The 57,671-nt window shown below is 38.3% G+C and carries 51 protein-coding genes and 1 pseudogene (1 of these 52 only partly in view); 39 read left to right on the plus strand and 13 right to left on the minus strand.

What is annotated here, in order from left to right:
* Nucleotides 1-11 precede the first annotated feature (11 nt).
* The 3 genes from LCL91_RS09000 to LCL91_RS09010 are packed head-to-tail and all read left to right on the plus strand — an operon-like array spanning nucleotide 12 to nucleotide 3,202.
* The gene (locus tag LCL91_RS09000; RefSeq protein ID WP_224881809.1) at nucleotides 12-656 is read left to right on the plus strand and encodes a bifunctional 4-hydroxy-2-oxoglutarate aldolase/2-dehydro-3-deoxy-phosphogluconate aldolase; all 645 of its coding nucleotides are present in this window, start codon (nucleotides 12-14) and stop codon (nucleotides 654-656) included.
* Nucleotides 657-658: 2 nt separating this feature from the next.
* Nucleotides 659-1,807, plus strand: a complete 1,149-nt coding sequence (gene dgoD, locus LCL91_RS09005; protein WP_224881812.1) for a galactonate dehydratase — start codon at nucleotides 659-661, stop codon at nucleotides 1,805-1,807.
* Between the two features lie 42 nt (nucleotides 1,808-1,849).
* A complete protein-coding gene (locus LCL91_RS09010) occupies nucleotides 1,850-3,202 on the plus strand; it encodes a GntP family permease (RefSeq protein ID WP_224881815.1) in 1,353 nt (450 codons plus the stop codon).
* A 660-nt stretch (nucleotides 3,203-3,862) separates the two neighbouring features.
* Here the strand turns inward: LCL91_RS09010 and LCL91_RS09015 are convergent.
* Both LCL91_RS09015 and LCL91_RS09020 read right to left on the minus strand, forming a co-directional pair.
* Nucleotides 3,863-4,567, minus strand: coding sequence for a hypothetical protein (locus tag LCL91_RS09015; protein ID WP_224881817.1), 705 nt, complete (start codon nucleotides 4,565-4,567; stop codon nucleotides 3,863-3,865).
* Between the two features lie 376 nt (nucleotides 4,568-4,943).
* Nucleotides 4,944-6,614, minus strand: a complete 1,671-nt coding sequence (locus LCL91_RS09020; RefSeq protein ID WP_224881819.1) for a T7SS effector LXG polymorphic toxin — start codon at nucleotides 6,612-6,614, stop codon at nucleotides 4,944-4,946.
* Between the two features lie 189 nt (nucleotides 6,615-6,803).
* On the opposite strand from LCL91_RS09020, the gene LCL91_RS09025 reads away from it, so the two are divergent.
* Nucleotides 6,804-7,382 carry a hypothetical protein gene (locus tag LCL91_RS09025; protein ID WP_224881821.1) on the plus strand — a complete coding sequence of 193 codons (579 nt, stop codon included), beginning with the start codon at nucleotides 6,804-6,806 and terminating at the stop codon, nucleotides 7,380-7,382.
* Between the two features lie 64 nt (nucleotides 7,383-7,446).
* On the opposite strand, the gene LCL91_RS09030 is transcribed toward LCL91_RS09025, so the two are convergent.
* Nucleotides 7,447-8,625 carry a hypothetical protein gene (locus LCL91_RS09030; RefSeq protein WP_255639986.1) on the minus strand — a complete coding sequence of 393 codons (1,179 nt, stop codon included), beginning with the start codon at nucleotides 8,623-8,625 and terminating at the stop codon, nucleotides 7,447-7,449.
* A 697-nt stretch (nucleotides 8,626-9,322) separates the two neighbouring features.
* On the opposite strand from LCL91_RS09030, the gene LCL91_RS09035 reads away from it, so the two are divergent.
* The 21 genes and pseudogenes from LCL91_RS09035 to LCL91_RS09135 all read left to right on the plus strand — a co-directional run bounded on the left by LCL91_RS09035 (nucleotide 9,323) and on the right by LCL91_RS09135 (nucleotide 30,114).
* Nucleotides 9,323-10,099 carry a transposase gene (locus tag LCL91_RS09035; RefSeq protein ID WP_224881824.1) on the plus strand — a complete coding sequence of 259 codons (777 nt, stop codon included), beginning with the start codon at nucleotides 9,323-9,325 and terminating at the stop codon, nucleotides 10,097-10,099.
* 188 nt (nucleotides 10,100-10,287) lie between these two features.
* Nucleotides 10,288-11,322 carry a M14 family zinc carboxypeptidase gene (locus LCL91_RS09040; protein ID WP_224881825.1) on the plus strand — a complete coding sequence of 345 codons (1,035 nt, stop codon included), beginning with the start codon at nucleotides 10,288-10,290 and terminating at the stop codon, nucleotides 11,320-11,322.
* Nucleotides 11,323-11,534: 212 nt separating this feature from the next.
* Nucleotides 11,535-11,888 (plus strand): T7SS effector LXG polymorphic toxin, encoded by a 354-nt coding sequence (locus LCL91_RS09045; protein WP_224881826.1) that lies wholly within the window; start codon nucleotides 11,535-11,537, stop codon nucleotides 11,886-11,888.
* A gap of 30 nt (nucleotides 11,889-11,918) precedes the next feature.
* Nucleotides 11,919-13,292, plus strand: a complete 1,374-nt coding sequence (locus LCL91_RS09050) for a DNA/RNA non-specific endonuclease (RefSeq protein WP_224881827.1) — start codon at nucleotides 11,919-11,921, stop codon at nucleotides 13,290-13,292.
* A 4-nt stretch (nucleotides 13,293-13,296) separates the two neighbouring features.
* On the plus strand, nucleotides 13,297-13,779 hold the full coding sequence (locus LCL91_RS09055; protein ID WP_224881828.1) for an immunity protein YezG family protein: 483 nt from the start codon (nucleotides 13,297-13,299) through the stop codon (nucleotides 13,777-13,779).
* A 246-nt stretch (nucleotides 13,780-14,025) separates the two neighbouring features.
* A pseudogene (locus LCL91_RS09060) lies at nucleotides 14,026-14,292 on the plus strand (T7SS effector LXG polymorphic toxin); the annotation flags it as partial.
* A gap of 12 nt (nucleotides 14,293-14,304) precedes the next feature.
* Complete coding sequence (locus tag LCL91_RS09065) at nucleotides 14,305-14,679, plus strand: immunity 22 family protein (RefSeq protein WP_224881829.1); 375 nt, start codon at nucleotides 14,305-14,307, stop codon at nucleotides 14,677-14,679.
* Between the two features lie 453 nt (nucleotides 14,680-15,132).
* A complete protein-coding gene (wecB, locus tag LCL91_RS09070) occupies nucleotides 15,133-16,266 on the plus strand; it encodes a non-hydrolyzing UDP-N-acetylglucosamine 2-epimerase (protein ID WP_224881901.1) in 1,134 nt (377 codons plus the stop codon).
* 330 nt (nucleotides 16,267-16,596) lie between these two features.
* Entirely contained in the window at nucleotides 16,597-17,877 is a 1,281-nt protein-coding gene (locus LCL91_RS09075; protein WP_224881831.1) for an ammonium transporter, read from the plus strand.
* A 30-nt stretch (nucleotides 17,878-17,907) separates the two neighbouring features.
* On the plus strand, nucleotides 17,908-18,894 hold the full coding sequence (locus LCL91_RS09080) for a DUF294 nucleotidyltransferase-like domain-containing protein (protein ID WP_224881832.1): 987 nt from the start codon (nucleotides 17,908-17,910) through the stop codon (nucleotides 18,892-18,894).
* Complete coding sequence (locus LCL91_RS09085) at nucleotides 18,891-19,622, plus strand: exonuclease domain-containing protein (protein WP_224881833.1); 732 nt, start codon at nucleotides 18,891-18,893, stop codon at nucleotides 19,620-19,622. The genes LCL91_RS09080 and LCL91_RS09085 overlap by 4 nt, the downstream gene beginning before the upstream one ends.
* A gap of 357 nt (nucleotides 19,623-19,979) precedes the next feature.
* On the plus strand, nucleotides 19,980-20,324 hold the full coding sequence (locus LCL91_RS09090; RefSeq protein WP_224881835.1) for a helix-turn-helix domain-containing protein: 345 nt from the start codon (nucleotides 19,980-19,982) through the stop codon (nucleotides 20,322-20,324).
* A gap of 143 nt (nucleotides 20,325-20,467) precedes the next feature.
* Nucleotides 20,468-21,316, plus strand: coding sequence for a hypothetical protein (locus LCL91_RS09095; RefSeq protein ID WP_224881836.1), 849 nt, complete (start codon nucleotides 20,468-20,470; stop codon nucleotides 21,314-21,316).
* Nucleotides 21,317-21,475: 159 nt separating this feature from the next.
* A complete protein-coding gene (locus LCL91_RS09100; protein ID WP_224881837.1) occupies nucleotides 21,476-22,549 on the plus strand; it encodes an acyltransferase family protein in 1,074 nt (357 codons plus the stop codon).
* Between the two features lie 101 nt (nucleotides 22,550-22,650).
* Nucleotides 22,651-23,415, plus strand: a complete 765-nt coding sequence (locus LCL91_RS09105) for a YveK family protein (RefSeq protein ID WP_224881839.1) — start codon at nucleotides 22,651-22,653, stop codon at nucleotides 23,413-23,415.
* Nucleotides 23,375-24,007 carry a CpsD/CapB family tyrosine-protein kinase gene (locus LCL91_RS09110; protein WP_224881840.1) on the plus strand — a complete coding sequence of 211 codons (633 nt, stop codon included), beginning with the start codon at nucleotides 23,375-23,377 and terminating at the stop codon, nucleotides 24,005-24,007. Before LCL91_RS09105 ends, LCL91_RS09110 begins: the two co-directional genes overlap by 41 nt.
* Before the next feature lie 16 nt (nucleotides 24,008-24,023).
* Entirely contained in the window at nucleotides 24,024-25,490 is a 1,467-nt protein-coding gene (locus tag LCL91_RS09115; RefSeq protein ID WP_224881841.1) for an oligosaccharide flippase family protein, read from the plus strand.
* On the plus strand, nucleotides 25,480-26,739 hold the full coding sequence (locus tag LCL91_RS22255; protein WP_224881844.1) for an O-antigen ligase family protein: 1,260 nt from the start codon (nucleotides 25,480-25,482) through the stop codon (nucleotides 26,737-26,739). Before LCL91_RS09115 ends, LCL91_RS22255 begins: the two co-directional genes overlap by 11 nt.
* Nucleotides 26,736-27,794 carry a glycosyltransferase family 4 protein gene (locus LCL91_RS09125; RefSeq protein ID WP_224881849.1) on the plus strand — a complete coding sequence of 353 codons (1,059 nt, stop codon included), beginning with the start codon at nucleotides 26,736-26,738 and terminating at the stop codon, nucleotides 27,792-27,794. Before LCL91_RS22255 ends, LCL91_RS09125 begins: the two co-directional genes overlap by 4 nt.
* A gap of 97 nt (nucleotides 27,795-27,891) precedes the next feature.
* Nucleotides 27,892-29,310: a sugar transferase gene (locus tag LCL91_RS09130; protein WP_224881853.1), complete on the plus strand. Its 1,419-nt coding sequence runs from the start codon at nucleotides 27,892-27,894 to the stop codon at nucleotides 29,308-29,310.
* A 24-nt stretch (nucleotides 29,311-29,334) separates the two neighbouring features.
* Nucleotides 29,335-30,114: a glycosyltransferase family 2 protein gene (locus LCL91_RS09135; RefSeq protein ID WP_224881856.1), complete on the plus strand. Its 780-nt coding sequence runs from the start codon at nucleotides 29,335-29,337 to the stop codon at nucleotides 30,112-30,114.
* Nucleotides 30,115-30,151: 37 nt separating this feature from the next.
* Here the strand turns inward: LCL91_RS09135 and LCL91_RS09140 are convergent, their stop codons facing one another.
* Together LCL91_RS09140 and LCL91_RS09145 are read right to left on the minus strand one after the other, a co-directional pair.
* Nucleotides 30,152-31,135, minus strand: coding sequence for a glycoside hydrolase family 55 protein (locus tag LCL91_RS09140; protein ID WP_224881859.1), 984 nt, complete (start codon nucleotides 31,133-31,135; stop codon nucleotides 30,152-30,154).
* Nucleotides 31,136-31,482: 347 nt separating this feature from the next.
* Complete coding sequence (locus LCL91_RS09145) at nucleotides 31,483-32,841, minus strand: SLC45 family MFS transporter (protein WP_224881860.1); 1,359 nt, start codon at nucleotides 32,839-32,841, stop codon at nucleotides 31,483-31,485.
* Between the two features lie 404 nt (nucleotides 32,842-33,245).
* Here LCL91_RS09145 and LCL91_RS09150 point away from each other — a divergent pair, with 404 nt between their 5' ends.
* On the plus strand, nucleotides 33,246-34,877 hold the full coding sequence (locus tag LCL91_RS09150; RefSeq protein ID WP_224881861.1) for a DUF2207 domain-containing protein: 1,632 nt from the start codon (nucleotides 33,246-33,248) through the stop codon (nucleotides 34,875-34,877).
* Nucleotides 34,878-34,980: 103 nt separating this feature from the next.
* Here LCL91_RS09150 and LCL91_RS09155 read toward each other — a convergent pair whose 3' ends face one another.
* From LCL91_RS09155 to LCL91_RS09165, 3 genes are all read right to left on the minus strand, one after another.
* A complete protein-coding gene (locus tag LCL91_RS09155; protein ID WP_224881862.1) occupies nucleotides 34,981-35,700 on the minus strand; it encodes a CPBP family intramembrane glutamic endopeptidase in 720 nt (239 codons plus the stop codon).
* A 7-nt stretch (nucleotides 35,701-35,707) separates the two neighbouring features.
* A complete protein-coding gene (locus LCL91_RS09160) occupies nucleotides 35,708-35,992 on the minus strand; it encodes a hypothetical protein (protein ID WP_224881864.1) in 285 nt (94 codons plus the stop codon).
* Nucleotides 35,993-36,101: 109 nt separating this feature from the next.
* Nucleotides 36,102-37,184, minus strand: coding sequence for an acyltransferase family protein (locus LCL91_RS09165; RefSeq protein WP_224881865.1), 1,083 nt, complete (start codon nucleotides 37,182-37,184; stop codon nucleotides 36,102-36,104).
* 307 nt (nucleotides 37,185-37,491) lie between these two features.
* On the opposite strand from LCL91_RS09165, the gene LCL91_RS09170 reads away from it, so the two are divergent.
* Together LCL91_RS09170 and LCL91_RS09175 are read left to right on the plus strand one after the other, a co-directional pair.
* Entirely contained in the window at nucleotides 37,492-38,679 is a 1,188-nt protein-coding gene (locus LCL91_RS09170; protein ID WP_224881866.1) for a M14 family zinc carboxypeptidase, read from the plus strand.
* A gap of 62 nt (nucleotides 38,680-38,741) precedes the next feature.
* Nucleotides 38,742-39,794, plus strand: coding sequence for a M14 family metallopeptidase (locus tag LCL91_RS09175; RefSeq protein WP_224881867.1), 1,053 nt, complete (start codon nucleotides 38,742-38,744; stop codon nucleotides 39,792-39,794).
* A gap of 64 nt (nucleotides 39,795-39,858) precedes the next feature.
* Here the strand turns inward: LCL91_RS09175 and LCL91_RS09180 are convergent, their stop codons facing one another.
* The 3 genes from LCL91_RS09180 to LCL91_RS09190 all read right to left on the minus strand — a co-directional run bounded on the left by LCL91_RS09180 (nucleotide 39,859) and on the right by LCL91_RS09190 (nucleotide 42,528).
* A complete protein-coding gene (locus LCL91_RS09180; protein WP_224881868.1) occupies nucleotides 39,859-40,947 on the minus strand; it encodes an HD-GYP domain-containing protein in 1,089 nt (362 codons plus the stop codon).
* Nucleotides 40,928-41,665, minus strand: coding sequence for an EAL domain-containing protein (locus LCL91_RS09185; protein ID WP_224881869.1), 738 nt, complete (start codon nucleotides 41,663-41,665; stop codon nucleotides 40,928-40,930). The genes LCL91_RS09180 and LCL91_RS09185 overlap by 20 nt, the downstream gene beginning before the upstream one ends.
* A gap of 197 nt (nucleotides 41,666-41,862) precedes the next feature.
* Nucleotides 41,863-42,528, minus strand: coding sequence for a LytTR family transcriptional regulator DNA-binding domain-containing protein (locus tag LCL91_RS09190; protein WP_224881870.1), 666 nt, complete (start codon nucleotides 42,526-42,528; stop codon nucleotides 41,863-41,865).
* Between the two features lie 511 nt (nucleotides 42,529-43,039).
* Between LCL91_RS09190 and LCL91_RS09195 the strand changes: the two genes are divergently transcribed.
* From LCL91_RS09195 to LCL91_RS09245, 11 genes are all read left to right on the plus strand, one after another.
* The gene (locus LCL91_RS09195; protein WP_224881872.1) at nucleotides 43,040-43,834 is read left to right on the plus strand and encodes an SDR family oxidoreductase; all 795 of its coding nucleotides are present in this window, start codon (nucleotides 43,040-43,042) and stop codon (nucleotides 43,832-43,834) included.
* Between the two features lie 39 nt (nucleotides 43,835-43,873).
* A complete protein-coding gene (locus LCL91_RS09200) occupies nucleotides 43,874-45,346 on the plus strand; it encodes an FAD-binding oxidoreductase (protein WP_224881873.1) in 1,473 nt (490 codons plus the stop codon).
* A 13-nt stretch (nucleotides 45,347-45,359) separates the two neighbouring features.
* Complete coding sequence (locus LCL91_RS09205) at nucleotides 45,360-46,793, plus strand: FGGY-family carbohydrate kinase (protein ID WP_224881874.1); 1,434 nt, start codon at nucleotides 45,360-45,362, stop codon at nucleotides 46,791-46,793.
* A gap of 16 nt (nucleotides 46,794-46,809) precedes the next feature.
* Complete coding sequence (locus LCL91_RS09210) at nucleotides 46,810-48,117, plus strand: MFS transporter (RefSeq protein ID WP_224881875.1); 1,308 nt, start codon at nucleotides 46,810-46,812, stop codon at nucleotides 48,115-48,117.
* A 242-nt stretch (nucleotides 48,118-48,359) separates the two neighbouring features.
* On the plus strand, nucleotides 48,360-49,076 hold the full coding sequence (locus tag LCL91_RS09215) for a MurR/RpiR family transcriptional regulator (protein WP_224881876.1): 717 nt from the start codon (nucleotides 48,360-48,362) through the stop codon (nucleotides 49,074-49,076).
* 251 nt (nucleotides 49,077-49,327) lie between these two features.
* Nucleotides 49,328-50,596, plus strand: coding sequence for a glycosyl hydrolase family 18 protein (locus tag LCL91_RS09220; RefSeq protein WP_224881877.1), 1,269 nt, complete (start codon nucleotides 49,328-49,330; stop codon nucleotides 50,594-50,596).
* Nucleotides 50,597-50,807: 211 nt separating this feature from the next.
* Entirely contained in the window at nucleotides 50,808-51,335 is a 528-nt protein-coding gene (locus tag LCL91_RS09225) for a sigma-70 family RNA polymerase sigma factor (protein ID WP_224881878.1), read from the plus strand.
* Nucleotides 51,336-52,280, plus strand: coding sequence for a hypothetical protein (locus tag LCL91_RS09230; protein ID WP_224881879.1), 945 nt, complete (start codon nucleotides 51,336-51,338; stop codon nucleotides 52,278-52,280).
* A 15-nt stretch (nucleotides 52,281-52,295) separates the two neighbouring features.
* The gene (locus LCL91_RS09235) at nucleotides 52,296-52,832 is read left to right on the plus strand and encodes a DUF6241 domain-containing protein (protein ID WP_224881881.1); all 537 of its coding nucleotides are present in this window, start codon (nucleotides 52,296-52,298) and stop codon (nucleotides 52,830-52,832) included.
* Between the two features lie 397 nt (nucleotides 52,833-53,229).
* A complete protein-coding gene (locus LCL91_RS09240) occupies nucleotides 53,230-55,392 on the plus strand; it encodes a PAS domain-containing sensor histidine kinase (RefSeq protein WP_224881883.1) in 2,163 nt (720 codons plus the stop codon).
* A 25-nt stretch (nucleotides 55,393-55,417) separates the two neighbouring features.
* A complete protein-coding gene (locus LCL91_RS09245; RefSeq protein ID WP_224881885.1) occupies nucleotides 55,418-56,491 on the plus strand; it encodes a plasmid pRiA4b ORF-3 family protein in 1,074 nt (357 codons plus the stop codon).
* 837 nt (nucleotides 56,492-57,328) lie between these two features.
* On the opposite strand, the gene LCL91_RS09250 is transcribed toward LCL91_RS09245, so the two are convergent.
* Both LCL91_RS09250 and LCL91_RS09255 read right to left on the minus strand, forming a co-directional pair.
* Complete coding sequence (locus LCL91_RS09250; protein ID WP_224881888.1) at nucleotides 57,329-57,460, minus strand: YvrJ family protein; 132 nt, start codon at nucleotides 57,458-57,460, stop codon at nucleotides 57,329-57,331.
* A 77-nt stretch (nucleotides 57,461-57,537) separates the two neighbouring features.
* On the minus strand, nucleotides 57,538-57,671 hold the 3' portion of the coding sequence (locus tag LCL91_RS09255; protein ID WP_224881890.1) for a DUF2922 domain-containing protein. 85 nt of this gene lie beyond the right edge of the window; 134 of the gene's 219 nt are visible here — the last part of the coding sequence; the start codon falls outside the window, past its right edge; it ends in the stop codon at nucleotides 57,538-57,540.

Here is a 57,671-nt window from a genome sequence, read left to right on the forward strand (position 1 = left end):
GTCTAGGATAAATGAAAGCGCTTAATGAAATCGAACAACATAAAATTGTTGCAATAATACGTGGCTACGAGGAAGAAGATGCATATGCGATTGCAAAGGCTCTATACGATGGGGGAATTCGGTTAGTTGAGGTAACACTAAATTCACCTCATGCACTTCGAACGATTGAAAAGATCTCAAAAGAATTAGGTGGCGAAATGCTCGTTGGCGCAGGAACCGTTTTAGATCCGGAGTCAGCGCAAGCGGCACTAATGGCTGGTGCAAAGTTTATTCTTTCTCCTTCTTTAAATACCGAAACAATTAAACTAACAAAACGTTATGGCGCGGTCAGTATACCAGGAGCCTATACACCAACAGAAATTCTGACGGCATATGAAGCGGGAGCCGATGTTGTAAAAGTATTCCCAGCCACAACGCTTGGTCCATCTTATATAAAAGATTTGAACGGACCGCTTCCACAGCTAAGGTTACTACCGACCGGAGGCGTAACGTTAGATAACATGGAAAGTTATTTATCTGTTGGAGCGTTTGGGGTCGGACTTGGTAGTTCACTAGTCCATAAAACTACGGAAGTAACAGCAGCATACCTTGAAGAGATTACGGAAAAAGCACGGCAATTTACGAGTTTCGTAACGGATACCACAGGAGGGAAATGATCATGAAGATTACAGGATATAAGCTTTATCAAGTACCACCAAGATGGTTGTTTTTAAAAATTGAAACGGATGAAGGCATTGTCGGCTGGGGAGAGCCCGTCATTGAAGGACGCGCAGCTACGGTGAAAGCGGCCGTTGACGAACTTATGGAAAACTTGATCGGAAAAGACCCTGAACGAATTGAAGATCACTGGAACATGATGTACCGCTCTGGATTTTACCGAGGTGGACCGATTCTGATGAGTGCGATTGCTGGAATTGACCAGGCACTGTGGGATATAAAAGGGAAGTTCCATAACACCTCCATACATAATCTACTAGGCGGCGCTTGTCGCGATTCAATAAAAGTTTATTCCTGGATTGGCGGCGATCGCCCGGCAGATGTAGGACAAGCTGCAAAGGACGTCGTTGAAAAAGGATTTAAAGCGATCAAGATGAACGCAACAGAAGAACTGCAGTATATTGATTCTCATGAAAAGATCGATCAGGTGCTTGAACGAGTGAGCACAATTCGAGAAACAGTCGGCCCTTATATCGGAATTGGTATTGATTTTCACGGTCGCGTTCATAAACCAATGGCCAAGATCCTGGCGAAAGAACTCGAAACGTTTCGCCCCATGTTTATTGAAGAGCCCGTGTTACCTGAAAACAATGAAGCACTACGCGAGATTGCGAACCACGTGAACATCCCAATCGCAACAGGTGAACGGATGTATTCAAGGTGGGATTTCAAACCGCTTCTAACAGATGGTTACGCGGACATTATTCAACCTGACCTGTCTCATGCAGGAGGCATTACTGAATGCAAAAAAATCATTTCCATGGCAGAAGCCTTCGATGTCGCCGTCGCGCCTCACTGTCCACTTGGCCCAATTGCGCTTGCGGCATGCTTGCTAGTGGATGCAACTTCACACAATGCCTTCATCCAGGAGCAGAGCTTAGGCATTCACTATAACGTCGGCAGTGATCTACTAGACTATATAACTGATAAAGAAGTTTTTAAATATGAAGACGGCTATGTGAGTATACCTCAAGGACCAGGATTAGGTATTGATGTAAATGAAGAGGTTGTCGAAAAAATGGCAAGTGAAGGACATAACTGGCATAACCCTGTTTGGCGTCACAAGGATGGATCCATTGCGGAATGGTAGGTTCTAGTATCTATTAAAAATGGGACAGAAGGAGGAACATAAATGGGTTCAGATACTTTTCTAATTTTGATTACGGTATTAGGAATTGCCTTATTGCTCTTTTTAGTTATGAAGTCCAAGTTACAAGCGTTTGTTGCTTTATTAATCTCCAGTTTGTTCATTGGAGTTGCTTCAGGATTAGAATTAGATGAAGTCATTACTTCAATAGAAGAAGGAATGGGAGGAACGCTTGGATTCATAGCGATCGTCGTTGGACTAGGCGCCATGTTTGGGGAGATGCTCCGTGTCTCCGGAGGTGCCGAACGATTGGCGATTACACTCGTCAACAAATTTGGCGAAGGGCGGGTGCAATGGGCTCTTGGGTTAACTGGTTTTATTGTTGCGATTCCAGTGTTTTTGGATGTCGCACTTGTAATCCTGATTCCAATTGTATATAGCCTCGCTCAAAAAACAAAAAAGTCTACGCTATATTTCGGGATACCGTTGCTTGCAGGATTGGCCGTTACACATAGCTTTGTTCCACCAACGCCTGGCCCGATCTCGGTTGCTTCTATTTTAGGTGCGGATTTAGGATGGGTTATTCTATTCGGTGCACTCGCAGGTCTACCTGCAATGATTATCGCAGGTCCTATTTTCGGTAAATACATCGGAAACAAAATTCACGTTAAAGTTCCTGACTTCGTAACGCAAAACGAAATGGAACAAGAGAAAAACGAAAAAGAACTTCCAAGCTTTTTATCAATCGTCCTATTAATTCTGATTCCTCTTGTATTAATTCTTGTAAATACTGTCTCTGGTCAGATCTTACCGGAAGATAGTTTTACGCGATCGTTATTAACATTTATCGGACATCCCTTTATTGCATTAACTCTTTCCACATTACTCACTTTTTACTTCTTAGGTACAAAACGGGGGTACACGAAAGAAGAGATTCAAAACATTGCTACTAAATCATTAGAACCTGCCGGGATCATTATCTTAGTGACAGGTGCTGGTGGCGTCTTCAAGCAAACGCTTATTAACAGTGGTGTTGGCGATATTCTAGGCGAAATGATGGCAACATCTAGTTTACCTATTGTTCTATTAGCTTTCCTTATCTCCACTTTCGTCCGCGTGGCGCAAGGATCGGCAACGGTTGCGATGATAACGGCAGCCGGTTTAATGTCACCAATCATCAGCATGATGGACGTCTCTGAACCAATGCTTGGTTTATTGGTTATCTCCATTGCGAGTGGTGCAACAGTCTTTTCTCATGTGAATGACTCTGGCTTCTGGTTAGTGAATCGTTTCTTTGGATTAACAGAGAAACAAACGCTCCAGACGTGGACAGTGATGGAAACCCTGATTGGATTCATTGGGTTTGGGGTTGTGTTTGCGATTAGTTTTTTTGTATAGGGTAAATAGTAAATGACAATTATAAGAATGAATAAACGGCTAGGAGACTGATCGAGAAGGGTTGATCGGTTTCCTGGTTTTTTCGTTTGTTTAGTCCTATTGATTAAGTAGATCTAATTGTTTTCTTTAGACGGTTGAATTATGAGAATCAGAACTTAGTTTATAAGTAAATAATAGCTGCAATTTTACATCAGGAAAAAATAGATTTATCCTTATATTTTAGTTTAAATTTTAATTTGTGAGACGTAGGATCGAATTGATTCAATAAGAGGTTGGAAGTGATTAAAGAGACTGTAACAAACAATCGTTGGGAAGTTCTGTTAAGGCTCATTTATGTTGCTTAAATAGCAAGTTTTATCGTGTTAATGTTCGATTCGAACCCTGATAATAACCTTTTTGCGGCTGGGCTCTTTATGACTTAATGGTTTGTCCGAATTCTACGTTATGCAATAAAGGAACGGTGAGAAGGCAATAAGAACCGTGCATTGTTTCATTTTGGACTGTCCGTTATCGCTGGGATGGCTATTGTTGCGGTGGTGGTGATCTATTTATTTGTGCTGTAGAATTTATAAATGCTAATTCTCCCCTGATGATTCAAAAAAAGCCATATCAAATGTATGGCAAATTGATATAGCTTTGATATTAAAGGTTAAGTTGCACTTACTCAAACAACGACTTATATGAAAACGGAGCGATGGTAAGGATTTCTCCCTCACTCTCAATCGACCATGTTTGTCCATTACCTGTAATGTACAAAAGAGATCCAATCATGACTTGTTCATCTAAATAATAATCGTATAATGCATTTAACTTTCCTTGTTTCTGTTTCAGTACTTGCAGAAATTCTGGAGGGAACAAGTTCGATTCTTCACTTGTAAGCTCCTTATTTGCAAGTAATTTATCAATTACTTTTTCGAAAAGAGGCTCTTTAATTGAAAATGGTTCGAGGTTTACCTTTACATCGCTTAGATCCATTAGTTGGCTGAGCTTCTTTTCATTGTTTTCAGGGAATAATTTAACCACACGGTTATCATATAAAGATTGCTGAACAGTGTAGTCATCATTACAGAACAAAGAAGTTGTTAGCATCGCAGTATCAGTAGCAATCTGACATCGAATCACACGAGGTGTATTTGTTAACTTCATCAGAAAATTTTCAAACGCTTCATCAACATTTTCTTCATTTTTATCAATCGTTAATAACCCTTTGGAGAGCAATCCATTTGTAGCACTATCTAAACGAGTTTCTAGTTCTTGATCACTAATATCTTCGAAAACTTCTTCTTTTATTGAAGCTGCAGCCTGGACACCGTCTATTAATAGTAATGATAATATGTATTCTTCAGCAGATAGAGTATAAGACATATTTGATAAATCCTTTCATTTATAAGTTTTACTTCGAACCAGCAATTTTACCAAATATAATAAAGAAAATGATAGCTAGTACAAATAATAAAATAGAGTATAAAATAAGTAAGATTCTAGCTGTGAACCAGTTAAACTTACTGTAAAGTCTATTAGCCACAAATTCAGTTATTCCAAATATAGGGAATGATAGCACCATTAAGAAATCCAAGTCATGAACTACCCAACGATATAATCCATGACCTGCAGATTTACTTATTAGATATAGAAAAGAAAATAATAGATTAAAGGTTAAAGCCATTCCGATAACGCCGCACGCTATTGCAAGAAACTCCATCAAGTTTATAACATCCTTTATTGTGTTAGTTGATTAATTTTATATCCACCCGAATAACTTATCTGTTGATTCATTCAATGTATCTTTAACACTCTCTAATGCATCTTTTGCAGACTCTTTGACTTTATACGTTACTTTACCAATCTCTTCGCCTGCATTACTTGCCCATTTTTTTGTGTATTTGGAAGCCCATTCGCCAACGGCACCACCTATTGCGCTACCAACAATTGCACCAGCTGCTGCTCCAAATGGCGCGAAGGGGCCAGAAAGGGCACCTCCTACAATGGCTCCTACATAGGCTCCTGTCGTAGCTCCGGCGACACTACCAGCAACTTTATTTAATTCCTCCCCAACAATCCGTCCATTTGCTTCATATTGTTCTGGACCACTGAGGTTTTCTCCATTTTCCCATCTGTCAAAAATATTCTTAACGGATGTACCCATTCCAATTACAACCGCAGCAACACCCGAAGTTCTTGCTGCAACTTTTTTAAAAGCTCCTTTTGAAATAACCATTTCTCTAGAGGAGTGTTTAATGAGTTTATTCTTAACATTTTCATGAAGAGGGCGATTTCCAGTTGTTAGTTTTATAAGAGAACTCTTTGCTTTTGTTAATTGCGTACGATTATCTACAAATTTGCCAGGGCCAGAGAAATTTTTCTTTGAATATTTTAAGTTTTTTTCTTTTATATGATTATCTTTTATTAATTTATTTACTTTTTGGATGGACCTTTTTGTCCACTCAGGACCAGTTCTTCCTTTCAGAAAGTGAAGGACTTTCCGATCGTATTTAAAAGCATAATGGTTCTTTTTCTTAGTATATTCAATCCGGAGTATACCAGACTTATGTGAAGCCGTCATAATGGCTAGAGGCGCGATGGAACCAATTGCTCCATCTAACAATGTGTTCACCAACGAGTCATCTTCGTTTGGTTTTGTTGTTGATTTTATATTTTTACTTTCTTCGTAATCTAGTAATAAATCTAATGCACGTTTACTAGTTGAATTTTCATTGTTTATACTTCCTTGCACACTAGTAGCTATTCCACCTGGTGATTGTACCGCTTGTTTTAATTTCTGAAAAAGAGAGCCGGGCTGGTAACCTTCCACACTGATTTGATTACTCTGAAACATGGAGCTAATTTGTTCGACGTAACCAGATGCGTCATTAGCACGATCGACTACACCGTCTAAATTTTTTACCTGTTGGCGGTCGTACTGATGTAATTGTTCTATTGTTTGATTAATCTTTTCATCTGCGCTGTTTAAATGATTCATGACATTGCTATCTTGCAATGTCTGAATCATAATAATGTCACTTACTGAGTTAATGATAGAAGTTGCTTCATTTGATAGATCGGTTGTTATGGTTTTTATCTTTTTCAAAGCATGATCTAAATCATTTTCTAGAAAATCCTCTCGAATCGTTGCTGTACTAGAGGATTCAAAAGCTTGTAAGTCATTTTTTATATTATGTAACGCATTTTTGTATTCATTTAATGTCGATTGATAAAATTGTAAAAAAGGGACGTGGCAATCTTGATAAAATGATCGAATGGCCTGCCCGCCTTTACCTTTTAAAGCCTCTTCTAACTGAACAAATTCCATTACCGACGAATCTATTTTCTTTATGTCATTTTCTTGGGAGTCCAATTGTTTTAGAGTCAATTCGATACCAGAGAGAAAAGATTCTACTTCCAACGTTTTCATCGCAATATCGCCACCTTATTTGACAAAATAACTCTTTCCTATAATAACATAATTAAAAGGAGAGGAAGGGAATCTTTGGGAGTGGGGAAGGAGAGAGACGTATAGAGAGAATTAAACAAATTAGGTTTGTAAATTACTGATTTACATTGAAATTAGAATGAGAGATATAAATACTGAAAGGAATATTACATGGAGGATACCAAAGAACCATTACAGTATTTTGTGAATAAAGCGATGAAGCGTTTAACTAATTCATTAGTTAGTAAAATATCTCTAACAATCGTATCGTTTTTAACTTCTTCCACATTGATACTATGTATAGGCTATTTGTTTTTAACGGGTTATTATTTTGGGGGTAAAACTACTAGCTCAATTTTGGATATTACTGTAGGTATAATTCCATATGATCGAGTTTCTTTGCTTACAGCAGGAATTTTTTATTTCATGATAATTGTTGTAATGGGATTGTTTATTTATATTGTAACAATTCAAAAGATGAACAAAGCTACAATTATAGTAGTTTTAACAGGTGTGGTATTGATTACCTATGCTATGGTGCTAGTGTACTTTACAGAAAGTAGTTTAGAGTATTTTTTTAGGATGTTGTATTTTTGGAGTTTTCCCATAACCACGATTGTAGCGATTTATGAATCGTTGGGGACGGTTCTCATGATGCAATCTATATTTAGGAACAATGATTATTCAATAGTTATTGTTCTTTTTATTTATGATATTGAATCAACAGAACCGTCCCAGCGTTGCTTCTGAAGTTAAGCGATCCCGCTCATAAAAAAAGTACCTCTTCCAATAAGGAAAAGGTACTTCTACATATTTATTCCGCTTTCTCAATAACCATATTCAACGTTTCTTTGATTTCCTTCAGCTCTTCCATTGCCTTTTCTTTTTCATCTGATTTAACCGCTTCAAGATAAGACTGGGCATGGTCAGAAAGAGTGTTGTAAGCTTCTTCGCCTTCCATGCGCGTAATGTCGCTTGAAATCATATCGATGAAGAGAGCACCTTCTAGAGCAGTAATCGTGGATTTATCTTCTCCCCATTCTTCTTCGCTTTCTTCATATTCATGAAGTGCTACTTTTGAGAAGCCGCGAATAAACGCATGGTTAACAGCTTCTGGGTCGATCTCTGCCACATCGTTTTCAAGACTGAAGTTCTTCTCGATCAGTGCTGCGTCTTCTTCAGCGTGGTTCATGATGTAATTTGAGATTGATTGATAGAATGCCCATCCTTCTGCTTGTTCTACACGAGCGTGTTCAGGATCTTCCTTTGCTTCCTTCGCTGCTTTTGTAGCATATCCTTCAGGTAGAGCGCCAGTTGCAAGGTAGAACGTCTTCATCAACGTTTTATCGACCATTTGGGTAGCGAGTACAAATTGAAGGTTATCATCGTTTTCAACAGCGGCTTCCATGTCACTGAAACCACCGTCGATTTGAGATACCATGGAAGTATCGTACGCAGCGTCACGCTTTTCGACCGTTCCTTTTAACACTTCATAGTATTCCTTCGCTTCTTCAATCTCTTTGTTAACTTCTTCTGTATTGCCCCAGTTTTCTTTCACTTCGTCAAACTCATGCTTAACCGTTAAATAGAAAACTTTTTGCATTAGCTTATCGTAAATTTGTTTCACAACTTCGCCATCTAGGTCACCAGATTTTCCAGCTTCTAAAGCAGAAGAGATCTGTTGATCTATTTCGCCTTCTCTTTGCTCAACAAGAGGTTGTAAATCGTTATTATAAAGATCAATCACAGCCTGATAGTCGACTTCTTCACCTTCAGAAGCTTTCTCAAGCTCGGCTTTTCCTTCTTCAAAAGAAGAAATGAAATCAGCATCTTCTTCCTTTTCTTCACCATTCTCTTCATCCGCTTTTTCTGTGCTATTCTGTTCTGATTTTTCATCAGAAGCACTTCCGTTAGTAGAGTTATCATTCGATTGGCCACAAGCAGCTAGAACAAGTCCTAGTGCAAGAAATAAATAGAAGATCTTATGCTTCAACACGTTTTGTTTCCCCCAATTTTCTATGTAGTAATCGTTATCATTTCATAATTAGCATATAGAGAATGATTCTCATTGTCAACCGGAAATTGCATTGTCGGTGGCATTGGCGGGACGGTTCGTGTGATTCCGCATCGCTGGGACGGTTCGTGTGATTCAATATAAGATGAAAACTAGAAATAAGAGTGATAGAACAAAAGGTGAGTCTTGCGTATTTAGGCAGCGACTCGACTTTTTGGGGGAAGAGAGGCGAAAAGGCCTAGTTAAACAAACGTTTGATTAACTGGGCATAAACAGATTTATCAAAACACTTCCATACAGATGAAGGGAATTTCACAAGCAAAAAGAATATGTAAACGAACTAGAGATAATCAGGAGGTGATCTTGTAAATGGATTAAAATCCTAAGTCCCTAATAACTCTTATCTAAGTACCATGACTTCATTTCCTTCAACTCTTAACCCCGTTTTACAAAAGTTTGAACCTACCACTAATTAACTTATTTTCATTCCAAATTTTGATCTCATTTTTATCTACTAGATTTACAACCCAAACGTCTCTTCTAACAATCCTTTCATCCTCGCATAACCTAACTCTACCTCAATCTTCTCCGTTAATTTGAGTAGTGTACAAATCCAATATGCTCTGACAATCAATTCAGTAATTCCGCCTCGACAAATCGAATAGGGAGAGTATTTATGCCACGAGAAGCAAGAAAAAGAAGCAAGACATCGATTTATCACGTCATTTTTAGAGGAGCCAATCGTCAGGAAATTTTTCATGATGATCATGATCGGGTTCGATTTCTTAACGCACTTGAAAAGTACGCCCTATTGTACGAAATGAAATGCTATGCCTGGTGCCTTATGAACAATCATATTCATCTTCTATTAAAGGAAGGAAACGAAGAAATCTCACTTACGTTAAAACGCCTCGCCATAAGTTTTGTCCAAACCTATCATTTTAAATATCGTACATCTGGACATCTCTTCGAAGATCGGTTTAAAAGTGAAAATGTGGAGTCAGTCAAATACCTTCTTACCGTGGTGCGCTACATCCATCAAAATCCACTGAAAGCGCGGATGGTTAGGAGTGTAGATGCCTGGCCATGGAGCAGTTGTTGGGGCTATTATCGGGGTTATTCTGAAACGAAATGGCTAGATTGTGATTATATCCTGAAATTCTATGGTCATGATAGACGTTTAGCTATTGGGCATTTTAGGGAGTTTAATGAACGAATCTCTGATGATTGTTGTTTAGAAGATGTAAACGATGAAAGAAGAAGATTAACCGATGATGAGGCGAGAGACCTCATAAGAAACAGTCTTGGTGTAGTGGAAATTGCTCAGGTAAAGAGCCTCCCTAAAGAGAGAAGAGATCCGTTGATAAGAGAGTTAAAACGAATCAACGGGGTATCGCAACGGCAAATGGCAAGAATATTGGGTGTTTCACAGTCGTTGATTTTTAGGGCGTGAATCGGGAGAACCGTCCCGATGATTCTGCCCACGATTCTTAGTGCTTTAGTTGGTGAAGAGACAACCAGAACCTTCTAAGGAATAGGCCTTTCCTCCACTTTTCGCATAAAACTGCAGGGGATAACTGTCATCTCTAGAATCGGAAACTTTATGAACGTTATACCTAATCATAAAGGAGCTGAGAAAGCTTGAAAAAGAAAATTTTCACCTTAACACTTTCTGCCGTTATGGCGAGCACAACACTTGCAGCTGTACCTTCATTCGCACAAGGAAATGGTCCAGATGTGAACGGAAAAGAAACGGTTCAAACAGCGATGTTAACGACTTATGAAGAGATGTCTAACTTTCTAGTGAAAGAGAATCAAAAACAAGAGAGCATGGATTTGGAGGTTATCGGAAAGACGACGAAGAATCGCGATATCTATCTCGTCAAATACATAACGAATCCAGAAAATCCTACGATTCTATTTCTCACACAGCAGCATGGGAATGAAGCCCTCACGACTGAAGGGGCGTTGGATTATATCCGTCACCTTGGTTCAAATAGTCAGGGTAATCAGGAACTACTTGAGAACGTGAATATCTTAATCCTCCCGATGTTCAATGCTGATGGTGCGATGGGAGATGTGAATTTTGAGCTTGAGAATTATTTAGCTAGTGGGCGCAATTTAACGAGGTATAATGCCGATAGACTTGATCTTAATCGCGATCATGTGAATAAAGTAGCGCCTGAAACAAAAGCTTTACACGAGAACGTCATTTCGAAATACGATATTGATTATATGATTGATTTTCATCACCAGGGTACGCAAGAAGAGTATGATGGAAAGCCAACATCAGGATCACTTTTAACGCCGCAAAGTTCTGAGGTCACACCAGAAGTGAAGGAACAATCGAAAAAATTAGCGACTGTTCTCTACCAGGGATTAGAGTCGAAGGGATGGTCTCATGTATTCAAATATGATGAGCCAACCCAAAATCCGAACGTGGCTTCCAATGCCATGGCTCTCCAATATGACATTCCAGTGATTCTATTTGAAATGAGGGGGATGGCAGACGGAAACTATGAGCCATACGTACTCGGACAGAAATCAAATGGGTACCTCACCAAGCAGGCTTTTCTTGCGATGAGTACGACAGCTCAGGCAATTGCAGATCGTTCCATTGATCAGGCAGACCCAGGGGTTTATGATGATTTGCCGGAGCAGATCTATAATTACTAGTTTTTTGGTATCATAAACGTGGTGCGGATCATTTGAAAGATAAAAATGATGTTAACAATTTAAATTCAAAGAAAAAACCAGGACGCTTCCTTCTATGGGTTAGCGTTCTGGTTCTTTTTGTTATGTACAGTAAGTGGGCCAGCAGAACCTTCCTCATTTGTACCAAAGGGTCATAGATTCTCGTATTCACGCTCATGAAGCCCAGCAAAGTCTTGTCTTGGGAGTGCCGATGTGATCAAAGGCTTTTTCAGGCTCAACTTGACGTCTTAAGTCTATGGCTTCAGCTCGTTGATCGAAATATTGCTTTTTATAGTGAAATTCCAACAAGTGCCGCCTCAAAAAATCTTGAAAACGAAACCGTTGAGCTGCCTTTTCTAGAAGATGAGCTATCGAATAGTGAAAGTAGAGCGAGAGAAATGGTTGCAGAGCAGCAGGAAGATCTACAACGGATTTTCGATCGCATCAGCGACATTCAACCTCTGCAAGTTTTTTCGCGAAATGAAGTCGATCAACAACTTGATGAAGCTAAGTTGAATCGAGAAAAGACAATTGAGAGCGTTGAATAATTTGATGAAGAGTTAACGAGTAAATACACGATGCTAGAAAGTGATGAGCAAGTCCTAACCGCTTTGTTTGGTGAACTAATGAATGCCTCGAGTCAAGGGAATCTGGTTTCATCGATCTACTACGATGCCGCATCTTTTCATTCGAGTGATATTTATTCGGCGATTGCTGCGAGCCAAGCGGAAGCGGCTAGCGTGAAGAAAGAGCAAACTTCACAGGAAGTTAAGTCGGCTGTAGAGGAAAACGAGAATCCTTTTATTGAATCGGTTAATAGTTTTAAAGAGATTGGTACTGATTTCTGGGCTGGCTTTCAAGAGCGTGGCGAAAAGAAAATGGATTCTCTCTATGACTTTGGTAACTTCCTCACATCTGGATTGTTTGACGGCGTAAGAGGTGCTGTAGGTGCAATGGACGAACGATCTGATAAAGCTACGGATTCACCGTATGATTTTGTGAACTACTTGACGAGTGGTGGAGCCGATCTGGTGAAAGGTGCGATGAACCCAGAAGACGATTTTTCGAAAGAGCATTGGTTGAGTAGTTTTGGGCTGGCTTCGATGGTTGCTGGGGCGAAGGTGAGTATACCTAAAAGCGGCACTGCTAAAATGAACAATATCAAGCATACGGTTCATCCAGAAGCTACATGGAAAGTCATGAAAGAGAATTACCAAAAAGTGGTGCAGGGTCCACTGATGAATACTCGAATGGATATGAGAGAGGTTGTGCGCAAGGTATTAGATTATAAGCTTCCGTTGCGAACGGATTATGCTTTAGCGGGAGTTGGAGATATTCCTCATAATACTGTGAGAGATATGGGGAAGAATGCTAAGGAAACGTTTAATCTTAGTAGTGTGAAGAAGGATAAAGGGACAGAGGGAAATAATAGAGGTAATTTAACTAAAGAAGTCAAAGAGATAGATTTTGGAAAACATATAATAAAAGGCGAAAATGGCAGAAAAAAATTAATGCCAAATACTAAATATGTGACAAGCGATAATTATAAATATACTACTGATGAACTTGGGCGTATTGTTAATGTAGAAGCCTCTGAGCTTGTTTTAAAGAGAGCTGATAGAAACAAATATGCCCAAGCAAATGTAGGTGGTAATGATAGGTTAGTAGACGATGATGGTGGCCATTTAATAGGAGCACAGTTTAATGGTCCTCCAGATATTGATAACCTCGTACCTCAAAATAGTCAAATTAATAGAAGAGGTGGAGTTTGGTATGATATGGAGACAGAATGGGCCAATGCCTTAAAAGAGGTACCACCTAAAAAAGTTTCTGTTAAAATTCAACCTATTTATTCTAGTAAATCTATGCGGCCAGATTTATTTATAATAAAATACAAATTTGAAGGAAAAAGACAAGTTAGGCTAGAGATATCAAACCAATCAGGAGGTTAAAATTATGAGTTTTGAACTTCAATTAAATAACTTATATGAACAAATTGCACAACATGTTAACGAATTGATACCAGTTGAATGGAGTGAGATTTATTTCAATGGAGAAGTAAAGGGAAATGAGGGCGGTGTATATTTTTTCTTCATCCCTGTTGATAGTCAAAATGAAGTAGTTTACTCACATGATATACCAGATTTATATAATGTTAGTGAGAAATCATATGATCAAGAACTTCATAAATTGTTTGAACTTACTACTAAGGTACAGCAGGTGTTTATAGACAATGATCAAGAACCGTGGTTTTCAGTTGCATTCATTTTAAATGCGTCTGGTAAATTGAATGTGCATTTTGACTACACTAACTGGCATAACAGCGAATTCGGTCCTACAGATCGGATTGAGTATTTTGAGTTTAAATATGTAAATCAAAATAAAGAACAATTTGATACAGACTTAATGAAGAGAATGGCGGCCTTTGAAGAAAAATAAAAAAAGTGTGGGACAAATTGAATTGTAGCCTTTAATATGAACAGTTCAGTTAATAAAAAATGACCTATGCTACTTGTAAATGACCTTGGTATTGTACCGGGGTCATTTTATTTAATCATAAGCCTGTTATTTTCTCTTTAATTTCCAGGGGGACATGGGGACAAGGGACGTGGGGACAGGTCACCCGTCCCGTTAGTGATGTCTTCAGTATTGTTTTATATTTGCTGGGACAAGGTACCTGTCCCGCTGTACCCAAGGGCACCTCAATTTAAGTATTGGAATATTAGTGCTGAAGAAATTAAAGATTTACGAACGGCAATATCTGATGTTAACTTTGTCAATCCAAGCGGTGTTCATGGAGGATTGGGTTCAACTAAAGCGCATAATGAATTAATTACAATTATAGATACTTCCAACGACTATAATACATTTGTTAGACGACTTAATAATTGGGCTAATTACAGACTTGAAGGTGGGGGTATGACTTTACCAAAAGGTCTTAGATTAAACTAGGAGGATAATATAATGGAAAATCAGGGATGGGTTTCAGTTTGGTTAGGTAATATTGAAGAAAATGACTCCGTAGGAGATTATGTGGATTTAACTTATGATGAGGATGGTGAATCTGTCCCCTCCCAGTTTTTTATTGACTTTAATATTGATATGGATGAAACAGATGAGGATACTATAGAAAAAGTAAGCTATCAAAAAAGAAGTAGTGATATCTCTACTTTGTTAAGTGGGTGTTCGTATGAAGAGATTATTATTCCGAAACTCTTGGGAAATATAAAGTTGGGGAAATCATATAATGCAGTAATTCTCATATATAATTTTGAATATAACAATGAAAATATTTCAGCTGGAGCTTTTGATTTTATAACTACTACAAATTATGAGTAAGAATTTGTAATAAGTGAGGAGACAGTATTTCCGCCCCAAGGAAAATCACGGTATTAGCATAGAAACGATACAGTAACGCTTCAGTGATTGTAGAAAGTTTAGTGGATCGGGGGACAGTTCCCAGATCACTGAAGAAGGGAAACATCAAACAAGTTCTGTAGGATAAGGACTTTATAGAATTAGCGGGACAATTCTCATGACTCATTTCGAAGTTTAATTAACTTTAGATAAAGAAGACTTTTTTTATCATGACTTCATTTAAAGATTTAAAGAAACCTCAGGATCCTAATCATTAGCCTCCTGGGGTTTTGTTATGTGTAACCAAGTGAATCAGTAGAACCGTCCCCGAATCAAACCAATTAACACTTCTTATTTTTCCTAGCTTACATAATAGTATCAATGTATGGATTGAATACTATGTAAAGTAGGTTGATTGTATTGAAGAAGAAAATTATGCTGGTTTTCGGTACAAGACCTGAAGCGATTAAGATGTGTCCCCTAGTGAAAGAGTTAAAAACACGAAACGATTTTGAGACAATTGTTTGTGTAACGGGGCAGCATAAGGAAATGTTAAATCAGGTTCTCGACATATTTGATCTTACGCCTGATTATAACTTATCCATCATGAAAGAAAAGCAGAATCTATTTGATGTAACCCAACATATTTTAGTGGGGATGAAAGCGGTTCTTGAAGAAGTTCATCCAGATTTGGTTTTAGTGCATGGTGATACTTCAACAACATTTGTTGCGTCTTTAGCATGTTTTTACTTACAAATTCCAATTGGGCACGTGGAAGCAGGTCTTAGAACTTATAACATTGATTCTCCCTATCCCGAAGAGTTCAATCGTCAATCCGTTGGGATTATCGCAAGGTATCATTTCACTCCAACAGAGAGGTCTAGAGAAAATTTGTTAAAAGAGGGCAAAGATCCAGCCTCAATATATGTGACGGGAAACACCGGAATCGACGCCCTAAAGATGACGGTCAGAGATGACTTTTTTCATGAACATCTTGAATGGGCATCGGATAGTAAACTCATTATGATTACTGCTCATCGAAGAGAAAATCTTGGGCAACCTATGAGAAACATGTTTCATGCTATTAAACGAATCGTTGAAGAATATCCAGATGTAAAGGCAGTATATCCAATCCATATGAACCCGATGGTAAGAAAGACTGCAAATGACATTCTAGGAAATCATGATCGAATAAGAATGATTGAGCCGTTAGAGGTAGTAGCTTTTCATAATTTCCTCTCACGATCTTTCATGATCATAACAGACAGCGGTGGCATTCAAGAAGAAGCCCCTAGTCTTGGTAAACCCGTACTTGTCATGCGTGAGATGACTGAGAGACCTGAAGGGATAGAAGCTGGGACATTAAAATTAGTTGGTACCGAGGAGGAAAACATTTATAAGCATTTTAAAACCCTTCTCGATGATAAAGATGAATATAACCGTATGAGTCACGCAAGTAACCCGTATGGTGATGGTTTTGCAAGCAAGAGGATTGCTGATCTATTAAGTGAATCCTTATTCTTACCTGTACGAGAATTGGATCGGGAATCTCCAGTAATTTGGCGTTAGACGACTTAATCACAAAAAGCACGCATTCAACTTACGCGGGTGGGACAGTAAGAAAGACCTGTCTCACCGTCCCAAAAACCAGTTGAGCACTTCTTTCGATTGATGTGCTTAGCTGGTTTTTTTGCGTTTTTTACAAGAAAAGAAACTAGCAATCCCGTCCCGCTATCCCCTGACTACCTTTAAAAGATAGTCAGAGAGATAATGTGACATGATTGTTGAAGACAATTTTTGTTCATGCAAAAATACTTATAATAATAAATGTCAGATAAATTAACATTTTCAAAAAGTTAATGAATTTCTGGGTTCTGAAAAAAGAAAGGGGAAGTTGGAATGGATTCGATGTTTCTGATGAATAGTCTTTGGGTGATGGTTTCAGCAGTACTTGTTATTTTGATGCTAGGTGGCTTCATTTTACTTGAAGCAGGATCAACGCGAATGAAAAATGCTGGCCATATTGCTGGTAAGACGATCTTCACGTTTGGGATTGCCTCATTGGTGTTTTGGGCAGTTGGATATGGGTTAATTTTCGGTGAAGGAAATGCGTTCTTTGGGTTAACGGACTTTTTCTATTCCGGTTATGAAATTGAGGGATTAGGGCTTTCAGCACCTGTTTTCTTCTTGTTCCAATTAGCATTCGCAGGAATTTCTTTAACGATTGCGTTTGGTGGTTTTGCTGAACGTGCGAAGTTAACAGCGTATATTCTGTTTGCGGTATTATTTTCAGTTCTCGTCTATCCAGTAATTGCTCACTGGATTTGGGGCGGTGGCTGGTTAGCTGAGCACGGGAAGCAGGACTTTGCTGGTTCCACGGTTGTTCACTTAACAGGTGCAATGGGCGCTTTCGCTGCAACGATTCTTTTAAAACCACGAATTGGTAAATACAATAAAGACGGTTCTCCAAACAACATTGCCGGACATAACCAGGTATTCACAGCACTTGGTGTGCTTGTCTTATGGGTCGGTTGGTTCGGATTTAATGCAGGTAGTACGTTATCTGCGGACGCTGCATTCTTTGGCTTTGTTGCGATGAATACAAACTTAGCAGCAGGTGCTGGGGCCGTAGCAGCTTTAATTGTGGCGTGGGCAGTAACTGGAAAAGCGGATGTGCCAACGATGTTGAACGGTGCATTAGCAGGATTAGTTGCGATTACAGCTTCTTGTGCTTTTGTCGACACGTGGGGAGCAGTAGTCATTGGTTTAGTGGCTGGATTTATCGTATTCTACAGCATGAGATTCTTTGAAAAACGGAAAGTCGACGATCCGATCTTTGCTTTATCTGTTCACGGTGTAGCAGGCGTTTGGGGCACGTTATCAACTGGTTTATTTGCAACACCAGAACTTGCGACAGTTGGGCAACCCGGCCTTTTCTACGGTGGCGGTTTCGGTCAGCTAGGCGTTCAGGCGCTTGGTGTTGGTGCAAGTGGTGCTTATGCGTTTGTGGTTTCGTTTGTCCTTCTCGTTATTATTAAGAAAGTGCTTAATGGTTTACGTGTTACCGAAGAAGAAGAAATTATCGGTCTTGATCTTAGTGAGCACGGTAGCTATGGCTACCCAGAGTTCTTGGAGACGCGCCACGATTCTGGCCAGCAAAGCAGTTCTAAATCAGGTTGAACGATTAATTGAGATAAAGGGGCTGTCCGTATGGAAGATGGTTTCGACAAGTATGAAGATCTACGAAACATGAGAGAGCAACAAATCAAGCATGTTGCCATAGACCATATTGAGCTTAATCAATTCCATGATCAGCTGATGACTCAAGTCGTTCATCTTGCAATCGAGAAAGTGAAAAAAGAGTGGGGGCCACCTCCCTCTCCTTTTTCATTTTTTTTAATGGGAAGCGGTGGGCGGTTTGAACAAGCGCTATGGAGTGATCAGGATCACGGGATTGTTTATGAGACGATGAGCGATGAGGCGCAGAACTATTTTCTTACGCTTGGAAAAGAAATTTCAGATGGCCTCCATGCGGTTAACTATGAATATTGTGATGGAAATGTGATGGCTTCCAATCCACTGTGGTGTAAATCAGTTGAAGAGTGGAAAGGCCAGCTTGAAAACTGGATGGAAGATGAAAGTTTTGAAGCGATCCGCCATTTATTAATTTTTATTGATGCGCGAGTGTTAGTAGGGCGTGATTCGTTTATTAAAGAGTTAAAAGAAGTGATTCACCAGAAAATCGAAGAGTCGCCATATTTATTAAAAAGAATGTTAAAAAATACGATGCGCCTGCAAAAAGGCATCGGTGTATTTGGCCAAATTCTTGCAGAAACGCATGGTTCGCATACGGGAGAAATCAACTTAAAACAGACGGCTTTGTTTCCTTATGTCAATGCAGTAAGGCTTCTTGCGTTGAAGGAGAAAGTAATGAACACGTCTACGTTATCAAGGCTTGATGCTTTATCAGACGATACAATTGGTCGCTCAAATCGGAAGCATTATAAAGAGGAGTTTAGGAAACTTTTACAGTTCCGGCTGACGTATGGTGGAACAGAAAATTACGAAGCCGTTCATTATGTGAAGATTGATTCCCTTCCTAAAGAACAGAAGAAAGAGCTAAAGGATAGGATGAAACAAGGGATTGAGCTTTACAACGACACCACAAAGTACTTCGAAAAGGGTGTTCCTAAATGAAGATGAATCAAATGGTTCAATATTTAAAGCAGCTTTCTGGAAAGGTCAATACGAGCATGTATGCCTCGATTCAAGACCAATCGAACCCTCATCATATTTCCATGCTGAGGCAGATGCAGAAAGAAATTAAAATGAAAAACACGTTGGAAGTGCCTTTAAATGAATTGCGCGTGGTTGTGTTTGATCTTGAAACAACCGGCTTTTATCCGAACAAAGGAGATGCAATCCTATCGATTGGAGCAGTAAAAGTGACTGGTGAAACGATTGAAAAGGAAACCTTCTACTCCCTCGTTCAATCTAACACAGCCCCTTCTGAAGAGGTGACAGAACTGACCGGAATTAAAGCGGAAGATTTGGAAGACGCTCCACCCCTTTCAGAAGTACTGGCTCAATTTTATAAATTTATAAAAGGACACACGTTAGTCGCCCATCACGCAAAACATGAACAGGCTTTCATGCAACATGCCACCTGGAGTTTGATGCGAGCCAATTTCGACCATCGGATTGTGGATACTTCTTTTCTCATCCGAATTGCGGAGCCAGAGTTAAAAGGTTTTCAATTAGAAGACTGCTGTACGAATTGTGGAATTGAGGTGAAAGATCGTCATCATGCATTGGGTGATGCAAAGATGACAGCTGAGCTTTGGTGTCATTATTTGAAAGATATTCAGAAGATGGGGTTTTCGAATTTGCGTGAGGTTTATGAGCGGTTGGCAAGGATGGGGTAGGGGTGTTATGGTTGGAAAACTAAAGATCCAGATGAGTAAATCCGAATGTGAGTAGCTTATCTGGTTTTATTATGAAAAAATATAATTTGAGATGGCATCTAGGTTATAGCCGAATAGGTTTGGGATGTAAAAGGTAGATATTAGGTAAGTTAGAGCATATAATAGCTTGTTTCTGTATGTGAATGTTTAAAAAGGACTACATCATGGATTACATATTTTCTTAATATCGTACAAAAAACTGTTTGTGTTCTTTATAAGAGACGTTATAATATTTATAAAGAACAAAAGGCGGATTTTAGATAGTTTGAAAGAGAAGAGATAAAAAAAGGAGGGGTCACATGGAAGGTGAAGTTAGGGATGATTAGCGAAAATATAAAAAAATATCGCAAAGAGAAAAGTCTATCATTAACTGAATTAGCAAAGCAGTCGAAGGTTTCAAAGTCTTATTTAAGTAGTCTTGAAAGGGATATTAAACAAAATCCATCAATTAATATAATTGAAAGGATTGCGAATGTTTTAGAAGTAGATGTTCAAGATATACTTAGTGAAACTAAGTATGAGGTTGCGAGGGACCACGATAAAGTAGGTTCTGAATGGTCCAGTTTTATAAAAGATGTGAAATCGGCAGGTATTAAGGAAGAAAACTTAATTTATTATAAAGAACTAATAGAATTTATTAACTGGAAAAACAAGAATAACTAGGTTTTTGGTGATGTTTAATTAATTTAATTAATTCCTTTATCTAGGATGATAACTAGTCCATATTGCTCCCTTCTTCATAAAATATAAAGTAGTGAAAAAATTAATATACTACACTATTAAATATGGGGAGTAGAGGTGTATCAATGCATAAGGAAGTCGTGGTAGATGACTTTGCAGGTTCAAACGATCCTCAGAAAATACAAGCTGCAATAGATTATGCTCATATAAATAATGTGAAAACAGTTTACCTTACAGATCGTGATTATGTTATGACAAGTGGCATTCAGATAAAAGAAGGAATAAAATTAAAATTCGGTTATGGATCAAGATTTGTAGTATATGGGAATTTTAAAGTAATTCAGATGGAGAGAAATTCGTCATTAGATGAAGCATATATTGCCATAGATGACGCAACTTTTAATTCATCGGTAATTTATTTGGATGGTAAGTACAAGTATTATAACGTATGGTGGAAATCACTTGTTAAAAACCTGACAATTGTTAATTGGAGTGGAAGCCACAAAGGTATTGGTCTCCATTTATATTCAAATGGTCCGAACCACGCCATTTCTTTTATGGATTTCGAGAATATAAAAATTGTGGGTATGAATACCGCCGTTAAATTACAGGCTGTTAAAGCTTCCAGTGGGTTTAGTTATGTAAACGCGAATCGCTTTAATGCTTTGTCATTAGATGACTGTATAAATAATATACAAATCATTGGTAGTGAAACAATCCCATTTGAGTGTAGTGGTAACTACTTTACTAATATTCAAATTCAACCAACTTCCGCTACTAAGCAACTTTTTCAAATTAATGGACAACAAAATTTCTTTGATGGACTAGTATGGGATATTTCAACAATCAATTCTACAGGCTCGCTCGTTCAACTTACGAACAAAAGTTCAATAAATTCATTTAATGTAAGAGGAATACCTCAAGATAGAATAAGTAACCAAGGTAGAAAAAATGTATTAAATTTATTGTATTAGTAATTATATAAAAAACTTCACATCCATTGATGTGAAGTTTTTTATAACTTTATAAGAAACACTTACTTCTTTATAAAGAACATGATAAGATAGTAGAAACAAATATAAAGGTTGCCAATCTTAGTTCAGTCATTATAAATAGCGAGGAGATCGGAGGACGTGAATAGAACTACAAGCAAACTATTATTAGTCCAAATGTCTAGAGCTATTGCTATTTTCTTCGTCCTAGTAGGTCATGCAAATAGTTTGTTTTATGCAAGGTTTGACTACAATTGGTTTCATATAGCCGAATGGGAAAGAACTGGAGGTGTTGATTTCTTTTTTGTAGTGAGTGGCTTTATGATTGTCTTTGTTTATCATAAATACACAGGAAACATTACAAAATCAAAAGAGTTCCTATTAAAACGCTTAATTAGAATATTTCCTTTATATTGGCTAATGTTATTAACAGCGATTTTCCTTTATGAAATGTTCCCCAATGTTGGGAAAATGCAACCACTTACTGCTATTGATTTATTTAATAATTTATTTTTAACGACACGGACCCCTTTATTGGATGTGACCTGGTCTTTAAGTTATATTTTATTTTTTTACTTTGTTTTTTTTCTATACCTATGCGTGCCACGTGTTTGGAAATTCATCATCCCTACGTGGTTTTTGTTAATTTTAATAGCTCAATTTTTTTATGAAAACAACGAAGTGTTTTTGCTTAGTTTTAATCATATAGAAATTGGATTTGGTTGTTTTGTCGCATACATGACATATCAGAATCTAATTAAGTATGAAAAAGTATGGTTGCTAATAGGGTTAGCTGGATTCCTTTTTATTTGGTGTAACAACATCTATCACTTTACTCAAGTTAATTTCATGTTTATGTATAGCGTCTTTTCTATGTTTATACTAATTGGGATTATCGGAATGGAACGAAATTTCAGCTATAAACTTCCCGCTAGTGTAACGCTATTAGGAGATGCCTCTTACTCAATATACATTTGTCACGGTCCCCTTATTCAGTTATATATGTTAATCTTTCTCTGGATGAACCTAGATGATATGTTCAATTTACTATTCTTAATGGTTGGAACAATCGTATTGTCGACTGTATCTTCCATGATAATTTATTTAACCCTTGAGAGACCAATGACTAAATATTTACAAGTGAAATTGTTAAAGCAAACATTGATCAAGAACAAGATTACATCTAAGGAACCTCTATTGAAAAAGATCGAATAAAGTTAAATATGCCGGTTCGTTCTTTATAAAGAATGCAAGGCTCGGTTATCACCAATAAAAAGAACAGCGCGATTGTTAATAGTTTGGAGGGTGTTATCACTATGGGAGAAAGTATCACAATTAAACGATTATTAAAGATTTTACAACGAAGATTTTTGGTTGTTATATCGGTATTTGTCGTTATCTCCGGTTCTACGATTTTCGCAGTTACTTATCTAATGAAGACAACATATGAAGCAAATGAATATATCTTTATTGGTGATCTTCAAAATGAATCTAAAGATTTTTATGAAGAGAACCAGAAAATAAACCGAATGGTAGCTTCCTCAATCGATTTTATAAATAGCCCGATCGTCAGTAAAGAAGTCTTAAAGAAAAATAATTTAAAAAGTTATGACTTTGCAAACCAGTTAGTAGTTACAAATACAAAGGAATCACAAATAATTAAAATTACAATTACTGGTGAAGATCCCAAATTAGTTAAAAACTTAAATCACAGTATCGCTACTACATCGGTAGAAAAAATGTCAGAAATACTAAATTTCGAGAATGCTAAAGTTTTAAGTTCTGAAAGTACTCTTAGTTCTAGTTCCAATCAGACTCTAGGTAGTGCTATTGGATGTGTGATCGCTTTATTTTTAGCAATTGGAGTAGCGATTGTAAGAGAAAGTTTTGATGAGACGATAAAGGATCCAGAAGGACTAGAAATTCAAAGCGGCTTAGTGGTTATATCGAAAGTGAACTTAAAGAAAAAAAATCGTTCTTGGTTTTTAAATAATAAGGTAAACCACAGGAATATAAAGGAAATAAGAGGTGATTTAAATCATGAAAAAGAAAAGGACAAAAATCTACAAGCTATTAAGTGACCGTTATGTTAGCACTGAACAGATGAGAATTGCTTCACGAAATCTTCAACATTCAATTGATTTCAGAAATAAAACGATATTTCTAATGATTACTTCTGCGAATGCTACAAAAGGAAAATCAATTATTTCAGTTAAATTAGCTGCTTCTTTTGCTGAGCAGGGCAAGAAAGTGCTTGTGGTAGATACAAATTTCAAATCTCCCATGATTAATGAGTTATTTCAAATTTCAAATGAACTAGGGTTTTCTAATATTATTAACGGACAAATTGATAGTAGAATTCCAATAAAAACGAGTATACCGTACCTTTCTATACTACCGGCTGGTTTACCGATGAATAACACCTTTAGGATGTCCTTAGCCGATAGACTTTCTATAATAAAAAAGAATTGGGCCACGCTATACGATATTGTGATATTCGATTCTCCATCTTTATTAGAAGTATCGGATTCACAGGATTTTATGAATATATGTGATGGGGTAGTTCTTGTTGTGAAGGAGAATAAGACTAATAAAGAAGAAGTCTCCCTTATATCTAAAAGTGTGACCAGAGCAGAAAAAAAGGTTTTAGGTGTGATTTATCAGGTCAGTTAAAAGACAGGTGAATTTTATGAAAGGCAAAAAAAATTCGATAGGCTTAAATGTGTTACACATGTTTTATAGCACTGCCCTCTCAAGTGTACTTAATGCAATTGCATTAATAGTCTTAGCCAACTATTTAAATTCAAAAGATTATGGAATCTTAAGTGTAGCGTTGGCATTTGCGATGATCATGAGTTATTTTACAGATTCAGGATTAAGCGAAATTGTTTTACGGGAGGGTTCCAGAAAAAATTCTAATATTGAAGTTATCCTTTCTTCTTATATCAAGTTAAGGACAATATTATTAGTTGTTACGTTTGGTATTGGCTTTATTATTATTCATCTTACGACTCAATCATCTGAACTTATTAACATGGCCTATTATCTGATCATCCCGATGGTTTTAGGTGTTGCTATGCAAAGTATAGGCACAACTTATTTTAAGCTTTCAGAAAAAATGCAGTATTCAGGATATATTAAAATGTGCTCGTCTAGTTGTCTTATCATTATTATATTAATAGGAATTCTGTTAAATTTGAATTCTTTACTAATAGCTTTCATGTATGGTTTTGCTTACTTCCTTGCTGGGCTTTTCTCCGTCTTTCTTATATTGAAAGAAATTAAAGTGAGTCTATCTTCACCATTTCACAAAGAATTGTTTTCTCAATTCTGGTCGTTTCTCTTAAGTGGTTTACTTTTTGTAACCCTTCCTCAGATTGGACCTCTGGTTTTAGAAAAAACATTAACTTTATCTGAAGTAGGTTTCTTTGCCGTAGCTTACCGTATTCCGCAAGCTTTAACTCAATTACCACTTGTTATTGCTGCCGCTTTTATTCCAGTGCTATTCCGACAATTTAATTCCAATCAGATGATCAAACACAGAGACTTAAACATTCTTCAGATAAAAGTGATGGGTATCATTGGGATGGGGATGGCAATACCCTTTTATTATATGTCAGATACCATTATAGGAATAATTTTGGGCGAAGATTGGGTTATGGCCGCTACTTTACTGAAGGTGCTTTCTTTAATGCTGGTTTTTCAAAGTATGAGTATAGCTCTTGCAGATGGATTAACTTCTATGGGGAAACAAAATAATAGAACTGTTGTACAAGCAATGGCTCTATTGTGTGGCATCATTCTCTATTTTTACCTTAGTAACCGTATTGGCATAATTGGGGCAAGTTATTCAGGGGTACTAATTGAGGTGATTGCATTAGGAGGATTTTGGCTATTAAATCCACATAAATGGGAAATAGCAAAGAGAGCTTTGCTTCCTTACATGCTTTACTTTGGTTCCTCTATTTTTTTACTAAATTATTTATTGAATCGTTATCCCCTTATCTCTGTAGTTATTCATTTCATATTGTTGATGTTATTACTTCTTATTGATAAAGAATTAAATCGAAATTTGCAAGAAAAGTTAAAGAGAGTTGAACAGGTATATAAAAAAAAGCATGTCAGAACTTCTAAGGAGGTCGGGGGTGGATTATAAAAAAAAAGTAGATGTAAAAAAGCAATACTTGTTAGTGAGCATGTTTTTTCTAGTTACACTTACAAATTTCAACATAGATATTGGATTTTCATTGAAACCATTTATGATTTTTTCGTTTATTTATTTATTAATGAACCTATCGAAGTTTGAAATTAAAAAGTTGTACTGGTATGAAATAGTGCTCATTATTTTTCACTTATATTATTGTTATACGGGAGTTTTTGCAAAATACCCTGAATCAAGTGTAAGAGTATTATTTGGCTTTACGATACTACTAGGATGTTATTTTATTATGAAGCATGCAATGAGTGGTATACCAGTCAATGTTATTGAACGAGCTATCGCTATTTCTGGAGTATTGTTCAATTCAGTAAGTATTCTCCTATATATATTGGGATTAAGTGTTTTAAACTTTCAATTTCAAGGAGACCGCATAAAAGTGTTAGGGGTAATGCTGGATCGTGATTATCCCAGGTTAATTGGTACTGTACCTGATCCTAATTTTTATATTTTCTATAATACTTTGTTTTTTACTTATTTTCTTTGTAAACGTAATAGTCTATTAAATAAGGCAGGATTGCTTTTATGTATCCTAACAAACATTTTAACCTTTTCAAGAGGTGGCCTGTTAGCAATGACCTTAATTGTTGTCTTATACTTCTTTATGAATAATCCAGTTACTCAAATAAAGTTATTTTTTGGTTTCCTTACATCTTTTACAATAATTGGTTACGTTGTTGTTTTTTATTTGAAGTTCGATGTGATGAGAATTATTGAATCGAGAATTAATGATTTTTCTCAGGATGGAGGAAGTGGACGTTTTGTACTGTGGGAAAGAGCTTGGGACTATTTCTCTTCTAATGTGTGGCTCGGAATAGGTGCATTTAATTTCCCAGATTACAATGAACTTCATTATGGAGAATACATCCATGTTCATAACATGTTCTTAGATATACTTGCTGAATCTGGCATAATAGGGTTTGCTCTTTTTATAGTTTTTATAATTACCTTAGGTGTAGAAATCATGAAGAAAAAGGTCATAAAAGCTAATACGTATTTGTTTTTATCTTTGTTAGCGATTATCTTTCAAATGATGTCTTTAACACTTATTATTAACGAAATGCTATTTATGTACCTGGCTATAGTCGCTGTGCTAATTTCAATAAAGTCAAAGTCGTTTACTACTTTAGAAAATAATGAAGGAAGATCATATGAGAAAATAACGACTTCGGGGGGTGAATACATTTGAGGATTCTATTTATTACAGACAAATTAATAATGGGTGGTGCAGAAACTTATTTTTATAAGTTAGAAAATTTGCTTAGCGAGGAAGAAATTCATTTCTTTACGGCTGCTGGTGATGGGGAACTAATACAGAAATTAAAGAATAAAAAGAATTTTACTCTATTAACAAAGAATCGTCATTTGAAAAATATATTGATATTAGCGAGCATAGTAAAAAAACAGCAAATTAATATTTTACACGCAAATAGTTTGAGGATGGTATTCTATGCCGTATGTATAAAGCTATTTATATCCAGAAATATGAAGGTCGTTTATACAAAACATAATGTCACTCTGTTAGAAAGGAAGTTCAAGAGACTCCTACCCACTATTATTAATGCTTTTGTCGATAAAGTCATTACAGTTAGTGAATTTGAAAAAAAGAACTTAATTAATTTGGGAGTAAAGGCGAAAAAAATTGAAACGATTCATAATGGTGTTGATTTGAAACAATTTTCATTTTTAAATAAGCGAGAGAGTTCTGAAGAATTTAATATAGGGATACTAGGTCGACTATCAGAAGAAAAAAACCATGAGTTATTTATCCAAATAGCTAAGGAGTTGAAAAATGAACCTGGACTGAAATTTCATATTGCAGGTGATGGGCCTCGATATCAAGCTATTGCACGAATGATAAAAGATAATGGAGTGAGTCAGACAGTCACTATGCTGGGGCAAGTTAATCAGCCGGATCAATTCATTAAAGATATGGATATCCTTATCTTAACTTCATTTCGAGAAGTTTTCCCGATGGTTTTGTTAGAAGCTATGGCAGTAGGGACACCAGTAATATCAATTAATTATGGAGGGATTTGTGAAGCAATAGATGATAACAAAAATGGTTATCTCATAAATGAATATTCGGCTAAAGCGTTCGCAGAAAAAATAATCCTTATTCGTTCGGATGACAACAAAAGGACATCACTCTCTATGAATGGCCGTAAAAAGGTTGAGAATTACTTCACATCTGAAATAATGTCTGCAAATACGCTAGAGCAATATAACCTAGAAAAGGGATAGAACTTGAATAAACATATCCTTTTCACCAAAAACGTTCTTAATTGAGGATGGTAAAACACTTAATAGCGATCAAACATATAGAAGGAGGAATAGCAAGATGAGGAAGAACAATCTTTCAGACAGATTAAACAAAATACTTCTTCTAACTTCTGATGTGCTTCTATTACTAGCAAGCATAATGATAGCTAATTTACTCTATTTTAATTCTCCCACTATGTGGATATCTCTTAGAGAGATAACTTTCATAGTACCAATTTCTATTTTGTTGGTGACAATTGTATTTTTTTATTTTCTAGATTTGTATGCTGATTGGATCAGGAGGAGTATTAGTAAATTTGTGATTAATATTATTCTATCCTTATTACTTTCATCAGCTCTTACACTAGTTGTGTTTTCTTTACTGCAAATACAAAATATTCCTAGTATAGCAGTCTGTCTTACATTGATTTTTCAACTAATCTTGATCATTGGCTCTCGTGTTCTTTATTGGTCTCTCTTAAAGTATTACAAGGGACAAAAAAATATGTTGATCATAGGCTCAGGTAGTAAACATGATGGTGAATTAGTTTACAAGGTGCTTAACCATAATAAAGGTTGGTTTATTATACAAAATTTCATCCCAGTGTATAAAGAGATCAATTTAATAGATAACATTCAGGATACTGATATAGTCCTGTTATGCCCTTCACTTTCTTATACTGAAAAAAGTGAAATTATTTCTCAATGTTCAAGTAGAGGAATTGAAGTTATGGTTATACCAGAACTAACAGATTTATTTATATTAGAGTCCAATCCTCAGCAAATTGACGATACATTTGTATTATCTATTAAACCAGTTGAAATCACTTCCATTCAAAGGCATTTGAAAAGAGCTTTTGACCTTTTAATCAGTTCTTTCATTATAGTGCTTTGTTCTCCAATATTTCTCGTTTTATTTATAATTATTCCTTTAACTTCTAAAGGACCAGCCTTATATAAACAAGAACGATTAGGTGAAAATGAAAACCCATATCATATTTACAAATTCAGGAGCATGGTAGAAGAAGCTGAGAGATTAACAGGTCCAGCGTTAGCTATTGATAATGACCCAAGAATAACTAGAGTTGGTAGGTGGATAAGATCTACCCGAATGGATGAACTCCCACAATTATTTAATATAATAAAAGGTGATATGAGTCTAGTTGGACCTAGACCTGAAAGGGCATTCTTTATTAATCAATTTAGAAATGATATTCCCAATTACTCCTATCGGATGTCTGTAAAGCCTGGCCTTACTGGGCTAGCACAAACCTTATCAAATTATACTACTTCAGTAGAAGATAAACTTAGGTATGATGTGTTTTATATTAAAAATTACTCACTCTCATTAGATTTGAAAATTTTAATTCAAACTTTATCTGTAATGCTACAACGAAATCAGGCTGAGGGCATAAAAAATTTAGATAAAGATTTAGAAGATAAACTTAAAAATGTTTTAGATCAGAAAGACGTGGAAGCTATCACCCAAACTCGTTAAAAAAGTGAGGAAAGGAAGAATAATATGGATAAAAAAAACAAAAATGATCATCCATTAGTTTCCATAGTCACACCGTGTTATAATTCGGCATTTACAATAAAAGAAACGATTGATTCTGTGATATCCCAAACCTATGAAAATTGGGAGCATATTATTGTTGATGATTGCTCTATAGATAATTCAACAGATATTATCGCAGATGAACTGGCTCATGAACCTAGAATAAAATTAATAAAAATGAAATCAAATTCTGGAGCTGCAGCTGCAAGAAATATGGCGATTGAAAAATCACAAGGAAAATATATTGCATTTCTGGATAGTGATGATTTATGGCATCCTGAAAAGCTCTATAAGCAAGTCAAATTCATGGAAGAAAATGATTTGTCGTTCTCTTTTACGAACTATAGAATTATAAAAGAAACGGGTGAAAGAACAAATAAAGTTGTTATCGGTCCTAAATCATTAGATTATTATTATCTACTTAAAAATACTATAATTGGAACCCTAACAGTTATGTTAAATAGAGAAAAGATTGGTCCAATAAAAATGGTAGGGAATCTTAATTGCACAGAAGATTTTGCATTATGGCTCGTCCTCTTAAAGAAAGGTCATCATGCACATCGTCTTAATGAAGAATTAGCTTATTATAGAAAGTCAAAACAATCTGATTCAGGAAATAAGTTTAAGTCCGCTAAGAAAACTTGGAATACTTATCGGAGAACTCAAAAAATCAGCGTCATTAAAACCATGTGGTACTTCTCCCATTATTCATTAAATGCTTATCGGAAGCATGCTAAATTATGAAAAAAGTTAAGAAGGATATCCTTCTTAACTTTTTTTATTAATCTATGAGGGAAAACTCGTTTGCTTTACCTTCATTCTGAATTAATTGTGAATTTATATTAAAGTTAATCGTATTATGATTTGTATTAGGTGTTAGTTTTATAATTGGGTTGCTGTGAGCTAAGGTTTGTACATCCCATATAACTCCGTCGAATTTATTTTCTGAACCATCAATATTCAATACTTCGTTCGTTTTTTCGCTTAGCTGAATCTGCAGGTTCGTAAACATATTCCCACTTGATTCATTCGGGACCGTTATCCCGCCATCAAATACAATGAAATTTTCACATTCTTCTAAGGTGAAGTTTTCGAATCTGTTGCCATTGATCCAACTATAATCGCCATTTCCTGGATCCTTCGTTTGAAGCTTAACCCCCGTTGAAAACCCTGAGATAGTAATGTTTTTAAAATTAATAAATGATATATAATGAGAAGGTCCACTAGCAAACAAAGAGAGTGCTGTTCCTGTGATTTCACCAGATGAGTTTAACAACTTTAGATCGTGAATCTCAGTCGTTTCCCATATTCCATAAAACTGATTTTTTCCATCTAAAGACAGGACACTAGAATTAAAATTTGAGCTAATAATCTCAATAATGCCTCCACTAATAGAAGCATTCTTCTCTAATTCAATCGCATCAAAATCCCCATTTATCTGCAAACGAGTATTATATCCAAGAGTAAATTTAACTCCTTCTTTAATTAAAATCGGAGAGGAGATGATGTATGATTTGTTATCTTGTAATATAACTTCGGAGACATTCATATTTGCAGTTTTATTTATCGCATTTTGAATCGCCTTCGTGTCATCAGATTTTCCATCTCCCTTTGCTCCAAATTCTTCGACCTTTACGGAATCCGAATTATTGATGTTAGTGGTAGAGGTAGTATTGAAATTATTTGCAATTATCACACTGACAACTGTTACTATTAAAATTGTTATTACTCCCAAAAATATCGTGTTTGTTTTTAAGAACCTCAAGAAAAGACCAGCCCCTTATATAATTATTCGTAATTGAATTATATACCATTTTTCGTTCTTTTTATAGAACGGAAGAGTGATTCACATAAGTTTTACATAATTTATTTAGCTTAATTTAATTGGTATTTGGTGAGATAAATAAATATATTTTTTGAATTCAAAGGCAGGTACACACTTTAAACAGAGCTTACAAAATAGTGGTAGTCAAAAGAAATGTTTTTATTATGGGGGAAATGATTGATAAAAAGAAACCAGGTAAGCTATTTACTACAAATTAGCTCACCTGGTTTTTGTTGTTTATAAGATGGTAGATAAAAGTCCTTTTATTAGTTGCAATTTAAGCATCTCTACTTCGCATAAGTCTCCCTAATAATCGGCACAGCCAACGCCCCAACCACAAGGAACACACCTGAAAGCAAGATCATAAACGGCATAGAAGATCCAATCAGTGGGAACAAGACGAAACTTAAGCATGATGCGATAATTTGTGGCAAACAAATACTACCGTTAAACAGCCCAAGGTATGTACCCATGTTTTTGCCTTTCAGCGCGTTCGTTAGGATTGTGAATGGGAAGGTCATCATTGCGGCCCATGCAATTCCGATTAATGTAAAGGAAATAACGAGTGCCCATTGATTGTGAACGAAGAAGACCGATCCAAATCCGATTCCCCCTAGCAATAAGCTAATCGAGTAGTAGAACTTCCGTGAATTATTTGGAATTCGGGATAAGGCGAGAGACCAGAGTACTGCGCCAATCGACTGAACCGCTGTTAAAATCCCAAACCAGTTTCCTGCATCTTGGTATGCTGCACTAGAAGGATCGCTCGTATTCCAAACGTTTAACGCAATCGCACCTGTGCCATACGTCCACAAGTATTGAAAGCCCATCCAACAAAAGAGTTGAACGAGGGTAACGGTCCAAAATACTTTTGGAGCGCTTCCAAGTAATTTGAAAATGTTTACTTTCTCTTTCGTTGATTCTTTCGTAATGCCGTGATAAACGGCAAATTCATCTGGTGTATACTCTTTTACTTTCAATACGGTCACGAGACTACAAATGATTAAAACACCTGCACCGGCATAAAATGAAATGACAACAGATTGAGGGATAACCCCTTTTGGCGCACTATTTGATACACCTAGAAGTGTTAACGCAAAAGGAAAAATACTTGCCAATACAGCACCGCTATTTGATAGAAAGCTTTGGATCGAATACGCAAAACCTTTTTGTTCTTTGTTTACCATATCCCCAACCATCATTTTAAAAGGCTGCATCGCCATGTTTGATGAGACATCCATAAACAGAATGGCGATCGCTCCAAACGTCATGGCTGTCACGGCCGTAAATCCGAAACTACCAGAGTTCGGCAAGAGACACATCACAATGACAGCAACAACAGCGCCAACGAGTAAATAAGGAATTCGTCGTCCAAGCCCTGGGATCCAGGTCCGGTCTGAGAAATAACCAACTAACGGTTGGACGATTAGTCCAGCGAGTGGTGGTAAGATAAAGAACAATCCGAGATTATGAGGATCGGCTCCAAGTGTTTGGAAAATTCGTCCCATGTTTGCACTTTGCAATGAGAAGGCCATCTGAACACCTAAAAAACCGAAACTAATCAACCAAATTGTTGTGAGAGGCAAAGCGGGTAGTTCTTTCTGATATCGTTTTTCACTGGATGTGACGACTTGTTCTTGTAACATCATTTCCTCCTATGTATGGATAGATTTTGTAGAAATATGCTATGAAAATGTGAAAACAATGCAATCGCTTGCACATGAATAGAAAAATAAATGCTGCACTCGCAGGTCGTTGCGAACAGCTTTTGATCGACTTGTTTCATAATAGGAATACTTTACTGGCAATGATTTCACTCTAAAACTGTGAATTTTCAAGTGAAGTACTAAAGGGATACTTCATTAAACTGATAAAGCGTTTTCCTTGAATAGTATATACCAGATGATAGCGTTTACGCAACCGTTTGCATTAAAATTAATGTGACGATCAAGTTAAAACAGATTTTCTGTCTGTTACTCATTCACTTGTAACTTTTCCCTTTTTTAACCGTATATAAAGTTGTCAATGTACTCGAAAGAAGGTTGATCTTATGAAAAAGGTGCTAAGTGTATGTGTCTTATTTCTAATTTTGTTCATTCCAACGCATGTATGGGCTGTTGAGTTTTCGATTGAATCGACCGATATCGAAGCTCAACTACGCGAGGACGGTCAGGTAGATGTAACAGAAAGCCACACTTATGAATTTGAAGGAGATTTTAACGGCATTACAAGAACACTTATCCCGAAAGAGAATACGACGATTCATCACTTCCAAGCTTCTGAAAATGGGGAGAATCTTAAAGTGAAGAAGGAGGGGAATCTGTACAAAGTTTATCGTGATGGCTCAGATGAAACCGTCACGGTCGATATTACTTACACTGTCAGTCAAGGTGTGGAACGGTTTGAAGATGTTGCCCAGTTCTATTATCCTTTTTTCGATGATAGTAATGAGACCACCTATGAAAATATGCGCATCACGGTTGTTCCGCCCAAACATACTGATGTGAAAGCAGCCTATGGATATGATGAAGCTTATGAGACTGTCGAAACAATTGATGAGGGGACGGTCGTTTTCAATTTAGGAGAAGTAGCGAGTGAGGAGAACGGAGATATTCGTGTTGCATATGATGCCTCTCTTTTTTCAGAAGCCCCTTTGATAGCCGAAAAGCCGATGCTCGATAACATTATTGCGGAGAAAGAAAAAATGGATGCAGAAGTTGCCGCAAAAATGGAAGCAAGAAAGCAATGGGCTGGAGTTGCACCTGTGATTGTTGTTGGTTTGCTTCTAATTGCAGTTGGGTTGATCGTTCAAGCCATCAGAAAAAGGTGGATGACCGGGATTGAAATCAAACGACAGCTTAGTGGAAATGGGCGCTTTCCAGATACGGAAATGAGCCTGCCTGCGACTCTTTTATTTACAGGCGGAAGTCTTAAAGCATCAGCGATTATCGCTTCATTGCTTGAACTCGTTCGAAAAGGGAACGTCAAGAAGGTTTCAGATGAAGCATTTGAACTTGTAAGTAGGAAGACAGATTTTAGACATGAAACGAGATTAATGGAGTGGTTGTTTGATGATATAGCCGATGACACGACTTTTCATGTTGATGATTTGGACAGCTATGTGAAAGAGAAGAAGAACCACGAAAAATTCCAAAGCAGTGTCTCAAGCTGGAAGGAAGCGGTTAGGAGAGAAGTAAAACAACATGATCTAACAGAAAAAGCAAAGAGTACCCGCTGGATCTCAGGGTTATCTGCCCTCGTATCCTTCACCAGTATCTTTTTGTTTGCTTATCATCGTCTCTTTCTCTGGATGTTTGCGGTTGTTCTGCTATTTCTCTTCTTCCTCATCTTTGCCGTAGCGTATCGACCGTTAAATGAAAAGGGAAGAAGAATCAAGGAAACGCTGACACCATTGAAGGTGAGCGATGAATGGAAATCGTGGAGTGAAGAGGAGCAAGTTCCAGCACTTCTCTATCAAATCGGAGCAGGAAAGCGAAAAATGTCCGCTAGCTTTGCTACTTCCTCACAAAGTAATGAATGGATGATTTACCTTCTTCTAGCTGAAACGTTTCAATCAGGCTTTGAGAAAGCCGATCAGACCACTGCCGTATCCGCTGCTGGTACTGGAGGAGGCGGTGGATCAGGTGCAGGTGGTGGGGGAGGAGGATCGGGAGCTTTTTAGGAAAAGAACGTAAAAAAACCAGGTGCTAATCGGCTTATTGATTAGGTTACCTGGTTTTTCCCATTTAAGTTCAATTGTAAAATTAAAATGACAAAAGCATTCATTAATAAAACATCGGTATAAAAATCATCTGCATCCCAACATGGGCCATCATATGAGAAAGCACGCTAAACCAAAATCCATGCTTCCAATAAAGGTAGCCGAAAAACATGCCTCCGATTCCGTTTAAGAGAATGGCTCTGGTTGTAACTAGGAAGCTTAATTCTCCAAAGATCAATGCATTTGCTGGTAAGTGACCAACCGCAAAAAGGAGGCTTGTGAGAATGATAGCAAGCCAGTAGGATTTGTTGGATGGGTTTTTCCCTTTTCGAAGTTTGCTAATGAGAAAAATGATGAGCGTCATGCCGAATAAGCGCATCATCACTTCTTCTACAACGCCTCCATAAAAAACGCCCCCAAGTAGGCCTGATAACGAAAAAGCTGGAGGGTTCGTTTCTAATTCGGGAAGAAATTTAGAAAAAAGGGCGGCATCACCCGCGATAATCATAAACCCTGTCAGAAGTCCAAATAAAATTGCAAGACCTGCGCCTCTCCGTGCCTTCGAATGAGCGATTAGCTGAAAAGAAGTCTTTTTTTGAAGCAGCAAGCCGATCAGACTGAGGACGAAAGTGATTACTCCTGCTTGAATTGTGAGGGCTAAACTAAGCACGTTTTCATCTGGCAGCTCGATCGTACCGCTAAGATCTAATCCCTGTGCCACAAAGTATCCGCCGATAGCACCGAGTAAGGCTAATAAAGCACTTACTAATAGCGTTTTCTTCATGTTACACTCACTCTCCTTCGTTCCACTTTTCGACAGGTTCAAGCAGAAAGATTTGAACCATATGGATGGTGCGCTGGTCCTTGTTCGTTTTTCTAGCATTGTATTTCTTGTAGACGTCGATGAGTTCATTTCGCGTGTGGTGGAATTCGTCTTCCGTCAAATGAAGTTCGACCTGGTTGAAACCAAAAGGATCTTTTTCAATCGTGTGATCACTTTTAATGTATGCTTCCGTTTTGTTTAGTAAGTCAAAATAGAGTGAGGTTAGTAGCTGTATTTGCTCATCTTCAGTCATGGTCTTGAAATCACCTGCGTTGATTCTCGGTTGCATCGCCCGCCTTTCGCGAGATATATGAAAGGCAAGAGGCGCCCATCCTATAGTTGGATGATTCACCTGACCTTAATCATATTCTTTTCATCCCAAACAAAACTCGTAAAGCAGGTACTTGTCTAATCACAAAATGATAGCAGAGCATAATAACAACAAAGGATACGGTAATTAGAAAAATGAGCTTCGTTGGAATTCCCCACTCAAAATTACGGATAAAGTAGCCAATTGTTAAGATGATTGGTTGATGCAGAATATAAAATGGCAGAGACGCTTCGCTTCCATAAGTAAGAAAACGGTTTGAATCGGTCAAATACTTGTCTGCTAAATAAAAAATGCACAGAAGTAAGCTCCAGCAATTCAGTGTTTTAACGGCAAAAAATAAGATTGCTAACGCAGAGTGATGTGGATAGTCGATCATAAACCAGGTGATATACACGATTGAAGTGATGAGTGCGATTCCTATATGAAGTTTAATGGTGGCTTGTAGTCCTTGTTTGAATGCTGAATTTGATAGAAAAAAATAACCGTAAAGAAAGAGAACAAAATAAAAGATGAGATCCCAGCCACCTAATTGCTGTGTATGGATAAAACCAGTCGCAAACAGGATAAGAGGGAGCAGAATGAAATGGATCCTTTGAACGTTTCTCTTTCCGATCTTAAACAAGGGGAAGGCGAGAAGGCTAAAAATAAGAAGAACGAGTAAATACCATAAATGCAGACCGAAAAAAGCAAAGTTACCAGTTCCTCCAAAATCCAAATATACACCCTCAAAGAAGTGAGGATAGAAGGAGAAATAGGAATCGTGAAATTGGTTATTCGCCAGACGCTCAAGATAAATTTGAGGAGGCGTTAAGATGAAAACACCAAACAAGAGAGGGGTGCCTAGTCGTTTTAATCGTTCTTTTACGTACTGAGTGAACGTTCGTTTTTTTAATGTATACGTGATGCTAATGCCTGAAACGGCAAAAAAGACGGGCATAATCCAGGCTCCGACAAAAAGGGAAAACACTAGCACTGCTTCTCCTTCCGTCACGTTATTTTTCACGTGCCACGGAAATGGGTTAACAAACATCGAACAATGATAAAGAAAAACGCCAATTGTTGCGATTACGCGAATCCAATCTAAGTCATATTGTCTATGAAATGTTTTTTGCACCGTTATTCCCCCTGCTTATCCCCTCTATTACTTGTATAAATCTCTTTTAAAATTCGGCGTCATTCGGTCCATTCCTTTTGGCTTAGAGCGTGGGAATGAAAGTTAGTTTGGTTTGAGAGAAAAATAAATCATGTCCGTCAAATGTCCTCTCTTTTTTATGGGGAGCTAAAAATCCCCCGTGTAAATCGACCTATTTTTCCCATTTTCATTAGTCCAAACGTTTCGTTTTCGCGAAACGGTAGAGGGAAGGTGACGAAAAGCGAGAATTGGTGAATGGTAAAGTCTATTAAAACCGAGGAGGAATGAAATGAGTCGAAAGAAGAAGTTAACCGTCTTATGTAGCACGCTTTTACTTTCATCCGTCTTTGCTAGCCCTTCGATGGCAGCACCGAACGACAAACCTGTTCAAGCGCAAAGTCAGGAATACGCAATCTCTGGTTTTATTAGTCATGCAGAATTGAGTAAAAAGCTCATGCAGATTGAAAAGAGCAGTCAGGGAAATGTTCAAGTTCAAGTTGCTGGCTACTCGAACCTCGATCGTGAAATTTATACAGCAACGGTTGGTTCAGGAGAAAAAGTGATTCTCGTTCAAAGTGAAATTCATGGAAACGAAAAGACGGGTACGGCCGCACTATTGAATTTATTGCAGCAGCTTGGCTCGAATTCGCCAGAAGCTAAGAAAATACGTGAGGAAGTGACGATTGTCGCGATGCCAATGGTTAATCCGGATGCGACAGAGTTAAATCGTCGTGGCAACGACATGTCGTGGAGTGAGGTTGTAACTGATTTTCCTCAGCTCGCTAGTGCGTCTCCATCATGGAACTACTACACGTATACGAATCAATATTGGGACTACGCATCAAATCCCGGCTTTGATGTGAATCGTGATTTTAATCCGGATCTTGATTATGTGCCGCAACCTGAAGATTTTCCGAGTAACTCCTCGAATCCTGGCTGGTACATTACACCTGAAGCGCAAACCGTTCGTGATGTATATAAAGGATTGATGAGCGAGTTTGGTAAAGTCGATGTGTTTGTAGACTTGCATCATCAAGGCGAATATTTCGTTGAGGGCACAGATGATAAAGTGACGCTTTCGATTTCAGGAGATTTCGTTCCAGATCCAGACAGTGAAGATGGTGCGAAATACCGTGAGTATGCCGATACATACGATGGTGATTTCTCAAAGCAGCTTAATGTTTCCGTTTATAATGCCCTGCAGGATCGAGGCGATTCGCCATTTGACAATATTACGCTGTATCCACAAGGTTTGGATTTACCAGGTACGGCACTTGGTTCATTCGCCCTTAATGGAAGCGGCGCTGTGCTGTTTGAAGTGACGGGCCAAACGCAAAGCTACGGTCAGAAGGAAAAAGGAAGACTTATTAAGGCTGTTGAAATTGGCCTTTACGGGATTATTGATGGCGTGACGAGTGGGGATGTTTATGACATTAATCCTAATGAATATGATGAGATTCCATTAACAGAACGGTAAGAGTTTTTGGCGGAATGTAAGCGAAAACAAAACTAGCGAATGTGATTTTTAGGAGGATAATGGTGAAAAAACAAATTCTAACGTTAACAGTAGCAGGAACGATGCTGGTGTCTGGATCCTTTTTAACAGGGAATACCGCGCTAGCCGGAGAGAATGGACCGAATGGGCCTAACTATGGCGGCAATGAAACGATCAAGAATGAGCGCCTGCATTCTTATGAAGAAATGGTGAGCTTTTTAGAAAAAATTGAGCAGCGTTCAGATGTCCTGGAGCTCGAGGTGTACGGTCAGTCCGTTAAAGGAAGAGACCTTTACCTTGCGAAGTTTGGTAACATGGATCCAGATAATCCAACGATTCTGTTCCTTACGCAGCAGCATGGGAATGAAACGTTAACAACGGAAGGTGCCCTTGAGGTAATTAAGTATTTATCATCGAACGGAAAAGACGTGCAGAACATCCTGGATAACGTGAATGTGCTGATTGCACCACGATTAAATGTCGACGGGGCAGAAGGTGATGTGAATTTCTCATTAGAAGATTATGTTTCTGGCACGCATACGCGCTATAACGCCAACGAAGTGGATCTGAATCGTGACCATGTTGATCGCGAGCAGCCTGAAACGAAGGCGCTTCATGAAAATGTGTTACAAAAATATTCTCCGGATTACATGATTGACCTGCATCATCAAGGAACGCAAACAACATTAGGTGACACGGGTGAATTGGTGTCTGGATCAATTTTGTATCCAACAAATGAGACGGTCGATCCGGAAGTCGTGGAACAGTCGAAGGAACTTGGTGCTGTCGTATATAACGCGGTAGAAGCCAAAGGCTATGGACTGCTTTCCAAGTATCCAGGCGGCAGTGCACCGACGATTAGCCGAAATGGCCTTGCGATGGAATATGGCATTGCAACGCTTCTTTTTGAAATGCGCGGCATGGCCGATCATTATCGTGATGATTATGTGCTCGGACAGAAAAGCAATGGTTACTTGATTCAACAGGCCGTAACGGCGATGAAGGCAAGTCTCAATGCGCTAGCAGACGATTCCATTGATTCAGCGGACACGTCTTTCTGGGATACGCTTCCTGATAGTAATTATGATGGGGAGTAAGGCTGAGGTAAAAAGGTGATGCTCGAACCAGGATGAGAAAAGTTCTTATCCTGGTTTAGCTTTGTTAACGTTCCAACTGAATACTAGTAATGCTTAAGGAAGACTCCTTTGAAATAAGAATGGAATCCTTCAATCCTTCAAGATAGGTAACGAAGGAGGCGAACGGTTGATAATCATTGATTTCGACTACTTTCGCCATTTTTCCATTTGATAATGAGACGACAGAACCAACTGGAAAAACGCCAATTTCCAACATAAGTTGTTGAAGGATAGTAGGATCAAATTGTTCGGAATTTCCTAGCATAATGAGAAGGGCTTCATTCGCTGTATAACTTGTTCGGTATGGCCGATTTGAAGTAAGTGCGCAGTACGTATCAGCAATCATCAATATCCGGTCATACGGGGTTAACGATTTTGCCTTTAATCCTTTTGGATACCCTGATCCATCCAGCCGTTCATGATGGGTTCGGCAGTAGCTGGAAATCGATTTTGGAAAACCTTTTCCTCTTAAAAGATTATATCCTTCTATAGCATGAGATTTAATAATATGAAATTCAAAATCAGAGAGTGTGTCTACCTTATTGAGGAGGGTAGTCGGAATAAGGGTCTTTCCAATGTCGTGAAGCATGGTGCCAATTGAAAACTCTTCACTTTCTAAGTAGTCTAGTCTTTTGGCTAAAAGAGAGCTAAGCATAAACACATCGATCGAATGATGATAGCTATAAGGATCATATTCTTTTAACTCCATCATTAATTCCAACACTTCCGTATTGGAAATGGTTGTAAGAAAAGATTCTTCCAACCATTTAAGGGTATTGGGATTTTGTAAGGCGTGGCCATAGCGATAGTCATGTCCAAGTTCCGTTAGTGTTTCTAAAAATAATTTACGGAGCTTCACTTCATGATCAATCAACTGGTTTTTCCCATAGTAAATCGTTATTTTGTTTTTCTTTTTAGGTTGAAAGTTAGGTGGAGCTTGTAGAGAAGCGAACGTTTTTCGAGTAACCCCAATCGAAGTCACTCCCCAACGTTTAAGTTTATCTAGTTTGGGCTTCGTGATTTGGCTGCCCTCCTTAAGCAATAAAATATCGCCTTTCCAAATATCTTTTTCGATTATATCGCCTATTTTTAAATCACCAAGCTTCTTCTTCATAGCGTAACCCTCTCCTTTTCACACACTGTCCGATCATTGTGTTCTTGATACATTGCGGTTCCTGTAGTAAGTATCCTTGTGCATAATCGATCTTAAGAAATTTTGCCATCGATAAATCTTCTGCTCGTTCGATGCCTTCAATGATAAATAACAGTTCATATTCTTTACAATAATTTCTGATGCTACGAAGTAAGCTTTGTTTGTGTTCGTCTTCAGAAAGGTTTCTAGAAAAAAAGCGATCCACTTTCACGACATCTGGCTTTATTTCAATTAATCGTTTTAAAGAAGCGGTGCCTTGTCCCACATCATCTAACGCAATTTTAAATCCTAATTCTTTAAGCCAGTTAATGCGTTTAATAAAGTTGCTGTTTTCCCATGTGGAAAGCAAGTCACCTTCCGTCAATTCCAGAATGAATTTAGTTGGAATGAGGTGATGCATCCTCATGTATGATTCGACTCTATTCTCAAAATCAGGATGAAGAATGGTTGAGGGGTGAATATTTAAAAATAAATAGGACGGGGCAAATGAAGTATGAACTTGGATGGCCTTTGAAATCGAAAGTAAATCTAAATCGAATAAGGCGTTATGTTGTTGAGCCTTAAGTATCAGGTCGTTCACGGAATGATAATCATCATGCCTTATGAGAGCTTCATAACCGTAGATCTTCCATGTTTTAATGTCCCATACTGCTTGAAAACAATGATAAATATCATTCAAAGAATCACTCCTCGATTTAACAATTGTGGTTAATTATTCCTATCTTTACTAAATAATAGGACTAAGTGTCCACCGCGTCCAATCGCTTTAAAACGCTAAAATAATTCACTGAAACTTGCTTTAGTTGCGTTAAGGTATCGTAATGGTCGGGTGAGACAAAAAAAGCATAAAATAAAAAAACCAGCGATTATGCTGGTTTAGTTTGGTAAGTTAGGAAGCAGTTCAAGATTATTTTTTGATATCCTAGCTCGTTTCATCATGGATTTAAAATGCACCTCATAGCTTTGACCAGTTTGTTTGATCACTTCAATCTTTTTAACATTAATGATGAATGAGCGGTGAGAGAGGATAAAACTAGCATTTAGTGATTTCATTAAATTTGCTAGGGATTCGTTTACGATGTATTCCTTTTCCCTAGTGTAAATGTGCGTTTTTCTGTTTTTTCTTTCTAGAAAAACAATCTCGTTGCAAGAAATAAACAAAAAGTCCGTACCTTGTTTCACAATTAACTTCCCAAGTGAGCCACTAAGTGTTTGAAGTCTTTTTTTGTGGTTTAAGTCAAAGCATATGCCAATGGCTTCTTCCACAATCCCCTTATTGTAAATAGGACGTACCACAACAAGATGAAGCTTTCCTTCCAATTCAATTTCGTATTCAAGCGTTTGACCACTCCATATTTTGGAGTAAAATTCTTGTTTCTCAATTGCTTTATGCATAGGGAGAACGTCGAAAAGCGTTTTGCCAATTAGCTGTTTCTGAGTATATCCTAACTTCTGTAATAACTTTGCTTCACAATAGGTATACACATAGTTCCCGTTTTGTTGTATCACTTTGAATGAATCGCCCCAACGAATCGCATCCACTTCCCTTATTCCCCTAAATATAACTTTCATCTCCAGTCTCACAAACTGCTTTTATAAATAAAATAAGAAGGTGATACTATTTTGTCAATGGTATAAGATTACCAGTAAATATGGTTTTAAAAGGGTTTATGCACCCAATAAATTCCTATATTAATATATTGAGATAATAAATTTTAAACAAAAGAACCTTTTTGAAAAATGTTCTCATTATTAATAAGAATCACTTACTAGAAGCAATCCCAATCATTGACCCTGACTTTTTAAGAATAATAATGATAGAGATATGCCTTATTTTACCTTTATATGGAAATAGGTAGTCCGCTATGTTACATAATAGGTTAGTAAGAGAAGGTTTAACGATTAATAAACAAGAAAATTTTCCTTTAAATTAGTTAACTATACGCATTTAAGAAAAATTTCTTTGAAAACGCTTGATTTTCATCTTTTGTAGGATTAGAATGAACCTAGTTAAAGAAAAGATAAAATTATCTGAAGGGTGGCACAACTTAGTATGAACCCGGAACAAAATAAGATCACGGATTTTAATATGGATTTTTTTAATCTTAAAGGAAAAGTTGCCATTATTACTGGTGGCAATTCAGGACTAGGGCAAGGATTTGCGCTTGCATTAGCCAAAGCAGGAGCTCATATCTTCGCGGTAAGTATGGAAGAAGATAACGATAGAACGAAGAAATTAATCGAAGCAGAAGGCGTTAACTATCATTTAATGCTTGGAAACTTAACTGAAGAAGGCGTCTGTAAGCAGATTATTGATAAATGTTTAAGTGTTTTTGGAAAGATTGATATTCTCATCAATAATGCGGGCATTAACATTAATGAACCTGACGTTACGAAATTCTCTAGACTGCAGTGGGATAAAATGGTGTCGGTAAATTTAAATGCTCCGTTTGAACTGTCTCACGAAGCAGCAAAACATATGATTCCACAACAAAGTGGAAAAATCATTAATACGTGCTCCCTGTTTTCTTATCTCGGTGGACAATGGTCGCCAGCTTATGCCGCTACAAAGCATGGTTTGGCTGGATTTACGAAAGCGTATTGTGATGAACTTGCTCAATATAACATTCAAGTGAATGGCATTGCGCCTGGGTACTTTGCAACAGACGTGACAAAAAATACGCGAGAAAATCCTGAAAGCAATCAGCGCGTACTCGATCACATTCCGGCAAATCGCTGGGGGAACATCCAGGATCTGATGGGAGCGGTTGTTTTTCTAGCATCTGACGCGTCTAACTATGTGAACGGGACATTACTGAATGTCGACGGCGGGTATCTCGTACGATAATTTCTATTAAACTATCATAATAAAAAAGGAGAATCATTTATGAAAAACCTATTAGAAGAGTTGAAGTCTCTACTTTCTGAGGATCAAATCGTGACAAAGGAAGAGGCGCTTTACGATGCATCAGCGGATCGTTACAAGAAGTACGCGAAAACGAAAAATGTCCTTGATGTTCCAGCACCACTTGCCATTGTTTTTCCTCATTCCACGGAAGAAGTGAAAACACTTCTTATGTTCTGTAACGAAAATAACATTAACGTGATTCCAAGAAGCGGAAAGACTGGTACTGAGGGTGGTCTTGAGAACTGGAAAGAAACGACCATCGTCATCGACGGATCTAAGATGAACGAGATTATTAAAATGGACACGTATAACATGCAAGCGACAGTTCAATCTGGGGTTAAACTTCAAACGCTTGAAGATGAGCTACGTAAATTGGGCTATACGACTGGTCACTCACCGCAGTCCAAACCAGTTGCGCAATATGGTGGTCTCGTTTCAACAAGAAGTATTGGTCAGCTATCCACTTTGTACGGTGCAATTGAAGATATGGTTGTTGGTCTTGAGTGTGTTTTCCCAGAAGGACAAGTTTCAAAGATTAAGAACGTTCCGCGACGTTCTGGTGGCCCGGATATTCGCCACATTGCGATTGGGAATGAAGGAGCACTTTGTTATATCACAGAAGTAACGGTGAAGATTTTTAAATACACACCGGAGAATAATAACTTCCATGGCTATCTTGTAAAAGACGTTGAAACAGGTATTAAGATTTTAAGAGAAGTAATGGTGAACGGCTATCGCCCATCCGTTGCGCGCGTGTATTCGGAAGAAGATGCGAGACAGCATTTTGAACATTTCTATGATAATAAATGCGTGTTGATCTTTATGGCAGAAGGCCCTAAAGGTATTGTAGAGGCAACGAATGCGGGCATTCAAGAAGCTGTTGAAACGTTCAAGGATGGGGTAATTGAAAAGGTTGATTCCTCAGTCATTGAAACGTGGTTCAACAACCTGAACTGGGATGAAAGCCGTATCGAGCGTGAAATTCAAGATATGATCGACCACAATACGCATGATGGTTTTACAACAGAAGTGTCAGCGGATTGGGGAACAATTCCAAAGCTTTACAACAACGTGATTGAACGGATTAAAAATGAATTTGATCGTGCAGATGAGCTTACGATGCTAGGAGGTCACTCTTCTCATAGCTATCTTAACGGTACAAATATGTATTTCGTCTACAACTACACGATTAACTGTGCACCAGAAGATGAAATGCGCATTTATCACCATCCGATTCACCAAATCATTATTGAAGAAACATTGAAGCTTGGTGGCTCTATGTGTCACCACCATGGTATTGGGAAGTACCGTTCTGAATGGACAAAAGAAGAGCACGGCTCTGCTTACTATATGTTAGAAAAGCTTAAAGAAGCGTTTGATCCAAAAGGAATCATGAACCACGGAACGATTTTCCCTCAACCTAGCGAAGTGAAAAAATACATTAGAAGCTAAGAGGAGGGAAACCATGGCGAATCGATACATCATGGGGATTGATAATGGATCACAAAGTACAAAGGTAGTGATCTTAGATCTAGAAGGGAATGAAGTCGCCTACGGTTCACAGGCATTAAGGGAAACCTTAACGCCTGAACCGGGCGTCGTTATTCATCCGGATGACGACTTATGGGATAGTGTTTATCATGGTATGAAAAACTGTTTAGCAAATTTTGAGGGGAATCCGAAAGAAATCGAAGCGATCGGGTTATGTACGATCCGATGCTGCCGCGTTTTACTAAATGAAGACGGTCATCTAGCCCAACCGGCGATTAGCTGGATGGATGCTCGATTATCAAAACCGTATGAGCATGAAGACGATCGCGTGCAGTATGTGACGACAACTTCTGGCTACTTAGGATTACAGCTAACGGGAGAATACAATGATACAGCAGGAAATCAGGAAGTCTTTTGGCCAATTGATCGTGACACGTTAGATTGGTCAACAGATAACGACGTAATTAAAGCGAACGGCTTACGAAGAGATATGCTATTCAATCTTGTGAAACCAGGTGAAAAGCTCGGTTCTATTCGCAATGAGCTCGCGGAGGAGTTAGGTTTAACGAAAGGAATTCCTGTGGTAGCTACATCGAACGATAAAGCGGTGGAAGTATTGGGGTCCGGTATTCAAAACGAAAGTTCAATCATGATCTCCCTCGGAACCTTTATTTCTTCGATGTTATTGAGAGACAACTATTACGAAGATGCGCAAAACTTCTTCCCAACGTTTGCATCGATTCCATTTAAATATGTTTATGAAACAAATGGGATTCGACGAGGACTGTGGACGGTTAGTTGGTTTAAGAAATTAATTGGCGAAGAACTTGTCACAGAAGCATCTAAATTAGGGGTTTCAGAAGAAGAGTTCTTAAATCGTAAGGCAGAAGAAGTTCCGGTTGGTAGTGATGGCTTGATTACGATACTTGATTGGCTTGCTTCTCCGGATAAACCCTATCGAAAAGGACTTATGCTTGGCTTTGATCAGCGACATTCCAGGTATCATATCTACCGATCAATCTTGGAAGCGATCTCATTCAATATTAAAAACAATATCGACGATATGTTAGAAGAAATCGATGTGGAATTGAATGAAGTTGTCGTCATTGGTGGTGGTTCGAAGAGCGATGTGATCATGCAGATCATGGCCGACTTGTTTGGGTTACCAGTGCATCGACGTAAGGGAAGCAGCAGCGCCTGTTTAGGTGCGGCGATTAGCGCTTCGAAGTACTTGGGTGTTTACGATGATTTTTCTGAAGCGATCGAGCAAATGGTGAAAACGGAAAAAACGTTTAAGCCGAATTCGGAGAATCACGATTTCTACAAGACGTTAAACGAAACAGTTGTGCAGCATGTGAGAAAGCATACGGATGAAATTTTCAAACTTTCTTATCCGATTTTTAAATAAGAAATGGATGATTCTTATGAAATCCAGTAATCTGAAACGATATTTTCAATTTATGCTTATTGTGTTAGCGGCAGGTGCTATTTTCCCGCTCATTTACCTTCGAACCAATTATCAAGGAACGATTTTAGAAGTGTACGGGATGAGCTTATCGCAATTAAACAGCATTTTCTCGGTTTTAGGTGTCGCGTTTATCATTGGTTATTTTCCAAGTGGGTGGATTTCGGATCGGTTTTCCGCTAAGAAACTCATTTCTGTTTCGCTATTATTTGTAGGGCTAGCTGGCATTTGGTTTGCGCAAGTGCCAAGCTATCCAGTTGTCATTCTCATTTTTGCCATTTGGGGGATTTTCTCTGTACTAACCTTCTGGGCTGCTCATTTAAAACTTGTTAAACTTATTTCCAAAAAAGAAGAAGAAGGACGTTTTTTCGGAATTTTGGACGGTGGTCGGGGCGTTGTTGAAGCAACACTCGCGAGTATTGCGGTGTTTATCTTTTCACGCGTACTCGGATCAAGTACAGCTGTAGCGGATAAACAAGAGGCGTTAGTAAATGTGATCTACCTATATTCGGGGGTTCTCATTGCGGTTTCTATTCTGATTATGCTTTTTGTTGATGTGGAAGATCATGCGCATCAGGAACCTGAAAAGGCAGAGAAAACTGAGCAAAAGGGAGCGCCACTTAATTTAGCGACTTTGAAAAAAGTCTTCGGTAACAAATTTGTTTGGTTACTTGGTGGTATTATTTTCATGAGCTACATTGTAACGTGGACAGTGTATTATTTTGGTGGATTCTTAGAAACGAATGTTGGCATGAGTGCTTCTATTGTAGGGACAATCACGGTAACCATGCTATGGATGCGTCCGATTGGCGGCGTTGTCGGAGGATTCTTAGGAGATAAGTTTGGTAAAAGCAGTATTCTTATTATTGCCTTAGGATTAGCTACGCTCTTTTTGACAGCGGTTTCAATTTTGCCGACAACCTTGCCTCATTTCTATTTTGGTGCACTGATTATTTTAAGTGGTTTATCGGTTTATACAATCAGAGGTCTTTATTGGGCCTTACTCGGCGATTGTGACATTGATGATGACGTGCTTGGTCTTTCTATTGGTTTAGTTTCATTTGTTGGTTACTTACCAGATATTCTATTACCGCTCGTGATGAGCTTGATGCTTTCAACCTTTGGAGATGCAGGTGGCTACAATGCTTACTTCATCTTTAGTGCAGTAGCAGGTGTATTGGGTATCTTCATTACAGTCATTTTTAAAACGACAGTTAATAGAAACGTTGCCCATACTGAACAAGAGTCCCATCGAAGCGCAGTATAGGAAACGAAATCTATTCTAATAATAGAAAAAACAATCGTAATTTTCGAGTGAAAATTACGATTGTTTTGTGTAGGATCTTCTTGTTTATTTGGACGAGCGACGTGATGGTGGAAAATAGATGCATGAGAAGATAGACTAGTAGAGAAGAGCAACATTATTTGGGCGAGTATAGTAAAGATAATTAATGTGAAAAAATTGAATGGAGTGCTTACTTCGAGTGAAAGGAGGCGGGAGGATACCTAATGATTCAATTAGATACGAAGCATTTAACGAAATTAGAAGAAGAAGTTCATGGGAAGCTCTCAGAAGTTGTGGCCACAAATGATAAATTGAAAATCATTGATGCCGCTAAGCTGTGTGAGGTCTCCCCATCAAAAGTATCAAAGCTCGTGCGGAAATTAGGTTTTGATAACTTTAAGCAGTACAAGCTTTACTTCAGTGGACAGCAAATATATACAGAAAAGCGAAAGAAGTCGAGTGAAATCGACCGTTTAATGCAGTTCCTAGAAAACTTTGATCCTGCGTTAGTTGAGAATTTTGTTTCCGTTTTTCAAAAATATAAGAAGATCATCATTTACGGTCTCGGTCCATCATTTATTAGTGCGGAGTATTTCGGCTATAAGTTAACCGTTTCCTCTGATAAAAATGTAACTGTCGCTCAAAGTGAGGATTTTGCGAGTCGCCTGGCGGATGAAAATACGCTTCTGATTGTTCTATCTGTGACAGGGAAATTTTCTTCTTTTAAAAATTTGTTCACTGAAACGAAGAAGAATGGTGCCACGATCATGTTGGTTTTAGAAGAGTATGTGAATACACTAGACTCGATGGCGGACTATATATTCTATTTATCAAAGTTTAATCAAGATAGCGACTTGCTTCCGTTTGAAAAAACGCGAACGGTGTTTTTTATTTTTATTGAAGAAGTGATTGCGAGGATTAGTGGGGGAAGAGAGCGGTGAACACGATAGTAGGAAAGTGTCTTACTTCATAGGGGAATGAGGTAAGACGCTTTTTGTGTACAAGTTTTCAAGCGGTTCAAGCGGTCAAGCGGTGCCTGTTTCAAGCGGTGCCTGTCACCGCCCGAAGTATGTCACGAATTGTCGAAGGGTGTTTGGAATTAGAATGACTTAGGTTCCTCGACTATTCATGAACCCCTCTTCCCCAAAATAGACTAACAGTATAGCCTGCTGCATATTTGGGAGGAGATTCAATGGCGGTTCATACGGTGGTAAGTGGGGATAATCTTTGGCGTATTTCATTGGCCTATGGTGTGCCGATTTCAATAATACAGAAGGTGAACGGACTTGTGTCTGATCGACTTGTTCCAGGATTAAACCTGTATATCCCGGATCAGGATCTACCTGAACGATTTTACCAGCTTAAACAGGGCGACACGTTTTGGAATCTCTCTCAACAGTATAAGACTTCCGTTCAAGCGATTGTTGCTGCAAACCCGATGTTGAATCCGACGGCTCTCCCAATCGGTGCAAGAATTAACATTCCAACGATGCAAAAATATCAGATGGAAACGCTCGTCTTTTTCGATGCAATCGAAGGTTCACCTTATGTAGAAACGTTAAACAATCTGAGCGGTTCGATTACTTATTTAGCAGTGTTCACGTATTCTTTTACGGAAGAAGGAGAGCTAATTTCAATCAATGATGCTGCCATTTTAAAACAAGCGAAGGCGTTGAATATCAAACCTTTGCTTGTTATTAGTAATTATGATGTCCAAATGTTTAGTGCTGCGTTAGCTGGTACCGTCCTTCAGAATAAGGAGAAAAGGGCAACGCTCATTCAAAATCTCGTAAGAATAGTAAAGGAAAAGGGATATGCAGGGGTTAGCGTTGATTTCGAATTCGTGCCACCAGAGAGACGAAATGATTTTACGTCATTTTTAAAAGAGCTAAAGAAGGGGCTTGGCAATCTGACACTCCAACTTAATGCGCACGCGAAAAGCAGCGATTTGCCGACAAATCGACTGGTTGGCTTTCTAGATTATCGAGCCGTAGGGGAGATCGTGGACATCGTTTCGGTGATGACAATTGACTATGGCTATGCGATTGGCCCACCGGATCCGATTGCCCCCGTCTGGTGGGTGGAAGAGATGTTGATGTATGCGACGAGTCAGATAAACGCTCGCAAAGTGATGATGGCGATGAGTCTTTACGGCTACGATTGGTCATTGCCAGCGCAGGAGAAGCCAGCCGAAATGATTCCGGTGGAAAATGCGCAAAATCGTGCGATTGACGGGTGGCTTCCTATTCAATACAACAATGTAGCTCAAGCTCCAACTTACAGCTATAACTTAATGGGTCAGGAGCATGTGGTTTGGTTCGAAGACATTCAAAGTATCAAAGAGAAATATAAACAAATGCAAGCCTATGATCTGCTGGGGGCTACTTATTGGCGATTGCGGTTTCCGTTTCCGCAGAACTGGGCGTATATGGAGAAGAACATGAAGGTTTTGAAAGGTTAAACAAACGTTTGATTAATAACCTATAAGTATGATCACACGCGAAGAATCACAAAAAGCGCTTATGCTTTTTGTGATTCTTTTTTGTGTTATAGTTTTGAAGCTAAACCATTTTACGGTAAATTTGGTTTTTATCCATTAAAAAAATGAAGTTTTTGAACCGATTTTGGGAAGTTGGTCGTCTATCATACAGGGAAATCCAGGGGGGAGCTCGTTGGGGGAGAAAATTAGAGAGAATGAGTTTGAAAGAAATGAATTAATCAAGGAGTTGATCGATGATTTTGCAGAGCCGATCAAGCGCCTTGCTTTTACATATGTGAAAAATTGGGCGGTAGCCGATGACATTACGCAGGAAGTGTTTATTTCTTGTTTTAAAAACATCGACCGTTTTAGGGGAGACAGCAGTTATAAAACGTGGTTATTTAAAATTACCGTCAATCGCTGCAAAGATTATTTGAAGAGTAAGTGGTTCAGGTCGATGATTCCTTTTCGCGGGGACGAAAAGGTGGGGGTGGGCACTGGACTTGATGAGATTCTCGTTCAAAAAAGCGAAGGGGAAGAGATTTCCGAGAAGGTGCTTTCACTAACAGTGAACTATCGAGAAGTGATCATTTTATTTTATTATGAAGATTTAAGTCTTCAAGAAATAAAAGAGCTAACAGGGATTAAAACAGAGACGATCAAAACGAGATTAAGGCGTGCTAAATTGCAACTTCGTGAGCTTTATAAGGAGGTTGAGTAGATGGAGGACAAGCTGAAAAATCTTCGTAAGGATATGGATGAGACGGTTTTGAAGAAGGGTGAGGTGAGTGAGGAGGAGAAGGAGCGGATTTATTACAAAGTGATTCATAGTCGTTCTTCCAAGCGGAAAACAAGACGCTTTGTTCCGGCCCTATCTATTGTTACTTGTTTACTTCTGATACTTATTCTTGGGTCTACTAGTTTTTCTGATTTCTTTAGCACAGAACAGAGTACGGAAAAGGAAGATTTTAATCAATCGGATGAATCTGTAGGTGACGATGAAAATGAATCAGAGAAAAAATTAGAGAACGAACAAGCTGAATTTGATAAACGAAAATTTCCAGATGAGCATTACCAAAAAATTTATGATTATTTATTGGAATGGGAGTTGCCAGAGGAAAATCGCGTAATAGCGGAAGAATCCGAAGTTAAATATGAGAATGGCTTTAGCTTTTCAAAAGATACGGGCTACATATCAAGTATCGATTTGGGAGAGGGGAGCACAGATGTTTCGGAACGCCCTCTTCCTACAGAGGAACAGTATATGGGCGTAGTGATGGGATCTATACATGCAATGGCCTCTGAATTGGAAGATAAACCTACACCTTCTGGTACGACACATTTCAACGATGAAAAAGGGAATTTCACTTTGGCCGTCAATGATGACGGGATTAAAGTGATTTATACTCAGAGTTCATTGATCAGGGACCGAATGGAACTAGCATTGAACTATTCTGATGAACTTCCCGCATTAAAAAGCGAGATCGACAAATTTTATACAAATGCTGAAAATTTAGCAAGTGAATCCGCTTCTATGGAAGATGATAATGTGGAAAAAGCGAAAGAACTAGAGCAACAATATGTCCTCCTTAAGCGAAGCATCGTTAACCTTGCTGGAATCATAGATTTAGCTCGAGAAGATAAATTGAACGAACAATCATACTAAGGAGTTGTCTACAACATGCCATCCACTAAAACAATACTCATTTCAATCATATCCATTGTCTTTCTAACTCTTGGGCTTGGCTATTGGTTTATCTCAGATATGAATACGAGTTTGCTAGAAGAAAAAGAAGTAAGTGAAGCGTCCGATGAGGGAGCAGCAGAAGCTTCAGAGGGGATTGATCAGGAACGCTATATTGATGAGGGGTCAAATTCCACAGCGAATGAGGATATTCCGAGTGAGCAGCATTTTATGAACACGCTACACGGGATGACGCATCAAAAAGTTTATGCAGAAGAGAAATGGACGCTCGTTGAAATGACCGATGCGCGTATTGCCGACATGCTTGCCATTCTGGATCAAGTCGAAGGTACGGGAGAGTATGAACATTACGATTTATATGAGCAAGCGTTAATGAAATGGAAAAACGGAAATTTTGAAAACGCAGTTTACGTTCATAATGAGCTCTGGAGCTTGAAAAACGGATCAATTGGAAAGGCGAGTCGGTTATTGTCTGCAGATGAAGAGCGGGCATTTATTGAGGAGCACTACTAAAGAAAGGGATTGAGCGATCATGATGAAATTAAAAGTTTCCGAAACAGAGAAATCCGTTTTTTTTAGATGGGTTGCGGTATAACAAACAAAGCGGTGCCATTCACTTGAAGTACTAGGAGTGAAGGAACTTCATTACGTGAAAAAAGGTTCGGATCTCTATGAGCCATTGCTTCAAGAGGTTAAGCGAGTTTCTGATACAGACCGTTAAGTTGACGTTAAACAAACGTTTGATTAATCGTTTCGTATGTAGGAAGAGCGCCTGCTATCTCTAAGTTAATTGAGGGAAAGAGTAAACCGCTGTAGTCAGCGGTTTATTTCTTTTGTGAAGCCTTACATCAATTATAAAATATGAGATAATAAAAGGAATGAAAGGCAAATTTTGGAGGGTGTGGGCGCTTTGAGTTATGAAAAATATTACGGTAGAATTCCCCTCCCTTTATTCGTAGTAGATTTAGAGGGCGCTGTGATTTACTGTAACGAAGAAGGGAAAAAGATTCTCCCGAAAGATGATGATAAAGAAAGTTATTGTATTGATCAAATATGGATGGTTGATCATTCTGCTCGACATTTTATGAAGGAACTCAATGGGTCTTCAATAGAAAACTCGATCGAAGTGACCTTCACTTCGGTTTTGGACAAGGAAGCTCATCTTATTGAAATCTCCTATTTGGAAGAAAACCTTATGCTTTTCGTTTGTATCAAAACATTAACCTCGAATCATGAAGAAAATATGAAGCAAGAGTTGAGTGAACTGCACTTAAAACATGATTTTCTAATTGCTGAAAACCCCGACGGTATTATTTTTGTTGACCGGGATGGACATATTACCGATATTAATCAATCTCTTCAATTTATGATTGGTTATGAAAGATGCGAAATCATAAATACATATGAAAAGAATATTTCATTTCAAGAATTAAAAAGAATAAAATATTATACGAGTAAGGCATTACGGGGAAAAGCACAAGTCTATGAAACAAACATCACTCATAAAAATGGGGACCTCATTTATATCGAAGTTAAAACAATTCCAATTAGAATTCACCAGTCGTACATTGGTGCCTACAACATATTAAAAGATATTACTGCTTATAAATTGGCGCAGCAAGAAGCGTTTAAACAAGAAGGACTTCTTCGTTCTCTCATCAATTCTATGCCGGAATTTGTCGTTTTTCAAAACCATAATGGCCAGATACTAGAGATGAATCACTATGCGAAGAAACTTTTTAACTTAGAAGGCCAGGATGTAGTAGGCAAAACGTTTGCTGAAATTGGGAGTGCGAAGTGGGATTCTCTCCCTCTTTTAAAAGAGACGTTTCCCTCTGAGTTGACAAAGGACAATGCATCTAATATTCAATTCGAACATCAGCTTTTACATAATGGAGAAGAACGAACGTTTGATATTGTCAAAGCAACCGGTCCTTTAGGCGAAGGAGAAAGAGGTTATCTGATTACGATTGGTCGGGATATCACACATCGGAAGAAGGTAGAAGAAGATTTAATTGAAACAAAAGAGCTTTTGGAGTCGATTTTTTCTAATAGTGCTGACGGAATTTCTGTTATTACCTTAAACGGAGAAGTGTTAAAAACGAACTTGGCATTTCAACAACTTTATGGGTATTCTGAAGAGGAAATGCCACGTCATATGATTGAGCTCTATCCTGATGGAAAACGCGATGAAGCAAAGTCCATATGTGATACAGTGACAAGTGGCAAAGAGATCATTGGTTATGAAGCCGTTCGAAAGCATAAAGATGGCAGGTTATTGGAGGTTAGCGTAACGTACTCTCCGCTTAGAGATCAGGAGGGAAATGTGCTCGCGATCTCAGCGTTTACGCGGTATATCGGTGATAGAAAACGAACGGAAGAGTTGTTGATTCGTTCCGAAAAGCTTTCGGTTATTGGACAACTAGCAGCCGCAGTGGCCCACGAGGTTCGGAATCCATTAACGGCAGTAAAAGGATTTATTCAACTATACAAAGGGAAAATTGATGGGAAGATTCACGAGTTGATGCTGTCTGAGATGAATCGAATCGAAAATATCATTTCAGAGTTCTTATCCCTTGCAAAGCCTCAAGCTGTCACCTATCAGCAGGCAAATGTTACAACGCTTATTTGTGATACGTTATCGATTATGAACTCGCAGGCGCGTATAAACAATGTCTGTATTAAGAAAGACCTTCACGAAGTACGAGATCTTGTGGAGTGTGAAGTGAATCAAATCAAACAGGTCTTAATCAATCTAATAAAAAATGGGATTGAGTCGATGCCAGATGGAGGAGAGTTAACGATTCAAACGAGCCAAGAAGGCGAGACATTTCGGATCGCTATCTCCGATCAAGGGGTAGGCATTTCGAAAGAACGGCTAAAGCACTTGGGTGATCCTTTCTTCTCGAATAAGGAAGCGGGCACAGGATTAGGATTAGTGGTTTGCTATAAAATCGTTCACGAGCACGGTGGACGGATTGAATTCGATAGTGAACTAGGAGTGGGAACAACTGTTAGTGTGTTGTTGCCGTTAAAGGCGCTAAAGGTGCCTGTCACCACCCGGGATTTGTAAGAATTTGTCGATAAAGGAGTTTACTATGTTAATTCAATGCACCAAGAAATTATTGCAAGAATTAAAGGTTGATGTTGTGACGGAGGTGGATGAAGATCCGCTACATTCCTGGCATGCTAACTTGATTAAACTTGGTCGTAAGAAGGTCGTGGTTTTTACGAATGACCAAAACCGCTATGCGATTGTGTTATACGGTGTGAAAGCAAAAGATCTCAAGGAGTTGGACGTACTGCTGCTAGAAGGAATAGAACGAGCGTTTGAAGCAGAAGGGATTAAGCAGGAGATCATTGATCAATTGATTCAGAACGTAGGAAATACCTCTTATGCAAAAACAAAAAATCCGACAACGGTTGCCCGTTTAAACAAAGCTTGTGAAAATGTTGAATTTGGTGAAGATATGATTGATCCTGACTCGCTGTTTCAAGAGGAGTTGAGTCAGTGGGTTAGTCGTGTGATGTATGGCAACGGAAAAAATAGCTACATTCATCCAAATGAGGAATTATATAAGGATCTAGAGAAACTTTCTGGAGGCCCGATTTTTAGTACGGAGGCCGTTGAATTAAAAGTAACACTCGAACTTAGCGATTATACGATTTGGCGAAGGTTAAGGATTCCAACAAACACGACTTTCTCCCATTTTCATCGCATCCTCCAAGCTGCATTCGGATGGATGGATAGCCATCTTCATGATTTTATGATTTATTCGACTGAAAATGAGCAGCCGCTCGTGAACTTAGTCAGCAGTGAACATGCCTTTGAATTTCAAGGAGAGACACCAATGGTTCTAGAATCAGGGAAGAAACTATCGGATTATCTGCCTTCACAAATGGTGTATACGTATGACTATGGTGATTACTGGGTGCATAAGATTGAGGTTGAAAAAGTCATTGAAACCGCTCATTCGAATGTTCCAGTCTGTCTTGATGGAGAAGGTAATGCCCCTCCAGAAGATGTTGGTGGAGAAGGCGGCTTTAAGGAATTTCTCCATATTATTCGTGATCCTAATCATCCTGACTATGAGCATATGGTGAACTGGGGTGCTGCCCAAGGGTATGAGCCGTTTGATCGGAATGAGGTTAATTTTTGGTTGAAGAAATAAATTAGAGCACGTCCGTATCAGCCTGCTTGGAGCATCACTGGGGAACTCCTAGTGATGCTTTTTAACATTTTATGAGGAAGTTGTTTTATCTTTTCTTTTATTAAGTTAAGCGTCCTTCCGCTACAATCCCCTCCAAATCTGACCCGCTTCCCCTTTTCTTATAACTTGTTACCCCTCTCTGTTTCATTTGAAAGATAAATCTTTTCATATCTCTTGATTCAGCTCTTGACTTCTAACGCCTTTCCTGACTGAAGGAACTAGATCAGATAGGAAACATTGGACAAAGAATGACTACCTTTACAGCACTGACAAGTTGCATCAGCGCTGTAAAAGCAGACGTTCATACTGAAGTAGACTGAGACCTTCTGAGGTTTCCACCGTATCACCCGATTTGAACGCTTGAATTTCTTCAACAGCGCGCTTTCTACACATCAAACCAGTCCAATGTGCGTCATCTGCGCGCTGCTACCTGTACCGTAGTACACCTGGTTACCTACCCGAACCGTTAAGGCCGTTCTCGCCATAGCTTCCCACCACAGAAACCGGGAACTGCGGGAATTGTGGGAACGCTGAATTTTCTGCATCGGCTTCAGCTTACCTGACAAGTTTTGTTTTCGAACGTGTGGTAGGCATTCCACGTTCTGACGCGCCGCGCACTTAAAGAAACCTCACATGCTTTTCTTTTAAAAAAGGTAGGAAGCGGTTTGTCGGTATGAAGTTGTCTATGTAGGAATCTGGTTGAAAAAAGCATATGTATGAGAAGAGGGAAGAAAAAGAGATTCAGCCGATCTGGTGGATGAACCTCACATTCTTTCATAAATTTCTACGGTGACGGTGCTATAGGCTTGTCCGAAGTATTGGCGTTGGGGTGATTTGTAAAATTGTATCGTTCAGCGTATCAAGCTTTTGCTCAATGCGGTGTAAAAGGTAGAGCGTCACCAACACCGGAAAACCGACCTCGAGCATCATTCAGGACTCCATTCATTTCCCTTCTTCTGTTTGGCACGGATGAAAGAGGAAGGACAATTGCCCTTCCTCAAAATCAATTAGCCAATGATAATGTCGTTTTCGTTCCGTTCAATAATGCGCGCGCCTTTCTTAGCCACAACATCACCACCGCTTGTTGTGAAGCAGTTCTGCATGATGATCGCATCCATTGCTGCGGCAATGGTTACTGGAT

It is taken from the genome of Guptibacillus hwajinpoensis, from assembly GCF_020171785.1.
In the GTDB taxonomy this organism is placed as follows: domain Bacteria; phylum Bacillota; class Bacilli; order Bacillales; family Guptibacillaceae; genus Guptibacillus; species Guptibacillus sedimenti.

Excerpts from the sequence above, each read along its gene's own strand:
- LCL91_RS09000 (WP_224881809.1), top strand. The coding sequence starts at position 12 with ATGAAAGCGCTTAATGAAATCGAACAACATAAAATTGTTGCAATAATA.
- dgoD (WP_224881812.1), top strand. The coding sequence starts at position 659 with ATGAAGATTACAGGATATAAGCTTTATCAAGTACCACCAAGATGGTTG.
- LCL91_RS09010 (WP_224881815.1), top strand. The coding sequence starts at position 1,850 with ATGGGTTCAGATACTTTTCTAATTTTGATTACGGTATTAGGAATTGCC.
- LCL91_RS09015 (WP_224881817.1), bottom strand. The coding sequence starts at position 4,567 with ATGTCTTATACTCTATCTGCTGAAGAATACATATTATCATTACTATTA.
- LCL91_RS09020 (WP_224881819.1), bottom strand. The coding sequence starts at position 6,614 with ATGAAAACGTTGGAAGTAGAATCTTTTCTCTCTGGTATCGAATTGACT.
- LCL91_RS09025 (WP_224881821.1), top strand. The coding sequence starts at position 6,804 with ATGGAGGATACCAAAGAACCATTACAGTATTTTGTGAATAAAGCGATG.
- LCL91_RS09035 (WP_224881824.1), top strand. The coding sequence starts at position 9,323 with ATGCCACGAGAAGCAAGAAAAAGAAGCAAGACATCGATTTATCACGTC.
- LCL91_RS09050 (WP_224881827.1), top strand. The coding sequence starts at position 11,919 with ATGCTAGAAAGTGATGAGCAAGTCCTAACCGCTTTGTTTGGTGAACTA.
- LCL91_RS09055 (WP_224881828.1), top strand. The coding sequence starts at position 13,297 with ATGAGTTTTGAACTTCAATTAAATAACTTATATGAACAAATTGCACAA.
- LCL91_RS09065 (WP_224881829.1), top strand. The coding sequence starts at position 14,305 with ATGGAAAATCAGGGATGGGTTTCAGTTTGGTTAGGTAATATTGAAGAA.
- wecB (WP_224881901.1), top strand. The coding sequence starts at position 15,133 with ATGCTGGTTTTCGGTACAAGACCTGAAGCGATTAAGATGTGTCCCCTA.
- LCL91_RS09075 (WP_224881831.1), top strand. The coding sequence starts at position 16,597 with ATGGATTCGATGTTTCTGATGAATAGTCTTTGGGTGATGGTTTCAGCA.
- LCL91_RS09080 (WP_224881832.1), top strand. The coding sequence starts at position 17,908 with ATGGAAGATGGTTTCGACAAGTATGAAGATCTACGAAACATGAGAGAG.
- LCL91_RS09085 (WP_224881833.1), top strand. The coding sequence starts at position 18,891 with ATGAAGATGAATCAAATGGTTCAATATTTAAAGCAGCTTTCTGGAAAG.
- LCL91_RS09090 (WP_224881835.1), top strand. The coding sequence starts at position 19,980 with ATGATTAGCGAAAATATAAAAAAATATCGCAAAGAGAAAAGTCTATCA.
- LCL91_RS09095 (WP_224881836.1), top strand. The coding sequence starts at position 20,468 with ATGCATAAGGAAGTCGTGGTAGATGACTTTGCAGGTTCAAACGATCCT.
- LCL91_RS09105 (WP_224881839.1), top strand. The coding sequence starts at position 22,651 with ATGGGAGAAAGTATCACAATTAAACGATTATTAAAGATTTTACAACGA.
- LCL91_RS09110 (WP_224881840.1), top strand. The coding sequence starts at position 23,375 with ATGAAAAAGAAAAGGACAAAAATCTACAAGCTATTAAGTGACCGTTAT.
- LCL91_RS09115 (WP_224881841.1), top strand. The coding sequence starts at position 24,024 with ATGAAAGGCAAAAAAAATTCGATAGGCTTAAATGTGTTACACATGTTT.
- LCL91_RS09130 (WP_224881853.1), top strand. The coding sequence starts at position 27,892 with ATGAGGAAGAACAATCTTTCAGACAGATTAAACAAAATACTTCTTCTA.
- LCL91_RS09135 (WP_224881856.1), top strand. The coding sequence starts at position 29,335 with ATGGATAAAAAAAACAAAAATGATCATCCATTAGTTTCCATAGTCACA.
- LCL91_RS09145 (WP_224881860.1), bottom strand. The coding sequence starts at position 32,841 with ATGTTACAAGAACAAGTCGTCACATCCAGTGAAAAACGATATCAGAAA.
- LCL91_RS09150 (WP_224881861.1), top strand. The coding sequence starts at position 33,246 with ATGAAAAAGGTGCTAAGTGTATGTGTCTTATTTCTAATTTTGTTCATT.
- LCL91_RS09155 (WP_224881862.1), bottom strand. The coding sequence starts at position 35,700 with ATGAAGAAAACGCTATTAGTAAGTGCTTTATTAGCCTTACTCGGTGCT.
- LCL91_RS09160 (WP_224881864.1), bottom strand. The coding sequence starts at position 35,992 with ATGACTGAAGATGAGCAAATACAGCTACTAACCTCACTCTATTTTGAC.
- LCL91_RS09170 (WP_224881866.1), top strand. The coding sequence starts at position 37,492 with ATGAGTCGAAAGAAGAAGTTAACCGTCTTATGTAGCACGCTTTTACTT.
- LCL91_RS09180 (WP_224881868.1), bottom strand. The coding sequence starts at position 40,947 with ATGAAGAAGAAGCTTGGTGATTTAAAAATAGGCGATATAATCGAAAAA.
- LCL91_RS09195 (WP_224881872.1), top strand. The coding sequence starts at position 43,040 with ATGAACCCGGAACAAAATAAGATCACGGATTTTAATATGGATTTTTTT.
- LCL91_RS09200 (WP_224881873.1), top strand. The coding sequence starts at position 43,874 with ATGAAAAACCTATTAGAAGAGTTGAAGTCTCTACTTTCTGAGGATCAA.
- LCL91_RS09205 (WP_224881874.1), top strand. The coding sequence starts at position 45,360 with ATGGCGAATCGATACATCATGGGGATTGATAATGGATCACAAAGTACA.
- LCL91_RS09210 (WP_224881875.1), top strand. The coding sequence starts at position 46,810 with ATGAAATCCAGTAATCTGAAACGATATTTTCAATTTATGCTTATTGTG.
- LCL91_RS09215 (WP_224881876.1), top strand. The coding sequence starts at position 48,360 with ATGATTCAATTAGATACGAAGCATTTAACGAAATTAGAAGAAGAAGTT.
- LCL91_RS09220 (WP_224881877.1), top strand. The coding sequence starts at position 49,328 with ATGGCGGTTCATACGGTGGTAAGTGGGGATAATCTTTGGCGTATTTCA.
- LCL91_RS09230 (WP_224881879.1), top strand. The coding sequence starts at position 51,336 with ATGGAGGACAAGCTGAAAAATCTTCGTAAGGATATGGATGAGACGGTT.
- LCL91_RS09235 (WP_224881881.1), top strand. The coding sequence starts at position 52,296 with ATGCCATCCACTAAAACAATACTCATTTCAATCATATCCATTGTCTTT.
- LCL91_RS09245 (WP_224881885.1), top strand. The coding sequence starts at position 55,418 with ATGTTAATTCAATGCACCAAGAAATTATTGCAAGAATTAAAGGTTGAT.
- LCL91_RS09250 (WP_224881888.1), bottom strand. The coding sequence starts at position 57,460 with ATGATGCTCGAGGTCGGTTTTCCGGTGTTGGTGACGCTCTACCTTTTA.